This window comes from Janthinobacterium violaceinigrum (assembly GCF_009208555.1).
GTDB lineage: Bacteria > Pseudomonadota > Gammaproteobacteria > Burkholderiales > Burkholderiaceae_D > Janthinobacterium > Janthinobacterium violaceinigrum.
The window spans coordinates 57,672-114,426 of sequence record NZ_WFLI01000012.1; the positions used below are offsets into that span (position 1 = coordinate 57,672).

A 56,755-nucleotide genomic window follows, 5' to 3' on the forward strand; every position below is an offset into this window, starting at 1 on the left:
CGAGCAGGCCGCCCCGCGCAGCGGCTCGCCCATGACGGGCGGCGACGAAGCGCCCGCCGCCGGCGACAAGGCCGGCGCCACGCCATCGGCCACGGTCAAGGGCGGCCAGTGAGGTGGGCCATGAAACAGCAGGGCTTTACCTTCATCGAACTGATGATCACCCTGGCGATCATGGCCACCCTGGCCACGGTCGCCGTGCCGATGGCGCAGGTGGCGCAGCAAAGGGCGAAGGAACATGAATTGCGCAGCGCCCTGATCGAGATGCGCGAAGCCATCGATGCCTACAAGCGCGCCTCGGACAATGGCCGCATCAAGCTGTCGCTGGGCGCTTCCGGCTATCCGAAAAAACTCGAGGAACTGGTCGAGGGCGTGCCCGACCAGCGCAGCCCGTCGAAACAGAACATCTATTTCCTGCGCCGCCTGCCGCGCGACCCGTTCCAGCCCAGGGAGACTGGCAGCGCGGCCGACAGCTGGAGCAAGCGCGCCTATGCCTCGCCGCCCGACAATCCCAACGAAGGCGAGGACGTGTTCGACGTCGCCTCGCGCTCGACCAAGGTGGGCCTGAACGGCGTGCCGCTCAATCAATGGTGACCGACATGTCCTACCCGTCCTTGCGGCGTGGCTTTACGCTGGTCGAACTGCTGGTGGTGCTGGCGATCATCTCGCTGCTGCTGACGATCGCCATTCCCCGCTATTTCGGCTCGGTGGAAAAATCCAAGGAAGTGGCGCTGAAGGAAAACCTGCAGGTGCTCAGGAGCGGCCTCGATAAATACTATGCCGACAAGGGCGAGTACCCGGCCGCGCTGGCCGACCTGGTGACCCACCACTACTTCCGCAGCGTGCCCTTGGACCCCGTCACGGAGTCCGCCGCCACCTGGCAATTGATCCCGTCGCCCAATGGCGAGATCGGCGGCGTGGCCGACGTGCGCAGCGGCGCCAAGGGCAAGACGCGCGAGGGCATCCCCTTTGAGCAGCTCTAGCTTTCTGCCCCGCGCACGGGGCTTCGCGTATATCTGGACCCTGATGCTGGTGGCCTTCATGGGCGTGGGCCTGGTGCTGGCCAGCGAGCTGCTTGCCACTGCCGCGCGGCGCGAAAAAGAGCGCGAGCTGCTGTTCATCGGCCATGAATTCCGCAACGCGCTGGGCCGCTATTACGACAGCACGCCGGGCGATGGCCGCCCCCGTTATCCCCTGACCTTGCAGGAGCTGCTGCGCGACCCGCGCTACGCCAACGCCCGGTGGCATCTGCGCCGCCTGTACGCCGACCCCGTCACGGGCAAGGCGGAATGGGGCCTGCTGCGGCAGGAGGGCCGCATCGTCGGCATCCATTCGCTGTCGCCGCAGCTGCCTATCAAGCAGGACAACTTCCTCGACGAAGACGCCAGTCTGCGCCGCAAGCAGCGCTACGCGGACTGGCAATTCACGTATCCGCATGACCTGGTGCTGGCCCAGCCCGATGCCGCCGGCGGCGCGCCCGGACTCAAGCCGAAAGGCGCGAACTGATATCATGCGGCCTTTCGGCATCACGCATCGACATCACGCATCGTACAAAGGAGCAGGCATGAGCATAGGTGGCACTTCCATCGAACAGGCATTGGCATCGCTGTCGGACATGACGTCCGGCATGGTCGCCATCGGCAAGGACGAACATGCGCAGCGCATCGCCAAGGCACAAGCCTTCATGCGCAAACAGGGCATCGCCGCGATCTACCTGAACGCGGGCGCCAACCTCACCTATTTCACGGGCACCAAGTGGTATGCCAGCGAACGCATGGTGGGCGCCATCCTGCCGGCCAGCGGAGAACTCGAATACATCGCCCCCGCCTTCGAAGAAAGCACCCTGACGGGTTTCATGGTCATCGAGGGCAAGGTCAATTGCTGGGAAGAACATGAAAGCCCGTACCAGCTGTTCGTCGACGCGCTGGCGCGCATGGGCATAGCCCAGGATGCGGCCGCACCGCCGCGCGTGGGCATCTGCGAAAGCGCCGCCTTCTTCATCTATGACGGCATCCGGCCGCTGGCTCCCGGCTACGCACTGGAAAATGCGCGCGCCGTCACCGCCTACTGCCGCAGCCGCAAGTCCGCCGCAGAAATCGCCCTGATGCAGCGCGTGATGGACATGACCCTGGCCGTGCACGTGGCCACGGCCAGCATGCTGCATGAAGGCATCACGACCGTGGAAGTGGAAGAATTCATCCAGCGCGCGCATCGCAAGGTGGGAGCGCCCCGCTCGTACTTCTGCATCGTGCTGTTCGGCGAAGCGACGGCCTATCCGCATGGCGTCAACTACGTGCAAACGCTGAAGGCGGGCGACACGGTGCTGATCGACACGGGCTGCCAGGTGATGAACTACATCTCCGACATCACGCGCACCTATGTGTTTGGCGCCATCAGCGCGCGTCAGCGCAGCGTGTGGAACAGCGAAAAGGCGGCGCAGGCCGCGGCGTTTTCCGCCGCACAGCTGGGCGTGCCCTGCGGCGACGTGGACCGCGCGGCGCGCATCTCTTTGGCGTCGGACGGCTTTGGCCCCGGCTACAAGCTGCCCGGCCTGCCGCACCGCACGGGCCACGGCATCGGCCTCGATATCCACGAATGGCCTTACCTGGTGGGTAACGACACGACGCCGCTCGACGTGGGCATGTGCTTCTCGAACGAGCCGATGATCTGCATCCCCGGCGAATTCGGCATCCGCCATGAAGACCATTTCTACATGACGGAAAACGGTCCGCGCTGGTTCACCCAGCCGGCGCACAGCATCGACGATCCGTTCGGGCTGCAGGCGTAGTCCAGGTGCTGGATTACGCTGTGCTAATCCAGCCTACCTCTTCGCCAACGCCAGCAAGGTAGGTCGGATTAGCGGGGCCGAGGCGCCTCGCGCGTAGTCCGGCACGGCGCCGCCCTGCGCCAGCTTGAAGACGGCCAGCGCCGTGCCCAGCTGCACGGCCTGTTCCTGCAGCGATTCTGCCGCTGCCGACGCCTGTTCCACCAGCGCGGAGTTCTGCTGCGTCATCTGGTCCATGCTGCCGATGGCCACGCCGATATCGCCGATGCCGGCGCTTTGCGCCTGGCTCGCTGCGCTGATCTCGGCCATGATGTCGGCCACTTTTTTCACGGAATCGACGATCTGCCCCATGGTCAGCCCCGCCTCGTCGACCAGCTTCGAGCCGACATTCACCTTGGCCACCGAATCGCCGATCAATTGCTTGATCTCGCGCGCCGCCGCCGCGCTGCGCTGCGCCAGGTTGCGCACTTCGGACGCCACCACGGCAAAACCCCGTCCCTGCTCGCCCGCGCGCGCAGCCTCCACGGCCGCATTCAGGGCCAGGATATTCGTCTGGAAGGCGATGCCGTCGATGACGCCAATGATATCGACGATGCGCCTGGATGAATCGTTGATCTCGCCCATGGTGCTCACCACCTGGCTGACCACCTGCCCGCCCTTGACCGCCACCACCGACGCCGACACCACCAGTTCGTGCGCCTGCCCTGCATTGGCGGCGTTGTCGCGCACGGTGCTGGTGAGGCTGTCCATGCTGCGCGCTGTCTGATCCAGGCTGCCCGCCTGCGATTCCGTACGCGCGGCCAGGTCCGCATTGCCCTGGGCGATTTCCGCGCTGGCCACCTGGATGGTCTCGGCCGACGCCTTGATATCGGAGACCATGCCACCGAGCTTGGCGCGCATGTCCTTCAGCGCCGCCAGCAGGCTGTCCTGGTCGCCCGCCTCCGTCACGATATGCATGGACAGGTCGCCGTCGGCCACGGCGCGCGCGATCTGGCGCGCGTATTCGGGTTCGCCGCCCAGCTGCTGCCAGATGGCGCGCACGACGAAGTGCGATACGGCCACCAGGCAGACGATGACGGCCAGCGCCACGGCGATGCTGGTATTGAGCGCATTGCGCACATTGGCCGCGCTGCGTTCTATGCCCTGCTTGAACTGCACTTGCGCCTGTTCGTTGGTCTTCGCCAGGTCGGCGTTGAGCACCGCCAGCGCACCCTGCATGCGCGCCACGGTCGCCTGCGGATCGCCTTCCTCCATTTCCAGCATGATGCGCGCCGCGCTCAGCGCCGGCGCATAGTAGGCATCGAATTCCTTGGCCAGGCGCTGGCCCTGCTCGCGCTGGCCGGGGATCGCCGCAAAATCGCCCAGTTTGGCGCGCAGCTTGACGGCCTGGCCGCCAACTTGGCCGATACGCTCCTTGTCGCCTTCGCTGACGGCATCGCGCAGGGCGTCGCCGACGGCGGCCACGTCCAGGGTCAGCGACTTGGCCATGTCGAGCACGGGATAGTCGGCACTTTCGGTGGCGTGGATGGAATTGAGCGTGGCCGTGGACAGATAGGCGCTGACGGCCAGTCCCAGTCCGAAAATCACGGCCGAGACGACAGGCAGCGCCCATATCTTGCGTTTGATGCTCATTGCTGTCTCCTGATGTTGATCGATTGTCGGGCCGCCGCATGGCGTGCGGCCCGAGCCGGCTTTATGGCGCCGTCAGCACCACTTTGACGGTGCCGTCGACGGCACTCTTTTCGATATAGCCGATGGCTTTCGGATCGGCCGCAACGGCCTTCTTCACGTCCGCGCTATTGGCCACTTCCTTCGGCAAGGTCGCCTTGCCCGTGAAGACCAGCTTGGACCACAGGGCCTTCGCCTGCGACGGCTCCTTGTCTGTCACCTTCTTGTAGAACTCGGCGCGCACGGGGGCACTTTCCGGCTGGTCGATCGGCGTCATGGCCGTCGATTTACCGAGGAAAAACTGCGCCACCTGTTCATTCGTCATGGCGCCGGCGGCGCTCTTCGGATTGACCACCACGACCACTTCGGCCATGGCAGGAACGGCGGTCGACAGTGCCAGCAAGGCAGCCACATTTGCAATAAATGGTTTCATGCGGCGCTCCTCAGAAAACGAAATCGATGGCGGCGGCAGCCACCGTGACGGGACCATGGAAGCCTGGCTTGGCTTGCACGAACAGGCCCGGGCCATTCTTCGGCTTGATACGGTCGATCTGCACCTTCAGGGCGGCCGAACGGTGGAAGTCCCAGCGCACGCCGATGCTGTCCGTCGACTGCTCCAGCTGGTTGCGCATATAGGCCAGGGTATCGACGCCGGCCGACAGGGCGCGCAGGGTCGGCGTGCAGGCGGCCGGATAGCCGGCAGGACAGGCGGCAGGCACGGTGTTGTTCACGCGGCCATCGGCCTTCAGGCTGGCGTGGCTGTAGTACGGCAGAAAAGCGCCCATGCGATAGCCGCCCATAACGTACCACGAGGTGCTGTCGCTGACATAGCTGTCCGTCTTGCGCTTCGCATATTCCGACTGCACCAGCACGTTGTTCCAGTCCAGGCCCAGGCCCACGGACGTGAACGATGCCTTCTTGTCCTTCACTTCCAGCGCATCGGCCAGGGCGCCCAGCTGGGCGATCCTGTAGCCGCTGCCAGCCGCGCGCAGGCTGCCCATCAAGGTATTCAGGCTGGGCGAATCGTTGATCGTCAGCCTGGTCTCGGCCCGGCCGAAGCGCACGGTGACGGGGCCATGCTCGGCCACCACGTTGAGGGCGACGATGGACTTGCCTTCCACCTGCACGGTCGAATCGGGACCCGTGGCCAGGGTGGCCTTGGTGCGGCCCAGCGCCAGCTGCGTGGTGATGCTGGTATCGCCCGCGCTGAACTGGTAGGTGCCGTCGATGCCGTCGATGCTGTTGAGGGGAACCTGCGAATACATTTCGCCGGGCGGGCGCAGCATGGTGTTCGCATAGCCCACGTTGCGGTAATCGGAAATCATGAAGACGGGCAGGCCCATGCGGCCGACGCGCACACTGAAGCTGTCCGACACCTTGGCCTTGGCGAAGGCCCACGCCAGCTCCGCGCCGAAATCATCCTCGCCATCCTTGCGCGCCAGTCCCTGCACGGTGGCCGACAGCCACGGGTTGACGGTGACATTGGCCTGCAAGCCCAGGTTGGAATCGACACCCGTGCGCGCAGTGCGGCCGGCGCCGGCAGCCTGGTTCGGGCGCACAAACTGCGCGTTGTCGGTATCGGCCATGGTCAGGGCGGCACTGCCGTAACCGCTGATCTTGACGGCGGGGCCGATGGCCTCTTCGGCATAGGCATGGCTGATGGCCAGGGGCATGGCCAGCAGGAAAATCAGGACGTGTTTATTCATAGTAATTAAATACCCGTAGCGGTGAACATTAATCGTGGAGTGGACTCGAGGTCGATGGCTCACCGGCCGTGAAAGGCCGGGTCCGTTTTTTCGCGCCGCCATCGCCTTGGGCGTGTATGGCGGCGTGACCAGTGAGTAAAACCATGCTACAGAGAAAAGGTTTTACTTTGGAAAGTTTTCTGGAGGCAATGAGCGAATTCGCCCATTTTCAGGGAAAAAGCACGCGTTCTAGAGGGGTTTATCTAAATAGCACGCCGTGCAAAACCACACTTTCACTATACTTTTCATACACTTATGGATAATTCAAGACGGAAAGGACTCCGTGGAATGGAGCAGTCCTTCACGCATGAAAAAAGCGCCGCCCGCGCGAATATCGCGGGCGGCGCCGTTCCAGCCAGTCCAGCCGGAAACGCTTATTCGCGCTTCGACACCAGGGTCAGGATGTCGTAGCTGGCCACCAGTTCTTCATTCTGGTTGGTCACCTGCACGTCCCACGCCACCACGCCCTGCCCCACGCCAAACACGTCCTTGCGGTTGCGATCGACCTTGCGCTTGCACGTCAGGCGCGCGCGGATGGTGTCGCCGATGGCGACGGGCGCGACGAAGCGCAGGTTGTCCAGGCCGTAGTTGGCCAGCACGGGCCCCACGCCGGGCGAGACGAACAGGCCGGCGGCGGCCGACAGCACGAAGTAGCCGTGGGCGATGCGCTTGCCGAACTGCGATTCCTTGGCCGCGATTTCGTCGAAGTGCATGTAGAAGAAGTCGCCCGAGATGCCGCCGAAGGCGACGATGTCCGCTTCGCTGACGGTGCGGCGGTGCGTGAGCAGCGAGTCGCCCGTCTTCAAGTCCTCGAAGTGCTTGCGGAACGGGTGGATCGGGCTTTCGTTGACGTCCGCGCCGCGCACGTACTCGCCCGTGATGGCCGCCAGCATGGTCGGCGAGCCTTGCACGGCCGCCCGTTGCAGGTAATGGCGCACGGCGCGCACGCCGCCCAGCTCTTCGCCGCCGCCCGCGCGGCCAGGGCCGCCGTGCTTCAGCTGCGGCAAGGGCGAGCCATGGCCCGTCGAATCGACGGACGCCACGCGCTCGAGCACGTGCACGCGGCCATGCGTGGCCGCCACTTGCGGCACCACGCGCGCGGCGATCTTAGGATCGCGCGTCACCAGGGTGCTTACCAGGCTGCCCTTGCCGCGCGCGGCCAGGGCCAGCGCCTCATCGACCTCCTTGTAACCCATCATGGTGCTGACGGGACCGAACGCTTCCACGTCATGCACGGCGTCGTTGCCAAAGGCGTCGCGGCACAGCAGCAGGGTCGGCGAGAAGAAGCTGCCATCTTGAGCGCCATCGCCCAGCGGGTTGAAGCCGTCGGCCGCGCCAAACACCACCTCGTTACCCTGCGACAGGGTGGCGACGCGCTCGGCCACGTCGTTCTGCTGCTCTTTCGAGGCCAGCGCGCCCATGCGCACGCCGTCGATGGACGGGTCGCCCACCACCACCTTGGCCAGGCGTTCGCGCAAGCGCGTGCCGACGGCATCCATCAGGTGCTCGGGCACGATGATACGGCGGATGGCCGTGCACTTCTGGCCCGACTTGCCCGTCATCTCGCGCACGACTTCCTTGACGAACAGGTCGAATTCCACGTCGTCCGGCGTGACGTCCGGCGCCAGGATGGCGCAGTTGAGCGAATCGGCTTCGCCGTTGAACGGCACGGACTGGGCGATCAGGTTCGGATTGGTGCGCAGCTTGGCAGCCGTGGCGGCCGATCCCGTGAAGGTGACGAAATCCTGGCCATTCAAGCGGTCCAGCAAGTCGCCCGTGGAACCGATCACCAGCTGCAAACTGCCGGCCGGCAGCAAACCCGATTCGTGCATCATGCGCACGACGGCTTGCGTCAGGTAGCTCGTCGCCGTGGCCGGCTTGGCGATGCAGGGCATCGCCGCCAGGAAGCTGGGCGCGAATTTTTCCAGCAAACCCCAGATGGGGAAATTGAAGGCGTTGATGTGCACGGCCAGGCCGCCGCGCGGCACCAGGATGTGCGTGCCGGCGAAACCGCCCTTTTTGCCCAGCGCGATGGCCGGGCCTTCATGCAGCACGTTCGACGACGGCAGCTCGTTGCTGCCCATGCTGGCGTAGGCGAACAGGGTGCCCGTGCCGCCCTCGATGTCGACCCAGCTGTCTGCGCGCGTGGCGCCCGACAGGTGCGAGATCGCATACAGCTCTTCCTTGCGCTCGACCAGGTACAGGGCCAGCGCCTTCAGGCGCGCGGCGCGCTGCTGGAAGTCCAGCGCCATCAGGCCCGGTACGCCCGTCTTGCGCGCATACGTGACGGCTTCGTCGAAGTCGATCTTTTCCCCGTGCGTGTGATAGATGACACGGTTGTTCAAGGCGCTGTGCAGGGGCACGGCGGCGCTTTCGCCCAGCCAGCGGCCGGCGATCAGGCTTTGCAGCGTGGATATGTGAGCCATGTGGTTTCTCCGTAAAACAAAGGTGTTGGTGAGGTTGGTGGCGTCGGATTGCGCGGGGCACTGCCCCGCTGATCCGACCTAGGCCCATGCTGGCTTACTGCGCTGCTGCGTTCTTGTGCAGATGCAGCGGCAAGGCCGATTCGAAATTCAGGCGCTGGCGATTTGCCTCGACTTCCGTCAGGGCTTCCACTTCGCGCATCGTGTGCATGGAGCGCACGGCCAGTTCGTGGTACTGGCCCGTGCCCGAGCTTTTCCATTTGATTTCATCATCGGTGAGCATGCGCATCACCTTGGCCGGCGTGCCCACCACCATGCTGCGCGGCGCGACGATCATGCCCGCCTTGACGAAACTCATGGCCGCGACGATGGAATCCTCGCCGATGATGGCGTTGTCCATCACCACCGCATTCATGCCGACGAGCGCATTGCGGCCGATGCGGCAGCCGTGCAGCACAGCACCATGGCCGATATGGCCGTCGACTTCGACCACCGTGTCGCAGCCGGGAAAACCGTGCATGACGCAGGTGTCCTGCAGGTTCGCGCCCTCTTCCAGTATCAGGCGGCCGAAGTCGCCGCGGATCGAGGCCAGCGGGCCGATATAGCAGCGCGGGCCGACGATCACGTCGCCGATCAGCACGGCCGACGGGTGCACGTAGGCGCTGGGGTGGACGACGGGGGTGACGCCGTTGATTTCGTAGACTTTGACCATACTCACTCTCCAATACAAATGCCGCGAAATCTATTTCTAGACGCAGCGTAGAGCTGGGGTCAGACGGGGACGCCGGGTCCCGACGGGTCTGCCCCCAGATTTTCACATGCCGAGATAAGCGCTTTGCACCTGCTCGTTATGCAGCAACTCGGGACCGGGGCCGGACAGCGTGATGGCGCCCGTCTCGATCACATAGCCCACGTCGGCGATCGACAGCGCCGCATGCGCGTTCTGCTCGACGAGGAAGATGGTGATGCCCTGGTCGCGCAACTCGGCCACGATGCGGAAGATTTCCGCGATCAGCAAGGGCGCCAGGCCCATGCTCGGCTCATCGAGCAGCAGCAGTTGCGGGCGGCCCATCAGCGCGCGCGCCATCGCCAGCATCTGCTGCTGCCCGCCGGAGAGCGTCCCGGCCAGCAGCAGGCGCTTTTCCTTCAGGATCGGGAACAGGCCGTACATGCGCTCCATGTCGCCCGCCACGTCCTGCGCAGGACGCGTGAAGGCGCCCAGGAGCAGATTGTCTTCCACCGTCATGGGGCCGAACACTTGCCGCCCTTCCGGCACCTGGCAAATACCGCTGCGCACACGCTTGTCCGCGCTCATGCGGCTCACGTCCTGGCCCGCGAAGGCAATGCTGCCGGCGCTGATCGGCTGCACGCCCGAGATGGCACGCAGCAGGGTGGTCTTGCCGGCGCCATTGGCGCCCACCAGCGCCACCAATTGGCCCTGGCGCACCTGCAGGTCGATGCCGTGCAGGGCCTGGATGCGGCCGTAATGGCTGGTCAGTCCCTGGATGTCGAGCACCAGCGGCGATTGAGGTTTTTCCATCATCATGCAGCCACTCCCAGATACGCTGCCACCACGTCGGGGTTGGCGCGCACTTCGGCGGCAGTCCCTTCGGCCAGCTTCTTGCCATAGTCGAGCACCAGGATATGGTCCGACAGATTCATCACCAGTTTCATGTCATGCTCGACCAGCACCACCGTCACGCCCGACTGCGCCACCTTGCGGATCAAGGCTTCGATTTCGCCCGTTTCCGTGTGGTTCAGGCCTGCGGCCGGTTCATCGAGCAGCAGCACCTTCGGCTTGGCCGCCAGCGCGCGGGCGATTTCCAGGCGTTTCAAGGCGCCGTACGACATCTGCCCCGCTTCGTCATCGATATGCCGGCCCACGCCGACGAATTCCATCAGGCCCGCCGCCTCGTCGCGGCAAGCCGCATCGGCGCGGCGCACGGACGGCAAGCGCAGCATGGAAGCGAACAGGTTCTGGTTCAGGCGCAGGTGCGCGCCCACCATCACGTTGTCGATGGCCGTCATGTTCATGCACACCTGCAGGTTCTGGAAGGTGCGGCTCATGCCGCGCCGCGCCAGCGCATCGGGCGACATGGCGGCCACGTTTTCGCCATTGAGCAGGATCTCGCCTTTGGTGGGCATGTACACGCCCGTGATCAGGTTGAACAGGGTCGTCTTGCCGGCGCCGTTCGGGCCGATCACGGAATGGATATTACCTTCCTTGACGGTAAAGCTCACGTCCTGCACCGCGTGCACACCGCCAAAGCTCTTGCTCAGATTGTTAATCGTCAGCATGTCACACCTCCTGCGCGGATTTGACGGGCGCCTTGGGCGTGGCAGCCCGCTTGCGCGAACGGCTGGCCAGGCTGGGCACCAGGCCCTTGGGCATGAAGATCATGGTCGCCATGAGGATCACGCCAAACACCACCGTTTCCCAGCCTTCGAAACTGGACAGCAGTTGCGGCAGGATCGTCAGCAGGGCCGCACCGATGATGGAGCCGAAGATCGACGCCATGCCGCCCACCACCACCATCGTCACAAGTTCGATCGAGTGGAAGAAGCCGGCCAGGTTGGGCGTGATGAAGCCGATATAGTGGGCGCTGATGCTGCCCGCGATGCTGGCGATGACGGCCGACAGCACGAACACGCGCACCTTGAAGCGGGTCGTGTCGACGCCCACCACGCGGGCCGCCACTTCCGAGCCGTGGATGGCCTGCAGCGCGCGGCCGACGGGCGAATCGATCAGGTTCAGGGCCAGCCAGGTAACCAGCAACAACAGCACGGCACACACCAGGTACCACGATTTCTCGCCGGCGATTTCCAGGCCGGCCACCGTGAAGGCAGACACGCCGATGCCGTCCGGCCCGCCCGTCCATTGCGTCTCGTTGTTGATGACGATGGAAATGATGATGCCCAGGCCCAGGGTCGCCATGGCCAGGGTATGGCCCTTGAGTTTCAGCACGGGGCGCGCCAGCAGCAGCGCCAGCAGGCCGGTGGCGACGGCGCCCGCCGCCAGCGCGGCCAGCGGCGGCCAGCCGTAGTGGGTGGTCAGCACGGCCGACGCATACGCGCCCAGGCCATAGAAACCGGCATGACCGAGGCTGATCTGCCCCGTGTAGCCCATCAACAGGTTCAGGCCGATGACGACGATGGCGTTCAGGGCGATGCGGATCGCCACGTCATAGTAGAACGCGTTGCTGAGGAACAGGGGCAGGATGGCCAGCACCAGGGCCAGCACCAGCAAGCCGCCGTGGCGCGAGCGTGTGAAAAAGTTGGTCATACTCGCTCCGAATTTTTAGCGCCAAACAAGCCTTGCGGCAGGAAGAACAGGATCAGCAGGATCAGCACGAAAGGCACGGCGTCCTTGTAGGCCGACGAAATGTAACCGGCCGTCATGGCTTCGGCGATGCCCAGGATCAGGCCACCGGCAATGGCGCCCGCGCCGCCGCCCAGGCCACCGAGGACGGCGGCAACGAAGCCTTTCAGGCCCAGCATGATGCCCGCGTCATACGAGGTATACGTGATTGGCGCGACGAGGATGCCGCCCGCCGCACCCAAGAGCGCCGACAGGCCGAACGAGAACAGCAGCACCTTGCGCGTATTGATGCCCACCAGTTGCGCGGCCAGCTTGTTGTGCGAGGTGGCCAGCATGGCCTTGCCCATCAGAGTGCGGCCAAAGAACCATCCCAGCACCAGCACGATGACAACCGTCACGCCCAGCACCCACAGGCTTTGCGGCAGCAGGCTGGCGCCCAGGAATTCGATCGGCGCGTCGCCGGAAAAGGCCGGCAGCGCATGCGTATCCTTGCCCAGCCAGATTTGCACCAGGCCGCGCAGCACCAGCGAAGCGCCGATGGTGATGATCAAGAGGGTGATGACCTGCGCGTTTTGCGCCGGTTCGATCACGGTTTTTTCCATCAGTAGGCCAACGATACCCGTGGCGACGACGGCCAGGATGATGGCCAGCGGCAGCGGCACGCCGGCGGCCGACATCACGGCAGCCAGCATCCCGCCCAGCATGATGAACTCGCCCTGGGCGAAGTTGATCACGCCGCTGGTGTTGTAGATGATGGTAAAGCCCAGCGCCGCCAGCGCATAGGCGGAACCGACCGTCATCCCGGAATACAGAAATTGTAGAAATTGAGCGACTTCCATGGTGTCTCCATTATGTTCGGCTGCGCGCGGGCCGCCGTCGAGGGCAGCCCGCGCGGGTACTTCCGACTTACCTTCTCGAACTTATTTAGACAATTGCCATTCGCCGTTCTTCACTTCGACCATGCGGAAAGCCGACAGGTCCAGGCCCATGTGGTCCTTGGCCGACATGTTGAAGACACCGGTGGTGCCCACGAAACCCTTGGTCTGTTCCAGCGCCGTGCGCACTTTTTCGCGGTCCGTGCCGCCGGCGCGCTTGATGGCGTCGACCGACAGGTTCAGGGCGTCGAGCGCATAGCCGCCAAAGGTCGACGGGTCGATCTTGTAGCGCTCCTTGTACGTCTTGTCGTAGCCGACGACGACGGCTTTTTGCGCGTCGCTGTCGGGCAGCATGGCGCCGATCAGCAGGGCTGGCGTCGGCAGGCGCACGCCTTCAGCAGCCTTGCCCGACAGCTTCAGGTATTCGTCCGACGCCACGCCATGCGACTGGTACAGCGGCAGCGCGGACATGGCCAGCTGGCCGTAGTTCTTTGTCACCACGGCCGGGCCCTGGCCCAGGCCAAAGACAAAGACGGCTTGCACGCCGCTTGTATTCTTGATGCGGGTCAGCTGCGCCGTGATGTCCGTGTCTTTCGGGCCGTAGGTTTCATCGGCCACCAGGGTGATGCCGTATTTCGAGGCGACGATCTGCGATTCCTTGCGGCCCGAGGCGCCGAAACCGCTCGTTTCCGACAGCAGGCCCACCTTGCTGATGCCGCGCTTCTTCATGTCCTCGAACACCTTCTCGGCCGCCATGCGGTCCGTGTGCGGCGTCTTGAACACCCACTTCTTCACGGGATCGATGATGACCACGGCGCCGGCCAGCGAAATGAAGGGCATGCTGGCGCGGTCGACCAATGGCGCCATCGCCATCGTCGCGCCGGTGGTGGTGCCGCCGATCAGCACGTCGACCTTGTCCGACTCGATCAGGCGCTTGGTAAAACCGTTGGCCTTGGCGGCATCGCTGCCGTCATCGTAGTGCACCAGTTCCAGCTTGCGTCCCAGGACGCCGCCGGCCGCGTTGATCTTCTCGATATACAGCTGCAGGGTTTTCAGCTCCGGGTCGCCCAGGAAGGCGGCAGGACCCGTGACGGACAGCACGGAGCCGATCTTGATGTTATCGGCCGCATACGCGCCCGCAGCGGACATGGCCAGCACGCCGGCGATCAGGGTTTTCTTGAAGATATTGGCAATCATTGTGGTCTCCACCAGGTTGGCACTACGGTCTATGTATGGTTGGCGCTTTTTTACCAGCCTGCGCCTTTTTTACTTTTTTATACGCGTTCAATCACTACAGCAATACCCTGCCCCACGCCGATACACATGGTGCACAAAGCATAGCGCCCGCCCGTACGTTCGAGCTGGTTCAGGGCGGCCATCACCAGGCGCGCACCCGATGCGCCCAGCGGATGGCCGATGGCGATGGCGCCGCCATTCGGGTTCACGTGCGCGGCATCGTCCGCCAGGCCCAGGTCGCGCGTGACGGCCAGCGCCTGCGCGGCAAACGCCTCATTGAGTTCGATGACGTCCATCTGTTCGATGGTCAGACCCGTCTGCGCCAGCACCTTGCGCGAAGCGGGCGAAGGACCGAAACCCATGATGCGCGGCGCCAGGCCGGCCGTGGCCATGCCCAGCACTTTTGCGCGGGCCGTCAATTTGTACTTGTCGACGGCGGCGGCGGACGCCAGCAGAATGGCGCAGGCGCCGTCGTTCAGGCCCGAGGCATTGCCGGCCGTGACGGTGCCGTCCGCCTTGACCACGCCCTTGAGCTTTGCCAGCATTTCCAGCGAGGTGTCGGGACGCGGATGTTCGTCGGCGGTGACCATCTTCGGATCGCCCTTTTTTTGCGGCACGGCGACGGGCACGATTTCGCGCTCGAACACGCCGGCCGCGTGGGCGGCGGCCCAGCGCTGCTGGCTGCGCAGGGCGAGCGCATCCTGGTCGGCGCGGCTGATGCCAAATTCCACGGCCACGTTTTCCGCCGTTTCCGGCATGGTGTCGATGCCGTACTGCGCCTTCATCTTACCGTTCACGAAGCGCCAGCCCAGGGTCGTGTCCTCGATCTTTGCCGCGCGCGAGAACGCGCTGTCGGCCTTGCCCATCACGAAAGGCGCGCGCGTCATGCTTTCCACGCCGCCGGCGATGATCAGTTCCGCCTCGCCCGCCTTGATGGAACGGGCCGCCATGCCGACGGCATCGAGGCTGGAGCCGCACAGGCGGTTGATGGTATTGGCGGGCACGGCGGCCGGCAAGCCGGCCAGCAGCGCTGCCATGCGGCCCACGTTGCGGTTGTCTTCGCCCGCCTGGTTGGCGCAGCCGTAAAACACGTCGTCGATGGCGGACCAGTCGACGGACGGGTTGCGGGCGATCAGCGCGGCAATCGGCAGCGCACCCAGGTCGTCGGCGCGCACGCTCGACAGCGCGCCGCCATAGCGGCCAAAGGGAGTGCGCACGGCGTCACAAATAAAGGCTTCGTTCATGGTCTATCCTGCTTGATCGATGTAGGGAAAATTAGGAGAAAATCTTCGGGCGCTGGTCGACCACGCGGCGGGCCTTGCCCGTCAGCGTGCGTTCGATGCCGGCGGCGGCCACCAGGCGCACGCGCGTGCTCACGCCCACGTGCGTCTTGATGCGGTGTTCCAGCTCGCGCGCCAGGGCATCCGTTTCGCTGGCCGAGATGGAGGCAGTGAGCTCGACGCGCAGCTCGGCGATCACTTCCAGCTTGTCGAGGTGGCCGTCGCGCGTGACCACCAGCTGGTATTGCGGCGCCAGCTTCGGCATTTTCAGGATCAGCTCTTCGATCTGCGTGGGGAAGACGTTCACGCCGCGGATGATCAGCATGTCGTCCGAGCGGCCCGTGATCTTGCCGATGCGGCGCATCGAGCGCGATGTCGGCGGCAGCAGGCGGGTCAGGTCGCGCGTGCGGTAGCGGATGATGGGCAGCGCCTCTTTCGACAGCGAGGTAAATACCAGCTCGCCCTCTGCGCCGTCCGGCAGCACTTCGCCCGTTTCCGGATCGATGATCTCGGGGTAAAAATGGTCTTCCCAGATGACGGGACCGTCCTTGCTCTCGATGCATTCGGACGCCACGCCCGGGCCCATCACTTCGGACAGGCCGTAGATGTCGACGGCGTCGATGCCGGCGCGCGCTTCGATTTCCGAGCGCATGGCGTCCGTCCACGGCTCGGCGCCGAAGATGCCCACCTTCAGCGACGATTCAGCAGGATCGAGACCCTGGCGCGTGAATTCCTCGATGATGTTGAGCATGTACGACGGCGTAACCATGATGATCGATGGCTTGAAATCCTGGATCAGCTGCACCTGCTTTTCCGTCTGCCCGCCGGACATGGGGATGACCGTGCAACCGAGGCGCTCGGCGCCATAGTGCGCGCCCAGGCCGCCCGTGAACAGGCCGTAGCCGTAGGAGATATGCACCATGTCGCCCGCGCGGCCGCCGCCGGCGCGGATCGAGCGCGCCACCACGTTGGCCCAGGTATCGATGTCGTTCTGCGTATAGCCGACCACCGTGGCCTTGCCCGTCGTGCCGCTGGACGCGTGGATGCGCACCACCTGCTCGCGTGGCACGGCAAACAGGCCGAACGGGTAATTGTCGCGCAGGACTTTTTTATCGGTGAACGGGAATTTCGACAGGTCGGCCAGCGACTTCAGGTCGTCCGGATGCACGCCCGCCGCATCAAAGGCGGCGCGGTAATGGGGCACGTTGTCATAGGCGTGCTTGAGCGTCCATTTCATGCGTTCGAGCTGCAGCGCCTGCAGTTCATCCTTGCTGGCGCGTTCGATCGGCTCCAGGTCATTCGGGGAAGGCGTACGTTGGACCATTTCTGTCTCCTTTAGTAACGCCTGACCAAACCTGCTGCGCGTCGTGATTGGCGGCCTGCGATGCTCACTGTGCGACAGCACAGTTCTACTTCCCGGCCACAACTCACTTCCGCTCGCGACGGTTTTGTCGAGGCGTTTTTAATCTTAAAAAAATCTACAACCATTCCGGCAGTTCAAGCCTGCTCTTGTACCTTCAACCGCCAATGACTTCACCCGACACGCGGATCGACTTGCCGCGGAAGAGCGCGATGGCGCGTCCTTCCTGGTTGCTGACCTTGACGTCGTAGACGCCGCTCTTGCCCGCCAGCGCCTGTTCGACGGCGTGCGCCGTCAGCACGTCGCCTTCGCGGCCCGGCGCCAGGTAATCGATGGTGCAGCCAGCGCCCACGGTGTTCAGGTTGTAGCTGTTGCAGGCAAACGCGAAGGCGCTGTCGGCCAGGGCAAAGATAAAACCGCCATGGCAGGTCTGGTGGCCATTGAGCATGTCGGCGCGCACCGTCATGGTCATGCGCGCATGACCCGGTCCCACTTCGGCCAGGGCGATGCCCATGGCGGCGGTGGCGTTATCGCGCGACAGCATGGAGGCGGCGGCCGCTTCGGCCAGGGCTTGTGCAGTCATGTTGTGATCTTCATTCGGCATGAAACGAGGCTCCAGTAGCAAGTTTGCGGCGCAGCAGCGGCGAGACGCGGTAACGGTCCTCGCCATAGCCCTGCGCCAGGTGGTGCAGCACGGTCACGATGTGCTGGACGCCAACCGCATCGGCCCAGGCCAGCGGTCCGCGCGGATAGTTGACGCCCTTCTGCATGGCGATATCGGCGGCGGCCGCCGTGCATACGCCCTGGTTGACGGCGTCGGCCGCCTCGTTGGCCAGCATGGCCACCGTGCGCATGACGGCCAGGCCAGGCACGTCGTCCAGGCGCGTGACGATGAAACCGGCCGCCTGGAACAGGCCGACGACGGCCGCGTAGGCGGCGTCGCTGCACTGGTCGGCACGGGCCACGGCGATGCGCTGGGCATTGGCGTAATCGAGCGCCAGGTCGAACAGCACCGTATCCGGATGCTGGTTGTCGTGCGCGCGCTGGGTGGCGCTGCGCCCGTCGGTCAGGTAGATCGCGGCGCCGTTGCAATGCAGGGCCGGCGCCTCGTCATGCGCCTGGCCTTCCTGCGTCACGCGGCGGCTGACCGTGATGCCCGCTTGCTCCAGGCGCTGCACCAGGCTGCGGATGATGCCGCTGTGGCCACGGCCATCGCCGCCGATGGCCGCCGACAGGGCGACGAATTCCGGCTTGGGCTGCGCGCCTTCCGCCTGCGCCACGGGAGCGGGCGCGCCTTCGCCGTACTGGTAAAAGCCGCGGCCCGATTTGCGGCCCAGGAAACCGGCGTTGACCATTTCCTGCTGCAGCACGGACGGCGTGAAGCGCGGGTCGTTGAAATAGGCGCCGAACACGGATTGCGTGACGGAGAAATTGACGTCGTGGCCGATCAGGTCCATCAATTCGAATGGGCCCATGCGGAAACCGCCCGCTTCGCGCAGCACGGCATCGATGGTGGCGGGGTCGCCCGCCTGCTCGCTCAACAAACGCCAGCCTTCCGCGTAGAACGGACGGGCGACCCGGTTGACGATAAAGCCCGGCGTCGATTTCGCGTGCACGGGATTCTTGCCCCAGGCGACAGACGTGTCGTACACGGTGGCGGCGACTTGCTCGCTGGTGGCCAGGCCGCTGATCACTTCCACCAGCGCCATCAGGGGCACGGGATTAAAGAAGTGCATGCCGACCAGGCGTTCAGGGCGGCGCAGCTTGGCGGCGATGGCCGTGACGGAAATCGACGAGGTGTTCGTCGCCAGGATGCAGTCGTCACCGACCAGGGCTTCGAGTTCGGCGAACAGGCCGCGCTTGACGTCGAGGTTTTCCACGATGGCTTCCACCACCAGGGCAGCGTTGCTCACATCGGCCAGGCTGCCGGCCGCCTGCAGGCGCGCCGTGGCGGCCGCCGCTTCATCGGGCGTCATGCGGCCCTTTTCGGCCAGCTTCGAATACATTTTCGCGATGTCGGCCAGCGCCTTGCTGACGGCTTCCGCCCGCGTGTCGTACAGTTTCACGCGATAGCCGGCGGCTGCAGCCACCTGCGCGATGCCGGCGCCCATGGCGCCGCTGCCGATGACGGCGACGATACTGTTGTTGTCCAGAGCTGCCATATCAATGTCCCTTGAATTGCGGTGCGCGCTTTTCCATGAAGGCGGCCACGCCTTCGCGGTAATCGTCGCTGTTACCGAGATCGCTCATCATGCGCGCTTCCAGCGCCAGCTGCTGCGGCAGGGTATTGGCGCCGCTGGCGGCCAGCGCCTGCTTGGTGTAGGCCAGGCCCTTGGTCGGCGCGGTAGAAAAATGCACGGCCAGCTTGCGCGTTTCCTCGGCCAACTGGGCATCCTCGACGCATTTCCAGATCAGGCCCCAGTCTTCCGCTTTTTCGGCCGTCAGTTTTTCGCCCAGCATGGCCAGGCCCATGGCGCGCGCGGAACCGATCAGGCGCGGCAGGAAGAAGGTACCGCCCGTGTCCGGAATCAGGCCCAGCTTGCAGAACACTTCGACAAAGCTGGCCGACTTGCCCGCGATGACGATGTCGCACGCCAGCGCCAGGTTGGCGCCCGCGCCGGCAGCCACGCCGTTGACGGCGCAGATCACGGGCATCGGCAAGGCCTTCAAGGCCAGCACCAGCGGCGCATAGTTCTTTTCCACGGACTCGCCCAGGTCCACACCCTTCGAACCCGGTTCCACGGCGCGGTCGGACAGGTCCTGGCCCGCGCAAAAGCCGCGACCCGCACCCGTCAGCACGAACACGCGCACGCAGCTGTCGGCATTGACTTTCGCAATCGCGTCGCGCACTTCCTCGTGCATGGCTTGCGTGAAGCTATTGAGCTTGTCGGGACGGTTCAGGGTCAGCGTGGCGATGCCCTGCTCGATGGTGAAGAGGATGTTTTGGTAGGTCATGGCGTCTCGCTATTTTTATTTATTGGCCCGCAACGGAAATCTGGGGTCAGACCCGGCGGGTCTGACCTCGGCTTTTATTCTGCCTGATCGAAATCGACCACGACCTTGTCGGTCAATGGAAAACTCTGGCAGCTGAGGACGAAGCCGCGCGCCACTTCGTAATCTTCCAGCGCGTAGTTGACGTCCATTTCAACCTTGCCGTCGAGGATCTTGCAGCGGCAAGTCGAGCATACGCCGCCCTTGCACGAATAGCGCATGTCGATGCCCTGCCGCAGGCCCGCGTCGAGGATGGATTCCTTGTCCTTGTCCATCGTGAAGGTGGTGTGGTTACCGTCCAGGATGACGGTCACTTCCGTTTCCTGCACGGCATCGGCGGCCAGCTGGGCGCGCGGCTTGTGGGCGTTTTTCGGGATGCTGGCGGCGAACAGTTCGATCTTGATATTCTGCTTGGGCATGCCGGCTGCCTGCAGGGCAGCGGAGACGCCCAGCATCATGTCTTCCGGACCGCAGATGAAGGCATTGTCGTAGTCTTCGATCCTGATCCAGTGCTGCAGGAACTGCTCGCATTTTTCCTGCGTGATGCGGCCGTTGAACAGTTCGATGTCCTGCTGCTCGCGGCTCATCACGTAGACCAGGTTCAAACGCTCCAGATACACGTCCTTCAAGTCCGTCAATTCTTCCTTGAAGATGACGGACGACGAGGCGCGGTTGCCGTAGAACAGGGTGAAGCGGCTCAGGGGTTCCGTCAGCAGGGTCGTCTTGATGATGGAGAGGATGGGCGTGATGCCGCTGCCGGCTGCAAACGCCAGATAGTGCTTGCGGTTGACGCAGTCGAGCGGCACATTGAAGTGGCCCATGGGCGGCATCACCTCGATGGTGGCGCCGGCTTTCAGGGTGTCGTTCGCCCAGGTGGAAAAGGCGCCGCCCGGCGTGCGCTTGATGGCCACGCGCAGGGTGCCGTCCTGCACCGCCGAACAGATGGAATACGAGCGGCGCACGTCTTCCGCATTGATATGGGCACGCAGGGTCAGGTGCTGGCCCTGCTGGAAGCGGAACTGCTGCTGCAGTTCGGCTGGCACGTCGAACGTGACGGCGATGGTGTCGCGCGTTTCATTGCGCACGTTCGCCACGCTCAGCGGATAAAATTTACTCATGCTTCATCTCCAGTTTCTTCGGAACGTGTGCCTGATTTTTTTAGTGGCACTTGAAGTAGTCAAACGGTTCGCGGCAAGCCAGGCATTTGTACAGGGCCTTGCACGGCGTGGAGCCGAACTGGCTGGTCAGCTGCGTATGCGTGGAACCGCAGTTCGGGCAGATCACGTCCAGTTTCGGCATGGCCTGGCGCTTGACGCCGCCGCGCAAACCGCTGATGTCGATCACCTGCTGCTGCGGCGGGGCGATGCCATAGCCTTTCAGCTTGGCCTTGCCCGTCTCGCTCATCCAGTCCGTGGTCCACGCGGGCGCCAGCTGGCTTACCAGCGTCACCTTCGCTACGCCATGGCTGCGCAAGGCATCCGTGACGGCGTCGGCGATCACCTGCATGGCCGGACAGCCCGAATACGTGGGCGTGATCGTCACGGTGCAGGCGTCGCCGCCGGTGACTTCGACGGCGCGCACGATGCCCAGGTCCACCACCGAAATGACGGGGATTTCCGGGTCCGGCACGTCGCCCAGCCAGGCCCAGACCTGGGCGGCGTCCAGCGCTGCCGCGGCCGTGTTCATTACCACTCCGCCCCGGGATAGGCGCGCTGCAGGAACTGCATCTCGGCCAGGATAAAACCCAGGTGTTCCGTGTGCGTGCCCTGCTTGCCGCCCTTTTGCATCCAGGCGTCGGGCGCCGGCATGACCAGCGTCGCTTCGGCGAAGATCTCGGCCACGTGTTCGAGGAAAGCCTGGCGCAGGATGTCCGATGGGGGCGCGATGCCGGCGGCGACCATGGCCTGGTCGACGGCGTCGTACCGGAACATCTCGCCCGTGTACATCCACAGCTTGTCGGCGGCAGCCTGCGTTTTCGCATGGCTTTCCGCCGTGCCGTCGCCGAGGCGCACGATCAGGTCACCGCTGCGGCGCAAGTGGTACGTCACTTCCTTGATCGATTTTTGCGCCACCTCGACGATGCGCGCATCCGCCGATTTCGCCAGTTCCAGCAGCTGGAAGTAGTGCCAGCTGTCGAAGAAGAACTGGCGCATCATGGTGTCGGCGTAATTGCCGTTCGGCTGTTCGACCAGCAGGCAATTCTTGAAATCGTGGGCATCGCGCAAAAAGGCGATGTCGTCTTCGTCGCGGCCCGCATTTTCCAGTTCGGCCGCATAGCTGAACCACAAACGCGTCTGGCCCAGCAGGTCCAGCGCCACGTTGGTCAGCGCCATGTCCTCTTCCAGCGCGGGCCCCTTGCCGCACAGCTGCGACAGCTGCTGGCTGAGGATCAGGGCGTTGTCGCCCAGGCGCAGCAAGTAGTTAACCTTGTCATCCATTGCCGGCGCTCCCATCACAGGTTCTTGACTTCTTCCGGCATCGGGAAGAAGGTGGGATGGCGGTACACCTTGCTGTTCGACGGTTCGAACAGGGCGCCCTTGTCGCCGGGGCTGCTGGCGACGATATCGGCTGCGCGCACCACCCAGATGCTCACGCCTTCATTGCGGCGCGTATAGACGTCGCGCGCATGGTTGACCGCCATGGTGGCGTCGGAAGCGTGCAGGCTGCCCACATGCTTGTGCGCCAGGCCATGCTGGCTGCGGATGAAAACTTCCCACAAAGGCCATTCTTTGCTCATGTTGCTATCCCCTTTTATAGATGTTTTCAGGCTGCCGCTTTTTCGTTCGCGGCTTGCTTGTCTGCGTAGGCGACCAGGGCATCGCGGAACCACTCGCCGTCCTCATACGCTTTCACGCGCGTTTGCAGGCGTTCGCGGTTGCACGGGCCATTGCCCTTCAGGACATTGTTGAACTCGGACCAGTCGATCTCGCCGAATTCATAGTGGCCCGTTTCCGCGTTGAACTTCAGGTCGGGATCGGGCACGGTCAGGCCCAGGTATTCGATTTGCGGCACGGTCTGGTCGACCATGCGCTGGCGCAGCTCATCGTTCGAGAACAGCTTGATGCGCCATTGCGCCGACTGGGCGCTGTTGACGGAAGCGGCATCCGATGGGCCGAACATCATCAGCGACGGCCACCACCAGCGGTTCAAGGCATCCTGCGCCATGGCTTTCTGTGCCGGGGTACCCTTGCACAGCGACATCATGATGTCGTAACCCTGGCGCGCATGGAACGATTCTTCCTTGCAGACGCGGATCATGGCGCGCGCATACGGACCGTACGAGCAGCGGCACAGGGGAATCTGGTTGATGATGGCGGAACCGTCGACCAGCCAGCCGATGGCACCCATGTCGGCCCACGACAGCGTGGGATAGTTGAAGATGCTGGAATATTTGGCTTTGCCCGAGTGCAAGGCGGCCAGCAAGTCGTCGCGCGACACGCCCAGCGTTTCCGCGGCGCTGTACAGGTACAAGCCGTGACCGGCTTCGTCCTGGATCTTGGCCAGCAGGATCGACTTGCGTTTCAAAGTGGGGGCGCGCGTGACCCAGTTACCTTCGGGCAATTGGCCGACGATTTCCGAGTGCGCATGCTGCGAAATCTGGCGGATCAGGGTCTTGCGGTAAGCGTCCGGCATCCAGTCCTTGGCCTCGATCTTGATGCCTTCGTCGATGCGGGCCTGGAAAGCGCGCTCTTCTTGACCCATGTCATCGATGGAACGGACGTTTTTGAGGCCGGTTTCAACCATTTGTGCGTACATGATCTGTCTCCCATGTCTTTGATTTTGCGCAGCAACGCGGTGCGATGAACAGATAATACGATACAAAAATCGATTTGCATACACTTGATTTGAGTCATTTTAAAAAATCGTATCTTGTGCAGCTTTTTTGTGCGTATGATATTGCTTATGAGAAAACACGACGGCAGCGCTACCCGCGCCTCCGGCAAATTATTGACGCGCTACCCGCGCAGCCAAGTAAACTGCTGCTTTTATTGAATCGACCGCAACACGGCCAGACCGGAACCACATGAAGAACACCCGCTGCACGGCATGGATAGCCGATTTCCTGGAACGCGACCCGCCGCGCTCGAAGTCCCTGGTAATGACCATCTTTGGCGATGCCATCGTGCCGCGCGGGGGCGCCATCTGGCTGGGCAGCCTGATCGAACTGCTGGCGCCTTTCGGCGTCAATGACCGTTTGTTGCGCACCAGCGTGTTCCGCCTGGCGCAGGAAGGCTGGCTCAGCTCGCAGCGCGACGGCCGCCGCAGCGCCTATACGATACGCCCGGAAGCGCTGGCCCGCTTCGAGCGCGCCTACCGCCGCATCTATGCGCCACTGGTCGTGCACTGGGATGGCAGCTGGACCCTGGTGATCGGGCCGGCCGGCAGCATCGGCGCCGCCGAGCGGGGGGCGCTGCGCAAGGAATTATTGTGGGCCGGCTATGGCTTGATCTCGCCGGGCATCTTTGGCCATCCGGCCAGCAATACGGAAGCGCTGGAGGATATCCTGGTGCGCAATGAGGTGCAGGGCAAGCTGTATGTCTGCCACACCACGGAATTGCCAAGTGTCAGCACGCGCCCCCTGCGCGACATGGTGGGCGAATGCTGGGATCTGTCGGAAGTGATGGCCGGCTACCAGAAATTCATCGCCAGCTTCCAGCCACTGCTGACCCTGCTGCAAGAAGAGCCCGTGTTCGATGCGGAACAGGCATTCGTCATCCGCTCGCTGCTGACGCACGCTTACCGCCGCGTGCAGTTGCACGATCCGCAATTGCCCGTCGAACTGCTGCCCGAACCATGGCCCGGCACGCAAGCGTATGCGCTGGCGCGCGACCTGTACCGCATCACGTATGCGCCTGCCGAGCAACATATCCTGGCCACCTTGCGGCGCGAAGATGAACAGGCGCCCGATGTGGAGCCGTGGTTTTTTGAACGTTTCGGTGGACTTGATACCTGAACCCAACGGCCCGGCAGCGGGGGCGCTTCCTTCGGAATCGGAATACGCTCCATTGGCCCCTGTTCCCCTGAGGGGCCGCCCCCGGCCCTGGCGTTTGCGGTGACGATATCAAACCCGCCTCAAGCTACTGCTTCGCCACCTGCTTGGCGCCAGCCAATAAATCCTGCCCCAGCTTTTCCAGCGCATTGGCCTGCACCAGCATGGTATCGAGGATGGCGATATTGAAGCTGAATTCGGCCGGCGTCGTATAGCCGGGGAAACGTATGATGCGCAGCAATTCCTGCAAGGTCGTACCCTTGCCCAGGTGCGCCAGGGCATCGCTGAGGGCGCTGATTTTCTTTTCCAGATCGCGTATATGGTTGCCGTTGTCGTCCATGATGATCTCCCCGTGTTGGAGCTATCACGTTAGCAAAGCATGTCCGCCATCGTTTGCGCCAGCACAAAGGCTGCCGCAAAACAGGTATCATCGCGCCATTGCACACGATGCAAAACCCATACGTTTTTATCAGGAACACTCATGACCATTAAAATCAGCCAGCAATTCGACGCCGGCGCGATCGAGGTGCTGCGCGCCGACGATGCCCAATCCATCGAGCTGAACATCCGCAAGGATTCCCACGCCGACATCACGCAGTGGTTTTACTTCCGCCTGCAAGGCGCCCAAGGCGAGGCGTGCAAGATCCGCTTCCTGAACGCAGGCAAGTCGGCCTACCCGGACGGCTGGAAAGACTACCAGGCCGTGGCCAGCTACGACCGCGAAACGTGGTTCCGCGTGCCCACCAGCTTTGACGGCACGGTGATGACCATTGAACATACGCCGGAAGAAGAAAGCGTGTACTACGCGTATTTCGAACCGTACCCATGGGACCGCCACCTGGCCCTGATCGACAGCGCGCAAGCGTCGCCGCTGGTGCGCTTGATCGACCTGGGCAGCACCGTGGAAGGCCGCGACATGAATCTGCTGGTGGTCGGCGACGCCGATGCCGAGAAGAAAGTCTGGGTCATCGCGCGCCAGCATCCCGGTGAAACGATGGCGGAATGGTTTGTCGAAGGCATGCTGGAAGCCTTGCTGGACCAGGCCAACCCATTTGCCCGCCAGTGCCTGCAAGACGCCGTTTTCTACGTGGTGCCGAACATGAACCCGGACGGTTCCGTACATGGCAACCTGCGCACCAACGCGGCTGGCGCCAACCTGAACCGCGAATGGATGACGCCGACGATGGAACGCAGCCCGGAAGTATTCCTGGTGAAACAGAAAATGCATGAAATCGGCTGCGACCTGTTCCTCGACGTGCATGGCGACGAAGGCTTGCCGTACGTGTTCGTGGCCGGCAGCGATGCGCTGGAAAATTTCACGCCAGCACAAAAGGCCCAGCAAGACCGCTTCATCGCCGACTTCAAGGTGGCCAGCCCCGACTTCCAGGATGAGCATGGCTATGAAGATGGCCCGTTCACGCCGGAAGTGCTGACCATGGGCTCGCCGCACATCACCCACGCTTTCGGCTGCCTGTCGCTGACCCTGGAACTGCCGTTCAAGGACAACGCCAACGATCCCGACCCGCAAACGGGCTGGAGCGGCGCCCGCAGCGCCGCCCTGGGCGCGGCAGTACTGCAGCCTATCCTGGCGACCCTGCGCGCCTAAGCGATAACCCGGCAGCATCCGCAGTCACGCGGCCCGCCCCTTGCAGGCGGGCCGCGCTTGTCTCTCAGCCCTTCGCTACCTTGCGCAAGGCTTCCACCAGCCGGTCCAGATGCGACTCGGGCGTAAAGATACCCGGTGTCACGCGTACGCACGCGCCACTGGCAAGGCCGTCGCGCGGCACGGCAAAGATGCCGTGTTCCTGCACCAGTTTTTTCGACAGCGCATAGCTGTCGGCCACGCTCGTCCTGCCCTTCAGACGGAACGAGGCGATGGCGCTCGTCAGGCGCGGGTCCGCTGACGCCAGCACCTCGATGCCCTCGATGGCGCGTGCCGCTTCCACCCAGCGGTTGCGCAGCAGCCGCAGCCGCGCCTGCTTGTTGGCCACGCCGATCTGCGCGTGCAAGTCCAGCGCCGCCGGCAAACTCAGGTAGGCGGCAAAATTGACCGTGCCCGTATGCACGCGCGTACGGATATCGTCGCCCGCCTTTTCGCCAAGATAGGGCTCGATATCGGCCACCCTGCCCCGCTTGATGTAGGCAGCGCCCACGCCGACGGGCGCGCCTATCCATTTATGCAGGTTGATGCCGGCAAAATCCGCCTGCAGGTCAGGAATCGTCATGTCCAGCTGGCCAAAGCCATGCGCCGTATCGACGATCACGTCGATGCCCCGCGCGCGTGCCAGGCGGCTGATCTCGGCCACGGGCAAGACCATGCCGTTGCGGTGATTGACGTGCGTGAGCAGCATCAGTTTCAGGGTCGGATGGCGTTCCATGGCAGCAACATAGGCGGCAACGACGTTGTCATGCGTAAACGGTTCCGGCATGGCAATCGACACGACCTGGGCGCCGCGCCGCTGCTGCAGCCAGCGTGTGACGGTGATCATATTGTCGTAATCGATATCCGCGTACAGCACCGCATTGCCCGGCTGCAGGCGGTTGTAGCCGGCGATCAGGACTTGCAGCGCTTCCGTGGCGCCGCGCGTGAGCACGATTTCATCGACACCCACGCCCAGCGCCCTGGCCGCCGCCACGCGGGCCGCTTCGAAGTCGGCGGGAAAGCGCATGCGCGCATACCAGGCATTGTCGCGGTTGACCATGGCCAGCTGCTGCTCGTAATGGCGCAGCACGGGCCTGGCCATCGAACCCCAGAAGGCGTTGTCGAGCTGCACGATGGCATCGGTCGTGTCGTACTGCGCGGCCACGGCTTGCCAGTACGCCTGATTGCCGGCCAGGGCATCCGGCGTGGTGCCGGCCGGCACCGGCGGCAAGGGCGGAGGCAGGGCGGCAGACGCAGCCATGGGCAGCGCTGCCGCCAGCGAACCCGCGCGCAACAGGGCGCGGCGTTGTGGATTCATCGTCATCTCCCTTAAAATTTCACTTTGTACTCGACGTACAGGTTACGCCCGTCCGTGTCGTACGGCGCATTGCGCGAATAGATCAGACCGCGGCTGGCCTGGAAGGTTGCCTCGTCAGGATACTTGTCGAGCACGTTGTCGATCCCCACGCGCACGGACTGCTTGTCGCTGATCTTGTAGCTGGCCGCCAGGTCCAGGAATTGCATGGCGCCAAAACGCTGGAAGATGTCGCCCGTGGCGTTGCCCGAATTGTCCGTCCACGCGCCGTAATAGCGCACGCGGGCCAGGGCGTTCCAGTTGCCCAGGTCATAGTTGCCGCTGATGGTGGCTTTCTGGCGCGGCAGGCGCTCCTCGAACACCTGGCGCTGGGCCGGATTGGTCACCAGGCTGGACTTGCCGCCATCGACCTTGGTGGTGTTGTAGTTGTAGGCCAGGGTCAGGTTCAGCTTGCCGTCGCCGACGCGGCTCAGGTGGCTGCCCACGATATCGATGCCGCGCGTGGTGGTGTCGAAGTCGTTGGTGAAATAGCTGACAGAGGTGTAGCGCAGCGGATTGGCCACGCCGGCCGGCACGGCAAACGCGGCGGACGTGCTGAAGCGGTCGCTGACCTTGATGTCATACACATCGACGGAACCGGAGAACCCGGCCGGCGTCTTCCACGTAAAGCCCAGGGACAGGTTTTTCGATTTTTCCGGCTTCAACGCCTGCGCGCCGAGCAGGATGGCCAGCGGATCGTTGTTGGCCAGGCGGCCGCTGGTAAACAACAGCAGGGTCTTGGTGTCGAGTCCCTGGTTCGTGCTGTTGGTATTCGACTGGCCCGGCGTTGGCGCACGGAAACCCGTCGAGTAGGAGCCGCGCAGGGCCAGGTCGTCACTGAGCGCATAGCGGGCCGACAACTTGCCGTTGACGGTGCTGCCAAATTCCGAGAAATGCTCGTAGCGGGCCGCGCCGCCCAGGCTCAGCGCCTTGCTGACGGGCACTTCCACGTCCAGGTAGGCCGCATAGCTGTCCTGCCCCCAGCTGCCCTCCTGGCGGTCGCTGAAGCCTGGCGCGCCGTTCGCGTTCGCATCGAGGCCGATGGCTGCGCCCGGCCCCACCGTCCAGGACGCCACATCGCCCGCCTTCACGCCATAGGTTTCGTTGCGCGCTTCCGCGCCAAACGCGATGTTCACCGGTTGCGGCAGCGATGCCACGGGCAATTCATAGTTGAAGTTGGCGTTGAGGATTTTTTCCACCTGCGACAACTGCCCCAGGTAGAACGACGTCGGGCTGGTCGGCCCCATCGACGCATTGATGGAATTGGCCAGGTGATAGTCGATGCGGTTGCGGCCATAGGAAGCGCTCACATCCCAGCCGAAGCGGTCGTTGAAATGACCGCGCACGCCCGCCACCAGCTGCAAATCGTCCTGGTCGTTCGAATAGCTGGGGCTGAAACCGAGCGGGTACAGGCTGCGCAAGTCCCAGCCGGGGAACAGACTGCTGGTCTTGTACGCACCCGTGCTGGTGTCGGGATTGCGCCAGTTGAAGTCCGAGGTGCCGTCGCTGCGGCTGAACAGGCCGAAACCGTACAGTTCCGTCGTCTCGGACAAAGCCATGCTGGCATTGAAGCCGATGCGCTTGCTGTCGAGTTCAGGCTGGCCCCAGCGCTGCACGGGATTCGGTACCTTCAGTTCCGGGTGCGCATTCTGGAAAGCAATGGCGTCCGCCCGCTGGCGCGTGCGCGACGTGGGATCGGACTTGGCCAGCGCGCCGAAAATCGTCGCCTTGCCCGTCTCGCCAAAGGCAAAACCCGTCTTCAGATTGACTTCATTGCCCTTGCCGTCGCCTTCCGAATATTGCGAATGGTGCACGGAAACCTCCGTACCGGGCGTGTCGTCGAGAATGATGTTGATCACGCCAGCAATCGCATCGGAACCGTACTGGGCGGAAGCGCCGTCGCGCAGCACTTCGATGCGCTTGATGGCGGACACGGGAATCTGCGCCAGGTCCGGCGCCTGCGCGCCGCGCGCGCCAAGCAAGGCGCTGCGGTGGAAACGCTTGCCATTGACCAGCACCAGGGTCTGGTCCGGCGACAGGCCGCGCAGGGTGGCGGGACGCACGAACACCTGTCCGTCAGCCATCGGCAGACGCTGCACCACATATGAGGGCACGAGTTGCGCCAGCACATCGTTCAAGTCCGACGATTCGACGGCGCCGATATCTTCGCGGTTGAACACATCGACGGGTGCCATGGTGTCGAACTGCGTGCGGTTGCTGCCGCGCGTGCCCGTGACGATCACGGCTTGCGGGGCTTCAATGGCGTCGCTGGCGGAAGCTGGGGCAGCGGGCGCATCGCCACTGGCTTGGGCCTGATTGGCAAACAGGGCGTTCATGGCACACAACAGGGCCACCGCGCGGGCGATGCGGGTACGGGAGTAGGTCATGGAGAGAGTCACTATGCAGGTTGGATCAACAACAACGCGTCACGGCAAGACTCGCATCTTGCATGAAATATCACGAAGTTCGGCTTACTTACATTAAAAGCATCTAATTTGCGCAGATAACGTCAGATGGCGACATCATACGAAGGCAATATTTCACCCGTATGACGCGCCGAGCACTGCTGGCAAAACGCCGCATGCACGGTGCAGCGGCAGCAGCCAGACAGCCTTGGCTTGCGTCGAACGCAAGGAGGCGCATGGCACCGGTATTCGGAGGAGAAATGGAGGGGGCGATGAGACAATTCGATAGATTTCCTACAATCAACACTCCCTATAATGCCGCGGCGCAACGACACGCATTCTTGTCGCTATATTAGGTTGTAAAGATGAAGAAACAGACCATATTGTGTGCCCTCGTCAGCTTGCTCGCCGCTTGCGGCGGTGGTGGCGGCGGTGACGGTGGTAGTGGGAATGGCAGCAGCCCGGATCTCAAACCGGTGGTTCCACCGGCACCAGTACTGGCATCCATCAATGCCGCTGATGCATTAAAGAAATTCCTGGGCAGCGACCTGACCATCTCGAACCTGGCATCCAATGATGGCAGTCTTGGGACGGCGACATTGGTCGTCAGCCAGGAATTCGGACAGCCAGCCCCCTTCGTTACCAATGGTGTGTCGCAACAAGCGGCATCCGTCAAAGTCATTTCACTGCTGCGTAGCAATGCCAGTGGCAAACTGCAATACCGCAATACCTGGAAACTGCATCTGGATGCGAACATGCAGCCCATCGGCATGGCGATCGGCTATGCCGATGCCGGCTACAAGGCATGTATGTCCGTCACGGGCCGCAACGAGTTGCCCACCCTCAGCAATGCATCCGGGACGTATTTTTCAGGCGTGCAAACGCTGACTTATACGGAAGGTTTCAAAGCGGGGAAATACGCGAATTACTGCGACCCAAGCGGCACGGCAAGCGCCAACGTGGAATGGTCGGTTGCGGCAGGTTCGCCGCATCCCTATTTCTGCCTGAGCATGCCTGGCAGCATGTCCAAGACCAAGACGCGCATGTGCATTCCAGTCGATGCGGCCGGCACGCAGAACAATTCCGCATGGGTTCGACTCTACAACGAGGACGGCAGCGTCGCGATCGACTACAAGAACACGGCCCAGAATAAACCGCTTGAACAGCTGGGTACCACCGTCGATGCCAACAATTATTGGTATGGCGCCGTGTGGCGTCCTCAGGACGGCTATATCTACCAGCGCTACCAGGATACCAAGTTTGCGTCCGAGCAGGCATGCCGGGACCAGACGACGATTAACTGGAAAGCGACATGGGACGCCACGAATATTTCGTGGACGTGCGTCAACGTCCAGTCGAAGTAAGCGAGCAAGCTGATAGCGCCCCAGCCTGCCGGCAGCGATGCCGCTGGCTGGGGCGTATCCGGGCAGTGTTCAACCGCCGGCCACCACCATGCTCTCGATGAGGATGGAGCCCGTCTGCTTGGTGCCGCGGCGCAAGACGTCGGCGCCCACGGCAACGATGTTGCGCAGCATGTCCTTCATGTTGCCCGCGATGGTGATTTCTTCCACCGGATATTGAATCACGCCATTTTCCACCCAGAAACCGGACGCGCCGCGCGAATAGTCGCCCGTCACGTAGTTGGTTCCCTGTCCCATCAGTTCCGTGACCAGCAAACCCGTGCCCAGCTTTTTCAGCATGGCAAGGAAATCGTCGGTGGCGGCCGTCTGCGTCGAGGTCAGGTACAGATTGTGCGAGCCGCCCGCGTTGCCCGTCGTCTGCATGCCCAGCTTGCGGGCCGTGTAGGTCGACAGGAAATAACCTTGCACCACGCCATCCTTGACGACGTCGCGGCTGACGGTTTTTACGCCCTCTTCATCGAACGGCGCGGAACCGACGCCGCCGATCACATGCGGGTCTTCGAAGATCTGCACGTGCGACGGCAGCACCTGCGTGCCCAGGGAATCGACCAGAAAAGTGGACTTGCGGTACAGGGCGCCGCCCGAGGTCGCTTGCACATAGGTACCCAGCAAACCGGCCGCCAGCGGCGCTTCGAACAGCACGGGACAGGTACGCGTGCCCAGCTTGCGCGCGTTCAGGCGCGACAGGGCGCGCTCGGCGGCGTAGCGGCCGATGGCTTCCGGACTCGACATCTTGGCCGCGTCGCGCACGGACGAATACCAGTCGTCGCGCTGCATCTTCGCGCCCTTGCCCGCAATGGGCGCCACGGACAGCGTGTGGCGCGAAAACGGGTAGCCGCCGATGAAGCCGCGCGAATTGGCAGAAACAAAATGCGATTGCTGCACGTGCACGCTGGCGCCCTCGCTGTTCGTGATGCGCGGGTCGACGGCAAACGCGGCCGCTTCGGCCCGCTGGGCCAGCACGACGGCTTCCTCGGCGGAAATGCGCCACGGATAAAACAATTGCAGGTCGCGGGGGGACATTTCCAGCATGTCCGCGTCGGCAAGGCCCGCACAATCGTCCTCGGCCGTGAAGCGGGCGATGTTATAGGCGGCGTCCACCGTGGCGCGCAAGGCGGACGGCGAAAAGTCGGAAGTGCTGGCATTGCCGCGCTTCTTGCCGACAAACACGGTCACGCCCATGCCCTTGTCCTTGTTTTGCTCGATCGTCTCGATCTTGCCTTTTCGTACAGAAACGGACAGGCCACCGCCTTCGCTGACTTCGACGGCAGCGTCGGTACCGCCCGCTTCCCGCGCAAAAGACAACACATCACGGGCCAGTTGCTGCAATTGCTCTTGACTATGGGTAAATACGGAGTCGTTCATGCGCTGTTTTCTTCGGAAAGCCGCTAAAAAGGTTATCATAGCAGTCGTTTACAGTTTACAGGAGCGGTCCACAAGTCCTCTCCCGCCTTATATATCATGCCAAATCCAAACCGGGGAGCTTGCGGCTTCCAATCGTCCGAATTCGAACAGGAATATGAACGTCCGTCGAAATCGGAACTCAAGCGCCAGATGACCGTCCTGCAAAAGCTGGGCGAAGAACTCGTCAATGAAGCACGCGACCGCGTCAAGCGCGTTCCCATGCCGGAAGACGTGCGCGACGCCATCCTCGAATGCCAGCTGATCAAGGATCACGAAGGCCGCCGCCGCCAGCTGCAATACGTGGGCAAGAAAATGCGCACCCTGGATGAAGAAGAAGTTGCCGCCATCCAACGCACCATCGATAGCTGGAAAGGCTTGTCGAAAGCCGACACGGCCGCCATGCACGCGATGGAACGCCGCCGCGACAAACTCTTGACGGACGACAAGGCCCTGACCGTCTTGCTGTCGGAAAACCCGGAACTGGACGTGCAGCACCTGCGCACCCTGATCCGCAATGCCCGCAAGGAGCAAGCCGAGAACAAGCCGCCGAAGGCCTACCGCGAAATCTTCCAGATCCTGAAACAGATCGCCAAGAAGCAAAACGGCGGCAAGGATGAGGCAGATGAAGACGGCGTCGAGCCGGAAGACGACGAATAATCCGCCGTCCACAACCAAGGATGGACAAAAAACCGGGATAATCCCGGTTTTATTGTTTTTACGCCACTCCAGACTTTTTATAGGTGACCGATGTCCACCACACTCGAAGACGAATTGATTATCGGCCTCGTGTCGATCTCGGACCGCGCCAGCGGCGGCGTGTATGAAGACCAGGGCATTCCCGCCCTGGAAAGCTGGCTGGCCGCCGCCATCCGCACGCCGTTTCGCCTGGAAAAGCGGCTGATCCCGGACGAGCGTTCGCAGATTGAAAACACCCTGATCGACATGGTTGACCTCAGCCATTGCCATCTGATCCTGACGACGGGCGGCACGGGCCCGGCACGGCGCGATGTGACGCCGGATGCCACGCTCAGCGTCGGAACCAAGGAAATGCCCGGTTTCGGCGAACAGATGCGCCAGATCAGCCTGCAATTCGTGCCGACGGCCATTTTGTCGCGCCAGGTGGCCGTGATCCGCGAAACGCCCGAGCGCGCCGCCCTGATCATGAATTTGCCGGGCCAGCCCAAAGCCATCAAGGAAACCCTGGAAGGATTGAAGGATGGCGACGGCCATCAGCTGGTAAACGGCATCTTTGCCGCCGTGCCCTATTGCATCGACCTCATCGGCGGCCCCTACATGGAAACCGATCCGGCCATCTGCAAGGCCTTCCGTCCCAAATCGGCGCTGCGTCCGGCGCAACCTTTACCTGAGGAAAATACATGAGCACCTTGCTGGAAACCATAGAACTCGACAGCGCACCGAACCCCACCGTCTCCATCATCTGGATGCATGGCCTGGGCGCCGACGGCAACGACTTCGTGCCCCTGGTGAAGGAACTCGATTTGCGCGGCTGCCCCGCCATCCGCTTCATCTTCCCCAGCGCCGGCACCATGCCCGTCACCATCAACAACGGCTATGTGATGCGCGCCTGGTACGACATCCTCGTGAGCGACCTCGTGCGCCGCGAAGATGAGAACGGCCTGCGCGCCTCGCAGCGGCAGATCGAAGCGCTGATCGCGCGCGAAAAGGCACGCGGCATTCCTGCCAGCCGCATCATCCTGGCCGGCTTCTCGCAAGGCTGCGCCATGACCCTGCAAACGGGCTTGCGCCATGCGGAACCGCTGGCTGGCCTGATGTGCCTGTCCGGCTATCTGCCGCTGGCCGACAAGACGGCTGCCGAGCGTACGCCAGCGAGCCTGCAGACGCCCATCTTCATGGCGCACGGCACGGCCGACCCCGTGGTGCAGATCGCCCGTGCACAGCAATCGCGCGACTTGCTCACCGGCATGGGTTACAAGGTGGAATGGCACGAATACATGATGCAGCATTCGCTGTGCCAGGAAGAGATCGACGCCATCGGCGCGTGGCTGAAAAAAGTCCTCGCCTGACATCCAACAGGCGCGGTCTGCGCCGCGCCTGTTGTCATACGGAACGCCGGGAACGCTCAGTTCGCCGGCGTTTTTTCATTCCAGATCTTCAGCATGTCGGGCGACGCTTCCGAGCGGATGCCGTTGTCCGTCAGCACCGATTCCGTCGCGGCCAGCATCTCCTTGCGGGGCACGACCACCATTTCCGCGTCGCGCTGCTGGAAGCGGAACGTCAGCAGCTCATCCTTCTGGTCGCGCAGCAAGGCCACCAGGTGCCCCAGGCTGCGCACGCGCACGCCATTGACGGAATCGACGACGGAAAAGAAACGGGTACTGTAGCCATTCATCAGCTTGTGCGGGAAGAACGGCGCGGCGATCACCACCAGTTCTTCGCGCTCGCTGTCGGGCGCATCGCCGCGCCGCGTGGCCAGCGGATTGCCGGCAAACGCCATGCCGCCCAACATCGCTGGATTGCCATTCGGCGCCGCCATGAATTCCGTGCTGGCGCGCGAAAACACCATGGGACCGAAGATGAAATACGATGGGTAATTGCCCTGCAAGCCGGAAATGAGCATCGGGTGCGCCGCCGAGACGGGCACCTTGATTTTCAGGGGCGCGCCCTGGCGCACCACCGTCAACGGCAACAGGCCGTCTTTCGCCAGCTGCTGCACCCGGTACTGGAAGCGCACGCGGCTGTTGGTATTCAGCTTGACCATACCCTGGTTGTCGATGGGAAAATCGCCGATATGCGTGATGACGTCCCATTCCTTGAGCGGATAGGCGGCATCGTTGCTGGCCGGCGTCATCACGACAGCGCCCTCGACACCCTTGGCCAGCTTCAGATACGTGCGCAGCGCAGGATTTTCCAGCGTCTGCGTCATGTCGCGCATGGCCGGCTTGCCCTTGGGCGCGCCACTTTCCTGGTCGCGCAGGAACAGTTCGATTTCCTCGTTGGGAATGATGTAGCCGATGTTTTGCGCATTGGCCATGCCGGCAAAGGCCAGGCCGATCATCTTGTCGCCCGCAATCACGGGGCCGCCGCTATTGCCCGGGTTGATGGCTGCATCGATCTGGATGCGCAAGCCGGACACGGGGAAGTTGTAGCGCACGAATTCGATGCGCGACACGATGCCCTTGGTAATCGACAGCGAAGTGCCGCCCGTCGGATAGCCATACGCCAGCACGGCATCGCGCACGTCCGGCAAGACATTGGCGCGCGGCACCGCTTTGTGGCTGGCGAAAAAACTGTCGTCGTCGATCTTCAGCAAGGCCAGGTCCATGCCGCGCGAGATGGCCAGCACGGTTGCCGGTATCTTGTCGCCCGCCCCATTGGCCTGGATCTGCACCTGGCTGGCATAGCCGACCACGTGCGCATTGGTGAGGATGCGGCGCCCTTCGATGACGACGCCGGAACCCGTCACCTCTTGCGGCGCAGCCTTGCTCCAGGGTTTGTAGGGGTCCGGTCCCCGCAAGGTGGAAAACACCTTGACAACGGAGTTTTCCAGCGCGGAAGCGCTGGCGGTGGCGGCGGTTTCCGCGGCAAGCGCACGCACCGTCATCAAGGGGCAAAAAGAAAGGGCCAACGCCAGGAAGGCGCGGCCCATCAGGGTACAGCACGGACGAGTTTTCATTGAGCTTTTTGGCAATGGAAGGGAAGCAAAATTATATATTGAATAATTTCAACTTCATTACACTTTGTCCATCTTTGCCCGAAGAACTCCTCTAATCAGGCGGGCATGGGCGGCACGCCCAAGGCTGGCACCGCCGTCTGCGCGCCATTCATGACCATGGCCAGGAAGGTGTAATAGCCATTGATGCCCATCAAGTCGACCACGCCATGTTCGCCGAACAGGGCCAGTGCGCGCGCGTACGTGGCATCGCTGACGCGCTTGTGCTGCTGCAGTTCGATGCAGAAATCATGCACGGCTTGCTCGTCGTCTTTCAGGGCCAGCGGTGCGCGCCGCGCGGCAATGGCGTCCACGGCTGCTTGCGCGATGCCGTTCTGCACGGCCAGCGGCGCGTGGATGGCCCACTCGACCTGCTGGTCCCACTGGCGTGCCGTCACCAGGATCGCCAGCTCCGACAGCCGCGTGCCGATGGCGCTGCGGTAGCGCAGGTACTCGCCCATGCGCTGCGCCGTTTCCATCAGCTCGGGGCTGCGGATCAGCGGCACGAAGGGGCCGTACAGGGCGCCGCGCGGCCCATCGATGATGGCTTGCGCGGCGGCCCGCTGCTGGGCGTCGAGCTGGTCCAGCGGCAGCGGCGGCAAGCGGTCGATATCGCTACCGGCCATCAGGCTGTCCAGGCGACCACGTCCTGCTGCTGTTCGCCCAGGCCGGCGATACCCAGGCGCAGGCTGTCGCCCTTCTTCAGGAAACGCTGCGGCTTGCGGCCCTGGCCCACGCCCGGCGGCGTGCCCGTGGCGATGATGTCGCCCGGTTCCAGGGTCATGAATTGCGACAGGTAGCTGACGATCTGCGCCACCGTGAAAATCATGGTTTGCGTATTGCCGGTCTGCATGCGCTTGCCATTGACTTCCAGGTACAGGTCCAGGTCCTGCTCGTCGATGACTTCATCGCGCGTCACCAGCCATGGGCCGACGGGGCCGAAGGTGTCGCAGCCCTTGCCCTTGTCCCATTGGCCGCCCCGCTCCAGCTGGAACGAGCGCTCGGAAATATCGTTGACGACGCAGTAGCCGGCCACGTATTTCAGGGCGTCCTCTTCGCTCACGTACTGGGCACGCGTGCCGATGACGACGCCCAGCTCCACTTCCCAGTCCGTCTTTTTCGAGCCTTTCGGCAGCACGACATTGTCATCCGGACCATTCAGGCAAGTAATGGCCTTCATGAAGACGATGGGTTCGGCCGGGATAGCCATGCCGGCCTCGGCCGCATGATCCGCGTAATTGAGGCCGATGCCGATGAACTTGCCGACTTTCGCCAGCGGCACGCCGAAGCGCGGGTTGCCGCGCACCAGGGGCAGCGTCTTTTCATCGAGCTTGGCCAGCTTGCGCAAGGCCTTGTCGGACAGTTGCGCACCGTCAATATCGGCGATCACGCCGGACAGGTCGCGCAGTTTGCCTTCTTCATCGATCAGGCCCGGTTTTTCCTTGCCTGGACGTCCATAACGAACGAGTTTCATAGTCTTCCTTGGAGTTGATCATTGCCGCTGTGCAGGCTGCCATTTTACCGGATGGTCCGGCACGCCTGTAGCGGTGAATGAAAAACATCGCAAGTCCCGGCAATTGCAAGGCCGCCAGCACGCCAAATGCCACCTGGTAAGCCTGGGGCGGGTACTGCTGCAGGCTGTTCAGGGGCCAGCATCCAAGGATCAGGCCAAAGCCCGCCTGCACCAGGAAGGCGCCCGTGAAAATGAGCAAGTTGAGGCAGGTGGCCGCCCTGCCCGTCAGGCTGGCCGGCATGCTTTGCGCGACGATCGCATACTCGAGGCCCGTCACCGTGCCCAGCAGGGTGAACAGCACGGACAGCAAGGGCAGGCTCGGCAGCACATTGCATGCCATTGCCACTTGCACGGCGACAAACAGGGCGATGCCGGCGCCCGCCACTTGCATGGGTGCAATACTGCGCCGCGCCGCCCACTCCGTCAGCATGCCCATGCCGATGGCGCCGAAGATGACGGCCGCCATCCCCAGATACAGCAAGTACGCGACGCTGTCGTCGGACAAGCCCCCCACGTCGGCCAGCCAGCGTCCCACCCACAAGCCCTGCACGCCAAAGAACACCGTGTGCGGCAGCAGGATCAGCGCGATGGTGCGGCGAAAACCGGGGTCCCGGTACACGCTCCAGACACTGACCTTGTTCCCCGCAGCGGCGGGCGCGGGCATGGCCGGCGACAGCAGGCGGATCAGCAAGCCGATGGCCAGCGCCGCCAGCGCCAGGCCCAGGAACACGCCGCGCCAGTCCGTGTAATGCAGGGCCAGCTTGACGGGCATGGTGGCCGTGGCCGCGCCCAGGCCGCCCACGGCGATCAGGTAGCCGTGCACGGAAGGCAGGCGCGACGGCGCGATAGCGCACGAGATCGCTTTCACGGCCGCCATGAAACAGCCGCCCAGGCCCGCCCCCATCAGGGCGCGCGCCCACATCAACCCGGCAAAGCTGTGGCCCCGGCTGAACAGCCACACGCCCAGGGCCGCCAGCGCCAGCAGCCACAGTTGCACCGTGCGGGGGCCGTAACGGTCCAGCGCCATGCCAACCGGCAATTGCACCAATGCAAAGGCGAGAAAAAAGGCGCTGGTCAGCAAGCCCAGCTGCGCTGGCGTCAGGGCGATGGCGCCCAGCAGCTCGGCCGTCAGCACGGCATTCACGCCCCGCAACAGGCACGACAGGTAATGCCCCAGCGCAAACGGCAGGAACACCAGGCAAAACACGGCCGCGCCGGAACGGGAAGAGCCGCCGGCGCCGTGCATGCTCAGGCAGCCTGCGCCAGGCGGATGATTTTATGCGGCACCTGCGGCACTGGCTCATCCGTTTCAAAGAAAAACTTGTCGTGGCCAAAGGCCGGCTTCAAATCGTCGATCCACGTGGCGTCCGCATCGAACTTGGCATAAAACGGCCGGCGCACCCAGTCTGGGTTGCGCGCCTGTAAAAATTGCAGGGCAAACAGTTTCTCGCCATTCACGGTGACGATGCCATCGATGACGATCTTGCCGGGAAATGCGCTCATGGACGGTCCCCGCACCGTGCGCGACAGGCCGGACACCATCTGGTAAGCGGCCTGGAAGATTTCGTGCGCCTTCGCCAGGGGCAATTCGAAATAGCTGCGCGGACCCGTGTCCCGTTCGACAAACATGTAATACGGAATCGCCCCCAGGCGCGTGCCCGTCTGCCACAGCTCGGCCCAGCTTGCCGGGTCTTCATTGATATGGCGGATCAGCGGCCCCTGCATGCGCAAGGTGGCGCCCGTGGACACGATGCGCTTGACGGCTTGCTGCGCGATGTCCTGGCGCAACTCGACGGCATGACTGTAATGGCCCATCACGGCCAGGTTCTTGCCCGCCTTGACGATGCGCTCGAACAGGCGCAGCAAATCATCCGCGTCGCGGTCCGACACAAAGCGCTGCGGCCAATACGCCACGGCCTTGGTGCCGATGCGGATGTTCTGGATGTGTTCCAAACCCGGCGCCAGCAGCGGCTCCAGGTAGGCGGCCAGTTGCCGCGTGTTCATGATCATCGGGTCGCCGCCCGTGATCAGCACATCCGTCACTTCCCGATGTAATTTCAGGTAGGCAACCAGCTCATGCGACTCGCGCGCATCGAACTTCATGTCGTCCATGCCCACGAACTGGGGCCAGCGGAAACAGAAAGTGCAATACGCGTGGCAGGTCTGCCCTGCGCTGGGGAAAAACAGCACCGTTTGCGCATATTTGTGCTGCACGCCGCGCACGAACGTATCGTTGACTCTGGGCACGTTATGCGTCATCTGGCCGGCCGGATGGGGATTCATGCCCAGGCGGATACCATGCACATAGGCATCGATGGCGGCCTTGTCGCGCTGCACCAGCACCAGCTCGCGCAAGTGCGCGTACTGCTCGGGCGGCAGCATGTCGCGGTGGGGAAAGACGAGGCGGTAGATGGGATCGTCAGGGATATTGTTCCAGTCGATCAACTGGTCGAGCACATATTCATTGGTGCGGAATGGCAAGACGTGCGAGACCACTTGCACGGCTTCGCGCTGTTCTTCCGGCAGCCATTCCCACTGCCGTGCCTGTTGAATGGTGTGCCGCGTGTACGGCTTGAACTTCGGTGAAAACGGCTCGGGAATGCGTGCGGCCACGGTCGGCTCCTTGCCAATAAATAGCGGTAATTTCCATGAAATCAGCCCTATATCGGCCAATTCAGCCTGTTTATACCACTGCCATGCCAACCCGGCATGCTGTGAAAGTCATCATAGTTCTTGCTGCGCGGAACCAAATTGCTACACATCAACAAGCGGTCGATACGTTGCAAGCTACCGACAAGCAACACCTTAGTTTGTGCCATCGCAATTTGAGGGGGACCTCGGCGACGTAAATTACGGCTTGGCAACACATCCCTCGATATCACAAGGAGCTTTCATGAAACGCTTATTCACGGGTAGCCTGCTGTGCCTGGCATTTGTGGGCGGCAGCGTCCATGCCGCCGTCGAACCAACGGAAAAAGACGCCATCGCCATGGCGGAACGGGGCGCCGCCTTCATGAAGGCGCATGGCAAGGAAGAAATGATGAAAAAAATCACGGCGAAAGACCCGGATTTCGTGCAGGGCTCGCTATACGTGGACATGCGCGACATCAAGACGGGCATCGTGCTGGCCCACCCCATCAACCCTTCCATCGTGGGCAAGGATTTGACGGATGTGCCCGACGCCAATGGCAAGAAATATCGCCGTGAAATCATTGAGCTGGCGCAAAAGCAGGGCAAGGGCTGGGTCGATTACCAGTACAAGAATCCCACCACCGGCAAGATCGAGCCGAAGACCACCTACATCCTGCGCGTCAACGATGTAGTGCTGGAAGCGGGGATCTACAAGAAATAGTCAGGGGCGGCGCATGCGACTGCAGTGCGCGGCGCCCCCTCGCCTGCCCCTGTGCCGCCTGCCGTTTGAACAGCCATAGCCGGGAGTCAAGCATGCTCAATCGATTACGCATAGGACCGAAATTATTGCTGGCGCCCGCCCTGGTCTTGCTGCTGCTGATACTCAGCTCGACCGGTGCCTGGTATGGCATGGTGCGGCAAAATACCTCGCTGGAAAACATGGTGCAGGTACGCATCGCGCATCTGAAGGCGGCATCCGACGTGGCCGGCGACGCCAAGCATGTGCACGGCAATATGTACCAGTTGCTGTCGTGGACGAATGGCAGCTTCGCCAAGGCCCGCATCGACACATTGGAGCAACAAATCAAGGCGCGCCATGCGGCCATCGGCACCCAGCTGGCCACCTTGCGCGCCACGGCCACGGGCGCCGAACGCACCCTGGTCGATGCGGCCATCGCGGCCCTGGCCGGCTATCGCAAGGCCGTGCTGGAAACCATGGAAATGGCGCAGATGGACCAGTCGATCGCCACCAATTCCATGCTCAAGGCGGAAACGCAATTCGGCCAGTTCAATACGCAGCTGGCGCAACTGTCGGCGCTGGAAACGACTCTCGGCAGCGAGGCCCATGCGACGGCCAGCGCCGAGTTCCGCAGCCTGTGCTGGAGCCTGCTGCTGACGGTCCTGCTCTCGATCCTCGTCTCCATCGTGGTGACCATGCTGGTGCGGCGCGCCATGCTGGTGGAAATCCGCGGCATCGCCGACGCCGTGCAAGACCTGGCGGCGGGCAAGCTGATGGCGGGCGCACCCAAGCAGGGCAATGACGAGATCGCGGACGCGTCGCGCGTGCTGGACCAGACCATCGCCAACCTGAACCAGACCTTGCGCACCATCATGGGCGCCGTGCAATCGATCGACACGGCCTCCCGTGAAATTGCCACCGGCAACCTCGATTTATCGGCGCGCACGGAAATGCAAGCCAGTTCGCTGGAAGAAACGTCGAGCGCCATGGAAGCGCTGACGCAAGCCGTCAATGACAATGCCGACAACGCCCAGCTGGCCTGCGAGCTGGCGGGGCAAGCATCCACCCTGGCCGTGCAAGGGGGCGCGTCGATGCAGCAGGCCGTGACGACGATGGCGACGATACGGGCCAATTCGCGCCAGATCGTGGACATTATCGGCGTGATCGACGGCATTTCCTTCCAGACCAATATCCTCGCGCTGAATGCGGCGGTGGAGGCGGCACGCGCAGGCGAGCAAGGCCGCGGCTTTGCCGTGGTCGCTTCCGAAGTGCGCACCCTGGCACAGCGCTCGGCGCAGGCGGCCAAGGAAATCAAGACCCTGATCGCCACCTCGGTCACCACCATCGACGGGGGCAGCGTGGCCGTGCAGCAAGCGGGCGACAGCATGGGCGCCATCGTGGCCTCGGTACAGCAAGTCAATGAAATCATCCAGCGCGTGAAAGAGGCCAGCGCGGAGCAAGCCTCGGGCATCACGGAAGTGAATCAGGCCGTCACGCAAATGGATGACGTCACCCAGCAAAATGCAGCCCTGGTGGAACAGGCGGCCGCGGCAGCGGCCAGTTTGCAGGACCAGGCCGTCAAATTGTCGGCGGCCGTGGCCGTGTTCACCCTGGACGAGCTGCCCGCCGTGCCGGCCGGCCATGCCGAAGACGAGGCATTCCAGCATCCGGCCAGCCCCGCCAGGGGAGAAGGCAGCGACCGGCGGGCGCTGCACAGCCCGCTGCGCGGCATGCCCGGCCGGCCTGGCGCCAACGATGCATCGCGGCGCCGGCGCAGCTAGACGACGGGTGCCCGCAACGGTTTACTCAGATAGGGCGAGCCGGCCAGCACGAAGCGCCACGGCGTGTCCATCGCCTTGGAAATGCCGATGCGCGGTCCCGCGTGCACCGTGACCTCTTCCTCGCGGGCCAGCAACTGGAATGGCGGCGCATCCAGTGCCAGCCGGTTGTGCAGATGGCTGACACCCAGCGCCTGGCACAGCTTGCCTGGCCCCGAGCACAGCAGCCGCTCCCCCTCGACGCCGCGCCGTTCCCGCATGGCATCGAGTCCCTCCACGGGTTCGATCGCGCGGATCAGCACGCCTGCGCCATGCCCCGCTTCGCGGCACACAAAGTTCAGGCACCAGTGCATGCCGTACGAGCGGTAGACATAGGCGTGCGCGGGCGGGCCGAACATGACGGCGTTGCGCGGCGTCACGCCCCCATACGTGTGCGAAGCGGGGTCCAGCCGGTCATACGCTTCCGTTTCCACGATACGTCCGCCCACGCCGTCGACCAGCACGGTCACGCCGATCAGCTGGCGCGCCACGCTGCTGGAATCGTCCGCAAAATCGATGCCTGCCAGGATTTTTTTCATCCGGCAATTGTACTGCCGCGCTTCGCGCCGCACGCCTTGCCCTGCCTTGAAAACAAATAAAACTTGATCTTTTCATCACAGAAACCTTGATGAATAGCGTCGTAAAATGACGAAAATCGGGGCTGGACCAGGCGAAAACAGGGATTTTTTCCAGAATATATTGCAGAGATGAACTATTGCCATGCATAAACAGCGATAATCGTCGGGCACTGCGCCAGACGCTCATGAAGCGGGCAGCGGCAGCGCGCAACAGAATAACCACCGGGCACAAAAATGATGATGAAAGCGTGATGATGAGAGCGGCAGCGCAAAAGCAGCTAGTGCAGGAAGATCCGGTTGACGCCTTGATGCGTTCCATCCGCATCCCGCCGCGTCCCAGCCTGCTGGTCGACCTGCAGCGCGAACTGGCCGAAGACGACCCGTCGCCGCGCCGCATCGCGCGCATCATCGCCGACGATGTGGGCATGTCCGGCGCCCTGCTGAAATTGGCCAACTCGCCGTTCTATGGCGCCGCGCGCAAGGCCAAGTCCGTCGAGCAAGGCATCAATTTTCTCGGCATCAACCAATGCAGCGCCATGATGACGGGCTTGCTGGCACGCCAGGCGCTGGAAGCGGAAGGCGTGGAACTGACCAACTTCTGGGATGTGTCGGCCAAGCGCGCGCGCGCGCTGGTATTTACCTCGCGCAAGCTGCGCATCGCCCCGCCCGACATCGCCCACACCTTCGGCCTGTTCTGCGATATCGGCGTGCCCCTGCTGATGAACCGCTTCCCCGACTACGTCAACACGTACGCGGCGGCAGCCAACGATGCGCACAATTGCTTCACCAGCCTGGAAGACGCGCGCCACCAGACCAACCACGCGGCCATCGGCTGCTTGCTGGCGCGCAACTGGGGCCTGTCCTCCGATGTCTCCTGGGCGATCTTGCACCACCACGACTACTCGGTGCTGGCGGACCCGTCCACGGACGACGCCATCCGCTCGCTCGTCGCCCTGTCGCTGCTGGCCGAAAAAGGCATTCAGCGCTACCATGGCAACAGTACCTCGCTGGAGTGGGATAAAGGCGGCGAACTTGCCTGCCAGCATCTCGGCCTGTCGCAGGAAGAAGCGGCCGACCTGCTCGACGAATTGCACGAGATGTTCGATACCGACCATTGATGTATCGGGCGGCCGCGTCCGCCTGTATGATCTGTCCCGGCGCCTGGCATGAGCCCTGGCGCCCGTTTCCGTTTGCCTGCCCCGTATTTCTTAACCTGTTGATCGCCATGCCCAAAAATAAGCGCCCTGTCCCCCGTAAATCCGCCAACACGCCTGAAGACAAGGATGAATCCGTCACGCGCATGCTGTGCACGATGGCCCTGAACCTGGCGGAGCAGGAAGACAGCGAATCGCAGGGCACGGTGCTGGCCGAGCAAGCCGTCGAGTTCGGCCGCCTGATCCGCAAGGCCTTGAATCAAAAGAAAGATGAAATCCTGTACGACGCCATCGAGCGCGCCAAATACGAGGACGTGGGCGCCTACCAATATTTGCGCAGCCATATCGAGGAAGCCGCGTCCATTTCCGTGATCCGCCGCGACAATGCGCCGTCCATGGAAATCAACGCCTTTGTCGTGCCCCTGCTGGTGCAAAGCACGGGCGGCCTCAAGCAAGCGGACAGCTTCCAGGACCAGGACGCGTTCGAAGCGCTGGTGAAGAGTTTTCAACAATCCCAGCTGGAAAGCGCCAAGGCCAAGGTGGTCCTGATGAGCCATGCCTACGACCTCGATGAAATCGACCGCATCACCTACAGCCATCTGCACGAGATGGTGCGCGATGCCTATTCTTCGATGACGGACAAGAAAATCGTCGCCACGCCGGGCCTGGAAAGCAGCATCGTGGGCTGGAGCGAAACGGCCTTCGGCCCGCAGGACACGGCCGTCGAACTGCGCTTCCTGCTGGGCTTTGCCCTCAAGCGCGTGGACGATCCGTTTTATGCGGAACCAAAGGACGAAGCGGCGCTCGACGCGTGGTTCGACGCGCGCATGGCCCGCTACCAGCAGTGGACGACGGAAGTGGGCGAGCTCGTCAAGCGCTGCCTGGCGCCGGCCGGCAACGCCCTGGAAGTGAGCTTCCTGTACCAGGACCTGTTCCACGGTGGCAAGGAGCAAGGCTTGAACGAGTATGCGATGCTGCAGATGATGTCGGGCATCAACCATGCGCTGGCAGAAAACAATGTGGCGGCAGCGGATGTCTCGGTGGTCGTCGGTCCTGCCGACGAGCACGGCGAAATGCTGTTGCGCGTCAACGTCACGGCGGCAGGCGGCCAACTGCTGCACAGCGCCGACAAGCCGCTGGACCTGGCGGCCGACCTGCAGGACGAAGTCGACGACATCTGCGACGCGCTGGCCACCATCGGCGTGACGCAACTGTCCGTGGCGCTGCGCTTCGACGCCCAGGGCCAGCCCGTGGAAGCGCAGGCGTACCGGGCAGCCTGATTCACCGTTCCAGCTTGAACAGGCTGACCAGTTCCGACAGCTGATGCGCCTGTTCCTGCATGGCCTGGGCCGCGGCGGCAGCCTGCTCCACCAGGGCCGCATTTTGCTGGGTCACGTCATCCATGCTGATGATGGCCTGGTTGACCTGCGCGATGCCTTCGCTTTGCTCGTGCGTGGCCGTGCTGATGTCCCGCATGAAGGCCGTCACCTTGGCGATACTCTCGACCACGTGCCGCATCGCGTCGCCCGCCTGCCCGGCCAGTTCGCCGCCCGCCTCCACCTGCGTCACCGAGACGCCGATCAACGCCTTGATTTCCTTCGCCGCGCCGGCCGCGCGCTGCGCCAGGCTGCGTACCTCGCCCGCCACCACGGCAAAGCCGCGCCCCTGCTCGCCCGCGCGCGCCGCTTCCACGGCCGCATTCAGGGCCAGGATATTCGTCTGGAAGGCGATGCCGTCAATGACGCCCGTGATGTCGGCGATCTGGTTTGACGACTGGCGGATGGCGCCCATGGTGTCGACCATGCGCGCCACCACGGCGCCGCCCTGGCGCGCCAGATGCGCGGCATCGCCCGCCAGCACGCTGGCTTGCTGCGCATTGCCCGCATTCTGGCTGACGGTGCCCGTCAGTTCCTCCATCGAGGCCGCCGTCTGCTCGAGCGAGCTGGCTTGCGCCTCCGTACGCGCCGACAGGTCCAGGTTGCCGTTGGCGATTTCCTGCGACGCCGTGGCGATGGCCGAGGCGTTGCCGCGGATCTGGCGTACGGTGCCGGCCAGGTCCTGCTGCATGCGCGCGATGCTGTGCAGCAGGCTGGCCTTGTCGCCCGCCCGCAGCGCCACGGGGGCGGACAGGTCGCGCCCGGCGATGCGCCGCGTGACGTCGCCCGCGTAGGCCGGCTCGCCGCCCAGGGCGCCGAGCACGCTGCGGATCACTTGCCAGCCCAGCGCCGACATCACGGCCAGGGCGGCCAGGAAAAACCACAGGAACTGCATGGCCGCTTGCCAGAAGGCGTTCTCGATATCGTCATTGAAAAAACCCGTGCCTATCCACCAGCCCCAGGGCTTGAAGGCGATGATGCCATTGAGCTTGGCCGCCAGCTGCCCGTCGCGCTTGCTCTTGACGGAGACGAGGCCGACTTCGCTGCTGGCCAGCGCCTCGACATACGCCTGCGAATCGGGCCGGCCATCCATGGTTTCGCCTTCGGCGACCACGCCGATATTCTTCGGATTCGGGTGTACCAGGTTCAAGCCGTTCGGCAGGCGCGCCCAGTAATAGCTTTTGCCGTCATTATTAAGCTGGGTCAATGCCTGCCTGGCGGCCGTCTGCGCCTGTTCGCGCGTCAGGCGGCCAGCCAGTTCTTCCGCGTGGTAGTGGGCGGCCAGGTGTTCGCCCATCTTGAGCATGTTGACGATCTGCGCCTCGCGGTCATGCCGCATGGCCTGGTACAGATTGCGCAGGCTGTAGGCGCCCAGCAGGGCCATGCCGAGCAGGGCGGCGCCAACCAGCAGAATCAGGCGGTGAGAGACTTTCATGGGTATCCTTTGGAGCATTCGCTGTGCATGGCTGCGCGCCATCGGCCACGACAGGCGTGGCTAGCCCTGCCGGCCCGCTGGCAGCGGCCGGTGGACAGGCGATGGAGCGCGCAGGGACGCTAGCGTTTGGGTTTGACGGCGAGATGCGGCATGAAATATTCAGGCCGCAGTTTGCGGGTGATTTCCAGCACCGGCAGCACGTGATCGAGATGGCTGCGCATGGCGGCGACGGCATGCTGCGGATCGCCCGAGGCGACCGCTTCCACCACGTCACTGTGCTCGGCCATCACATCGCTCATGCGTCCTGCCAGGGGCAAGGTCAGCTGGCGATAGCGGTCCATCTGCGTCTTTGCCTGCAGGATCATGGGCCACACGCCCGGATAGCCGGACAGCTCGGCCAGGGCCGCGTGGAAGTTCTCGTCGGTGCGGTGAAACCCGCGGATATCGTTGCGTTCGATGCACTCGGCCTGGGCCGCCAGGATGGCGCGCAGGCTGGCGATGCCTTCCGGCGTCGCCCTTTCCGTGGCCTTTTCGATGATGGCCGTCTCCAGGGCGCAGCGCACCAGCATGGCTTCTTCCAGCGAATCGAGCGGGATGCGCGCGACAAAAGTGCCCACGCGCGGCAGCACTTCGATCAAGCCTTCCTCCGCCAGGCGCTGCACGGCTTCATGCACGGGCGTGCGGCTGGTGCCCAGTTCATCGGCCAGTTCCTTTTCCACGATGCGCGTTCCCGGCAGCATGCTCATGTCAACGATACGCTGGCGCAGCAATCCATACACGCGACGCGCGGCGCTGACACCGGTTTCGCCATCGGCAGGAGGAAGAGAAGACGTCAGATTCATAGACTTATTGTAGCGAAACGGCAAGGTTAAACAGGAAAAAACAGTGTAATCGATGATACAGGGTCTGCGCTCATCCGGCAGGCATTTCCGTGCGCGCGATGATGGCGCCGCGCCGGCCGATCACGCAGGCGGCGAGACGGTGTCCCGACGCCGCCGCCATGGCTGGCGCTTGCCCTGCCAGCCGCGCCGCCACATAGGCTGCGCCGAACGAGTCGCCGGCCGCCGTGGTGTCCACCACGTTCGCCACCGGCCGGGTCGCCACCTCTTCCACGACGCCGTGGAAACTGACGATGCAGGGCTGCGCGCCCCGCTTGAGCACGATCTCGGGCACGCCCAGCGCGCCGGTGCGCGCCAGCACCTGCGCCACGTCGGCCGGACCATACAAGGCATCTTCGTCATCGAGCGTCAGCAGGGCCAGCGAAGACAGGCTCAATACGCGATGGTAGGCCGAGGCAGCCGCATCGGCGCTTTCCCACAGGCGCGGACGGTAGTTATTGTCGAAGATGATCTGTCCGCCCTGCGCCTGGCACTGCGCCAGGGTCGCCAGCAGCAGTTCCCGGTCGGCCGGCGGCAGGATGGCCAGGCTGATGCCGGACAAGTACACGTGGCGCGCGCCGGCCAGCTGCTGCAGGATGGCCGGCGCCTGCGGCCCGCGCAGCCAGTGGCGCGCGGCCGAATCGCTGCGCCAGTAGTGAAAGCGGCGCTCGCCCTGCGCATCGTTCTCGATCAGGTACATGCCTGGCAGCTTGTCGGCCAGGCGCTGCACGCAGCGCGTATCGATGCCCTCGTCCTGCCAGCTGGCGCACATGTCGTCGGACAGGCTGTCGCTGCCCAGCGCCGTCACGTACGCCACCGCGTGCCGGCCCGCGTCAAGCTGGCGCGCCATGTACACGGCCGCGTTCAGGGTATCGCCGCCAAAGCGGTAGGCCATGGCCGGCTTTTGCTCCTGCTGCTGCTCCGCGCGCTGCAATTCGATCATGCATTCGCCGATGACGAAAACGGTTTGTGGTGCTTGCATTGCGGTTTCCTCCCGATTTTCCATCGATTCAGAGCGGCGCCGCGCCGGCATCCCGAAAGATGGCCGGCGCGGCGCGCGCTATTTCCGTGCTACCCAGGCCTGCGTCGCAGGCTTACTTCTTGTCCCAGGTCGAACCGAACAGGTTCGACTGGCCGATGGCCGGGAAGTCGACAAAGGCCTTGCTGCAATCGACCACTTTTTCCACGTCGACCGCCTGCGTCGCCGTGCCGTTGACCGTCACGCGCTCGGCCGCATTGGCGAAGATCGGCAGGTTGGTGCCCTTGATCGTCAGGTTGGCATCCGACGAAGTCATCGTCGTGGCGTTCGGCGTATCCGTCACCACATTATTCAGGGTCATGACCAGAGGATACTGCGGATTGTCGAAACCTCCCGTATTGGCCTTGAAGCCCTGCAGCTTGATGGCCGTATTGCCCAGGATACGCACGTTATCGAGGGTGATGTCGTGGAAGTTCGGGTACAGGGGACCTGCCGTCGGCAATGCCTTGGTGCTGTAATAGGTGGTAAACAACAGCGCATTCTGCGCATCGCGGATGCAGATATTGCGGTAGTGGACGTTGCTCACTTCGCCGCCGCGCGCATAGTCGGACTTGATGCGCAAGCCTTCCTCGGAATGCGTGAACGAGTTGTCATACACCTCGACGTTGGTCACGCCCGCATTCGTTTCGCTGCCGACGGAAATGCCATGGCCCCAGTAGATGTGGTTATGCGCGATGACGATGCCGTGCTTGCGGTCCGAGCGCACGTCGCGCTTGCCGTCGATGGCGAACAGGCCCGAACCGGCCGGCGACGGGTTGGCGCTGCCCTTCAGGGCCACGTCATCGTCGCCCGTGCTGACGAAGTTATACGCGAAGACAAAGTTCTTCAGGTAGCCGTCGAACGACATGGCGCCCGTCGAGGTGGTCTTGCTGCCCGTGGCCAGCTTGCCGGAAATGGCCTTGCCGGCTGCGCCCGGATCAAACGCGTCCGTGTTCTTGACGTTGTCCGCATTGTAGGTCTCGCCGTTGTACAGCGGGTTGCCGTTGCCGGCCGGGTTGGCGAAAGCCGCCAGGGTCGGCGTCTGCACCTTCACGCCCCACACCGTCAAGCCATCGACGCCGCTGGGCACGACGTGGAAGTTGGCGCTGTTATTGAGCGAGATGCGGTACAAGGTCAGGTTTTTCGCATAGTTGAACACCATCATGCGGAAGTTCGACTGCGAGCCCGTGCCGGTCACGCCGTTCTGCACCATGTTGCCCAGGAAGGCCAGGTCCCACCAGCTCATGTTGCGCGCCGACGATTTCGAGTCGACGACGGTGCCGCCGTTATCGCACGACACGCCGTCGGCGGCCTGCTTGCCCGTGGCATACATGGCGTAGGTGTTCGAGCAGGTCATGTCGACCTTCATCAGCGGATACAGCTTGTTGGTGGTGACGATTTCCGCGTAGGCGCGGCTGTCGATGGAGCCGTCGCCCATGACGGCCGAGTTGACCAGGTTGGAGCCGTTGATCAGCGCCGAGCAGTTGCCCGAGCTGCCAGCCTTGCTGGAGCTGACGGCCGTGTTGCCGCAGTACGGGCCGGCCGGATTCGGCGAATAGGTGGTCACGTCGCGCGACGCGTACAGGGTCACGCCCTTGTCGATCCACAGGGTGACGCCCGATGGCAGGGTCAATGGACCGCTGATGAAGCCATCGCCCACGCCGGAGCTGTTGACCACCAGGCGCACGGCGAACTTGCTGCCGCGGTATTCGGGCTTGGCCAGTTCTTCGCCCGACACGCCGGCGATATTCACGTTCTTGACGTTGGCCGTCTTTTGCGCGGCCGTGGAGGCGGCATCGGCGGCGGCGATCTTCGCGCCCACTTCCGCATCGACGGCGGCGCCGCAGGCGTCCAGCGCGGCCTGGATGCGGGCCTGGTCCGGATTGGCGGTGGCGGTGGTAACCGCCACGCCCACGCCCGGCTTCGACGGATCGGCTTCCGGCGGCAGCGAGCCGTCCGGGCGGCGCACCAGGTTGCTCGACGCTTCCAGGGTGGCGCACACCTGCGTGTCCTTCGGCAGGGTTGGCTCTGCCGGCAGGTCCGGGTCGAACGAGGTCGTGCCTACCTGGTAGACGCTGCCCGGGTTATACGTGGTGGACGTGGCGCCGTCGGTGCTGCCACCGCCGCCGCAAGCGGCCAGCATGGCGGCCAAGGGCAATGCGACGCATGCCTGCGTCCAGCCTGAGTTGAGTTTTTTGCTGCCTGCCTTCATGAATGCATCTCCTGATATAAGCGCCGCTCTGAGGTGGCAACGCTGTATAAATGAGCCGTCCACGCGGTTCCGCTGGAACCGCTGGCCGGCGCTGTCCCGGCTTGCGCCGGACTACTTCAGAAACGGGCGATGAAGCCGAAACCGAACGCGCGCGGCGAATTGCCTGGCGCGAGGAAGGCATCATCCTGGCCCGAGTTATTGCTGTGCAGCGGCGACTGGCCCAGGTTGACGTTTTGCTGCGCCTTGTTGTTGATGCGCGTGAAGTACACGTAAGGCATGAACTGCTCGTCGATCTTGTAGGTCGCGCCCAGGGAAATCTGCGTCGCACCGAAGTCGTCCGGCTTGGCGAAGGTGGTGTTGTCCAGCTTGCCCAGCTTGCCGGCGGCCAGCATCACGGTGACGTCGTAGCCCACTTCCTGGCTCAAGGACGCCATCACGGAGCGCTGCTTCATGCTGCCCGTCTGCAGCGAGGTATAGATGTTGCCCGGCGTGGGCAGCGACTGCACCGCATAGCCATAGCTGCCCGACTCGAAGCCGAGGCCGACCGACGTCTTGGTGGGAAACTTGTAGGTCGCCAGCAGCTTGTAGAACGAGGTGTTCACGCCGCTGACGGAGGCATTGCGCATGCCGAAGCCCTTCGACAGGTTTTCCACGTCCACGCCCGTGTTCTGCTGGCGGTCGTAGCCGGCGCCGATGGAAAACGCGCCGATGCTGTACCTGGCCGCCAGCGAGTAGCGCGCGCGGTCGTCGCCCGTCGTGCGCTGCTCGTCGAAGCCGTAGGAAGCGCCGGCCTGGAAGCCGCGCCATTCCGGCGACAGGTAGTGTGCCGAGTTCTTGTAGCGCGCTTCGCCGCGGCCGAACAGGCTGTCGGCATTGCCGCTCAACTGGGCCGAAGTATTGTTCCACACGTCGACGCCCTGCACCGTCAGGCCCAGGTTGCCGCCCAGCGCGCCGCCCGAACCCACCAGGCTGCGGTAGACGGAGTCGTTATTGCCGACGATGAAGCGGCCGAAGCGCTTGCTCTCGATACCGACAAAGGTATTGCGCGACTCGATGGTGGCCGACTTGCCCTGGCCATTCACGCCGCCTTCGTCGAAGTTGTTCAGGCTGCCCTCGATCTGCCAGATGCCGCGGATATCGTCGCGCAGGCCGATCGAACCGGCAAAGCCGATGCGCGAATTGCCGTCCGAAATGCGGCCACGGCTGGCGTACGGCGTGGCGCCGCCGACGGCTTTCACCGATTCGATCTCGCCGTTCAGGAAACCGTAGATGCGGGTTTCGACGTGGCGGTTTTCCAGGATGCCTTCGGCCAGCGCGCCGCCCGACAGGGCGGCGAGGATCGCCACCGCCAGGACACGGCGGGTGCAACGGTTGTTCTGTGGTGTCATGTGCTTCTCCTCTTCTCGCGCCTTCATTGGCGCATATGTATAAACATCAAAAAAACAGCTCCCCGCCGCACCGCGCGGTGCAGGAAAACAGCGGGGGAAATTCAGGGATAGTCGTCAGGTACTGAAGGCAGGCTTGGCCAGCGGCACGCCCGGCGCCATCTTTTCGCGTATCAGCAGGCAGACGACGGCGGCGGCCACCAGGTCGAACACGGCCAGCAGCATGAACAGGGGGCTGTAGCCGACCAGAGTCACCAGCACGCCGAACACCAGGGTGAAGATCGTCGCGCCCAGGTAGCCGGACATGCCGGCCAGGCCCGTGGCCGTGGCCACTTCGTTCTTGCCGAAGACATCGGAGGTGATCGAATACAGCGCGCCGGACAGCGTCTGGTGGGCAAAGCCGCCCACGCACAGCAGGGCGATGGCCGCGTACGGGCTGGCCACCAGGCCGATACAGGCCGGGCCGATCATGCACACGGCGCCCACGACGACGACCAGCTTGCGCGAAGTAAACAGCGACACCTTCCAGTACTTGTGGAACCACGGGCTCAGGTAGCCGCCCAGCACGCAGCCGATGTCGGCGGCCAGGAATGGCAGCCAGGCGAACATGGCGATTTCCTTGATGTTCATGTGGCGCTCGGTGGCCATGTACAGGGGAATCCAGGCATTGAAGGTTTGCCAGGCCGGTTCGGACAGGAAGCGCGGGATGGCGATGGCCCAGAAATTGCGGCTGCGGACGATCTGGTGCCAGCGCGCCTTGGGCGCCTTGTCGCTGTGGTGGGTCGCTTCCTGGCCTTCCAGGATGAAGTCGCGCTCCTTGTCCGACAGCAGTTTCTGGTCGCGCGGATGCTTGTAGAAAGCCAGCCACAGTCCCGTCCAGACGATGCCGATGGCGCCGACGATGACGAAGGACATCTGCCAGCTGCCGTGCAGGATGGTCCATACCACCAGCGGCGGCGCGCACAGGGCGCCGATCGAGGAACCGATGTTGAACCAGCCGATGGCGATCGAACGCTCCTTGGCGGGAAACCACTCGGTCGTCGCTTTCACGCCGGCGGGAATGCCGGCCGCCTCGGTCAGGCCCAGCATGCCGCGGAACAGCGCCATGCTTTGCCAGCCCGTCGCCATGGCCGCGCAGGCGCACGCCACGGACCAGGCCAGGGCAAAGACGGCAAAGCCGATCTTGGTGCCGATGGCGTCGATGACATAGCCGGCGATGGGCTGCATCAGCGCGTAGCACACCTGCCACGCCACCACGATGTACGAATATTCCTGCGTGGTGATATTGAGCTCGCTCATCATCGTGGGCGCCGCCACCGACAAGGTATTGCGCGCCAGGTAATTGACGATCAGTCCAGCCGTGACCAGGCCGACCATCCACCAGCGCATGCCGCGTATTTTAGTCATGTTGTCTCCCTCTATCCATCCAAGGCGGCGCAGCTGCGCCGCCACTTTTTGGGCCGGTCAGCCTTCCTGGGGAAGTGCCTCCGGCCTCGGTTTTTATGGGTGCTGCGGTGTTGCGGTACTGCTGTCTGTTTCTGTCGCGGTGCTGCTTTTCTTTCCTACACGGCCTGCAAGGCGCCGCGCATGCCCTGCGATGCGATGTCCTGCAAGGCCGTGGCCACGGCGTGCGCCAGGCCTGGCACCGCGTTCATGTCGCGGCCCCACACGGCTTCCTGCGCCAGCCAGCCCTGCGCCAGCTGTTCCAACGTCAGGCTGCCCGCATCGGCATCGGCCCAGGCCCGGCTGAACCACGCCAGGGTGGCCGCATCGTCGGACAGGGCGATGACGTCGCCGCGGTACAGGCGCATGGTGGCGGCCAGCGCCAGCACCAAGCGTTGCGGCAGGCGGCCGTGCAATTCCACGTAGCGCAGCAGCTGCGGCGCGATGCGCGCGGCGAACTTGCTCCAGCTGTTCAGGGCGATGGACGCCAGGCGGTGCTGGATGTAAGGATTGCGGAAGCGCAGCAGCACGTCGCGCGCGAACTGCTGCAGTTCGTCCTGCGGCAGGGGCAGCGCAGGGATAATTTCCTGCGCCAGGGTGTCGGCCAGGTAGCCGCCCACCTGCGCGTCGTTGACGGCATCGCCCACCGTCTCGAGTCCGGCCAGCAAGGCGACCGGCACCAGCGCCGTATGGCCGCCGTTGAGGATGCCCACCTTGCGTTTCTTGTAGGGGGTGATGTCATCGACCAGCACGATATTCAGGTCCGCGCCCGCCAGCTTCAATTCATCGGCCAGCGCTGCCGGGCCTTCGATGACGAACAGGTAGTAGTATTCGGCGGCCACCATGAACTGGTCGCGATAACCGCGTTCCGCCTCGATGGCGGCGGCGTCTTGCGGGTAGCCGGTGACGATGCGGTCGACCAGGGTCGAGCAGAACACGCAGGCCGATTCGATCCAGGCGGCAAAGCCCGCATCGAGCTGCCACAGGCGGGCGAAGTGCAGCACGGCCGCCTTCAGGGCCGGGCCATTCCGTTCGATCAGTTCGCACGGCAGCAGTATCACGCCTTTCGTGCGGTCGCCGTCGAAATACGCGTAGCGGTCGAACAGCAGGCGTGCCAGCTTGGCGGGAAAGCTCGACGGCGGCGCGTCGTCGAAGGCGTCGCTGTCGTTGGTGGCGATGCCCGCTTCCGTGGTGTTCGAGACGATGAAGCGCAGCTCGGGCAGGCTGGCCAGCGCCAGGTAGTCGCCATACATGGTGGCCGGATCGATTTCGCGCTGCACGCAGGAGATGGTGCGGCAGGTGCTGACGGCCTGGCCGTCTTCGTCGAGGCCGCGCACGACGGTGGTAAACAGGCCGTCCTGCACATCGAGCAGGGGCGACGCGCTGCCGCCGCGCGGGCGCACCACCACCACGCCCGCATTCAGGTCCGTGCGTTCGTTGAGCAGGTCGACCTGCCAGTCAAAAAAGCCGCGCATGAAATTGCCCTGGCCGAATTGCAGGATCTTGATCGGCAGGTCGAACGGCGCGGCGCGGCGCAATGCTTGCATGGGAATGTCGTTCACAGTGAAATGTCGCGTTTCCAGAAGATGAAGTCGTATTGCTGCAGGCGGTCCGCCTTGGCCTGGTACTGGCCGCCGGCGGTGGCCACCACCATGTCGAACAGGCCGTTGGCCACGTCCGGCAGAGGCGTGCCGTCGATCACGGGGCCGCAGTCGTAGTCGATCAGGTCCGACAGCTTTTTCGCCACCCGCGTGTTGCTGGCAATTTTCAGCACCGGCACGATGGGGTTGCCCGTCGGCGTGCCCAGGCCCGTGGAAAACAGCACCACGTTGGCGCCCGAGGCCACGATGCCCGTCACCGATTCGACGTCGCCGCCCGGCGTGCACAGCAGCGACAAGCCCGGTTTCGGACTCTGCTCGCCGTAATCGAGCACGGAAACGATGGGCGAGGTGCCGCCCTTCTTCGCTGCGCCGGCCGATTTCATGGCGTC

53 protein-coding genes (2 of these 53 only partly in view) are annotated in these 56,755 nt (G+C 63.5%); 15 read left to right on the forward strand and 38 right to left on the reverse strand.

The window, feature by feature from the left end:
- The 5 genes in view from GCN75_RS12605 to GCN75_RS12625 are tightly spaced (at most 58 nt apart) and all read left to right on the forward strand, a layout consistent with a single transcriptional unit that may run on beyond the window.
- A protein-coding gene (locus GCN75_RS12605; RefSeq protein ID WP_226941344.1) for a secretin and TonB N-terminal domain-containing protein crosses the window boundary here: on the forward strand, positions 1–112 show its end. It extends 1,793 nt beyond the left edge of the window; the window shows 112 of its 1,905 coding nt (coding positions 1,794–1,905); the start codon falls outside the window, past its left edge; the stop codon is at positions 110–112.
- An 8-nt stretch (positions 113–120) separates the two neighbouring features.
- Complete coding sequence (locus GCN75_RS12610) at positions 121–591, forward strand: type II secretion system protein (protein ID WP_152282831.1); 471 nt, start codon at positions 121–123, stop codon at positions 589–591.
- Positions 592–596: 5 nt separating this feature from the next.
- Positions 597–980 (forward strand): type IV pilin protein, encoded by a 384-nt coding sequence (locus GCN75_RS12615; protein WP_152255061.1) that lies wholly within the window; start codon positions 597–599, stop codon positions 978–980.
- A complete protein-coding gene (locus GCN75_RS12620; RefSeq protein WP_226941345.1) occupies positions 967–1,503 on the forward strand; it encodes a type II secretion system protein in 537 nt (178 codons plus the stop codon). Before GCN75_RS12615 ends, GCN75_RS12620 begins: the two co-directional genes overlap by 14 nt.
- A 58-nt stretch (positions 1,504–1,561) precedes the next feature.
- Positions 1,562–2,785 (forward strand): M24 family metallopeptidase, encoded by a 1,224-nt coding sequence (locus GCN75_RS12625; RefSeq protein WP_152282832.1) that lies wholly within the window; start codon positions 1,562–1,564, stop codon positions 2,783–2,785.
- Positions 2,786–2,818: 33 nt separating this feature from the next.
- On the opposite strand, the gene GCN75_RS12630 is transcribed toward GCN75_RS12625, so the two are convergent.
- From GCN75_RS12630 to paaA, 20 genes are all read right to left on the reverse strand, one after another.
- Positions 2,819–4,414, reverse strand: a complete 1,596-nt coding sequence (locus GCN75_RS12630; protein WP_226941348.1) for a methyl-accepting chemotaxis protein — start codon at positions 4,412–4,414, stop codon at positions 2,819–2,821.
- 61 nt (positions 4,415–4,475) lie between these two features.
- Positions 4,476–4,883: a type 2 periplasmic-binding domain-containing protein gene (locus tag GCN75_RS12635; RefSeq protein WP_152282833.1), complete on the reverse strand. Its 408-nt coding sequence runs from the start codon at positions 4,881–4,883 to the stop codon at positions 4,476–4,478.
- A 10-nt stretch (positions 4,884–4,893) separates the two neighbouring features.
- Positions 4,894–6,156, reverse strand: a complete 1,263-nt coding sequence (locus GCN75_RS12640) for a hypothetical protein (RefSeq protein WP_152282834.1) — start codon at positions 6,154–6,156, stop codon at positions 4,894–4,896.
- Positions 6,157–6,569: 413 nt separating this feature from the next.
- Entirely contained in the window at positions 6,570–8,621 is a 2,052-nt protein-coding gene (paaZ, locus tag GCN75_RS12645) for a phenylacetic acid degradation bifunctional protein PaaZ (RefSeq protein WP_152282835.1), read from the reverse strand.
- Between the two features lie 94 nt (positions 8,622–8,715).
- Positions 8,716–9,330 carry a phenylacetic acid degradation protein PaaY gene (paaY, locus tag GCN75_RS12650; protein WP_152282836.1) on the reverse strand — a complete coding sequence of 205 codons (615 nt, stop codon included), beginning with the start codon at positions 9,328–9,330 and terminating at the stop codon, positions 8,716–8,718.
- Positions 9,331–9,432: 102 nt separating this feature from the next.
- Positions 9,433–10,164 carry an ABC transporter ATP-binding protein gene (locus GCN75_RS12655; RefSeq protein ID WP_152282837.1) on the reverse strand — a complete coding sequence of 244 codons (732 nt, stop codon included), beginning with the start codon at positions 10,162–10,164 and terminating at the stop codon, positions 9,433–9,435.
- Positions 10,161–10,916 carry an ABC transporter ATP-binding protein gene (locus tag GCN75_RS12660; protein ID WP_152282838.1) on the reverse strand — a complete coding sequence of 252 codons (756 nt, stop codon included), beginning with the start codon at positions 10,914–10,916 and terminating at the stop codon, positions 10,161–10,163. The genes GCN75_RS12655 and GCN75_RS12660 overlap by 4 nt, the downstream gene beginning before the upstream one ends.
- A 1-nt stretch (position 10,917) precedes the next feature.
- Positions 10,918–11,901 (reverse strand): branched-chain amino acid ABC transporter permease, encoded by a 984-nt coding sequence (locus tag GCN75_RS12665; protein WP_152282839.1) that lies wholly within the window; start codon positions 11,899–11,901, stop codon positions 10,918–10,920.
- The gene (locus GCN75_RS12670) at positions 11,898–12,776 is read right to left on the reverse strand and encodes a branched-chain amino acid ABC transporter permease (RefSeq protein ID WP_152282840.1); all 879 of its coding nucleotides are present in this window, start codon (positions 12,774–12,776) and stop codon (positions 11,898–11,900) included. The genes GCN75_RS12665 and GCN75_RS12670 overlap by 4 nt, the downstream gene beginning before the upstream one ends.
- 81 nt (positions 12,777–12,857) lie before the next feature.
- Entirely contained in the window at positions 12,858–14,009 is a 1,152-nt protein-coding gene (locus tag GCN75_RS12675) for an ABC transporter substrate-binding protein (RefSeq protein ID WP_152282841.1), read from the reverse strand.
- 77 nt (positions 14,010–14,086) lie between these two features.
- Complete coding sequence (gene pcaF, locus GCN75_RS12680; RefSeq protein ID WP_152282842.1) at positions 14,087–15,292, reverse strand: 3-oxoadipyl-CoA thiolase; 1,206 nt, start codon at positions 15,290–15,292, stop codon at positions 14,087–14,089.
- Positions 15,293–15,323: 31 nt separating this feature from the next.
- Positions 15,324–16,652 (reverse strand): phenylacetate--CoA ligase PaaK, encoded by a 1,329-nt coding sequence (gene paaK, locus GCN75_RS12685; protein WP_152282843.1) that lies wholly within the window; start codon positions 16,650–16,652, stop codon positions 15,324–15,326.
- Between the two features lie 193 nt (positions 16,653–16,845).
- Positions 16,846–17,271: a hydroxyphenylacetyl-CoA thioesterase PaaI gene (gene paaI, locus GCN75_RS12690; RefSeq protein ID WP_405002807.1), complete on the reverse strand. Its 426-nt coding sequence runs from the start codon at positions 17,269–17,271 to the stop codon at positions 16,846–16,848.
- Between the two features lie 10 nt (positions 17,272–17,281).
- Positions 17,282–18,850: a 3-hydroxyacyl-CoA dehydrogenase PaaH gene (gene paaH / locus GCN75_RS12695; RefSeq protein WP_152282845.1), complete on the reverse strand. Its 1,569-nt coding sequence runs from the start codon at positions 18,848–18,850 to the stop codon at positions 17,282–17,284.
- A 1-nt stretch (position 18,851) separates the two neighbouring features.
- Positions 18,852–19,643 (reverse strand): 2-(1,2-epoxy-1,2-dihydrophenyl)acetyl-CoA isomerase PaaG, encoded by a 792-nt coding sequence (gene paaG, locus GCN75_RS12700; RefSeq protein WP_152282846.1) that lies wholly within the window; start codon positions 19,641–19,643, stop codon positions 18,852–18,854.
- 74 nt (positions 19,644–19,717) lie between these two features.
- Entirely contained in the window at positions 19,718–20,797 is a 1,080-nt protein-coding gene (gene paaE / locus GCN75_RS12705; protein WP_152282847.1) for a 1,2-phenylacetyl-CoA epoxidase subunit PaaE, read from the reverse strand.
- Between the two features lie 40 nt (positions 20,798–20,837).
- Positions 20,838–21,365, reverse strand: a complete 528-nt coding sequence (paaD, locus tag GCN75_RS12710; protein ID WP_152282848.1) for a 1,2-phenylacetyl-CoA epoxidase subunit PaaD — start codon at positions 21,363–21,365, stop codon at positions 20,838–20,840.
- Positions 21,365–22,117: a 1,2-phenylacetyl-CoA epoxidase subunit PaaC gene (paaC, locus tag GCN75_RS12715; protein ID WP_152255044.1), complete on the reverse strand. Its 753-nt coding sequence runs from the start codon at positions 22,115–22,117 to the stop codon at positions 21,365–21,367. The genes paaD and paaC overlap by 1 nt, the downstream gene beginning before the upstream one ends.
- A gap of 14 nt (positions 22,118–22,131) precedes the next feature.
- Positions 22,132–22,416, reverse strand: coding sequence for a 1,2-phenylacetyl-CoA epoxidase subunit PaaB (gene paaB / locus GCN75_RS12720; protein WP_034746356.1), 285 nt, complete (start codon positions 22,414–22,416; stop codon positions 22,132–22,134).
- 26 nt (positions 22,417–22,442) lie between these two features.
- Positions 22,443–23,435, reverse strand: a complete 993-nt coding sequence (gene paaA, locus GCN75_RS12725) for a 1,2-phenylacetyl-CoA epoxidase subunit PaaA (protein WP_152282849.1) — start codon at positions 23,433–23,435, stop codon at positions 22,443–22,445.
- A 268-nt stretch (positions 23,436–23,703) separates the two neighbouring features.
- On the opposite strand from paaA, the gene paaX reads away from it, so the two are divergent.
- Positions 23,704–24,633 (forward strand): phenylacetic acid degradation operon negative regulatory protein PaaX, encoded by a 930-nt coding sequence (gene paaX / locus GCN75_RS12730; protein WP_152282850.1) that lies wholly within the window; start codon positions 23,704–23,706, stop codon positions 24,631–24,633.
- Positions 24,634–24,757: 124 nt separating this feature from the next.
- Here the strand turns inward: paaX and GCN75_RS12735 are convergent, their stop codons facing one another.
- Positions 24,758–25,009, reverse strand: a complete 252-nt coding sequence (locus tag GCN75_RS12735; protein WP_152282851.1) for a hypothetical protein — start codon at positions 25,007–25,009, stop codon at positions 24,758–24,760.
- 141 nt (positions 25,010–25,150) lie between these two features.
- Between GCN75_RS12735 and GCN75_RS12740 the strand changes: the two genes are divergently transcribed.
- Positions 25,151–26,275, forward strand: a complete 1,125-nt coding sequence (locus GCN75_RS12740; protein WP_152282852.1) for a M14 family metallopeptidase — start codon at positions 25,151–25,153, stop codon at positions 26,273–26,275.
- 64 nt (positions 26,276–26,339) lie between these two features.
- Here the strand turns inward: GCN75_RS12740 and GCN75_RS12745 are convergent, their stop codons facing one another.
- A complete protein-coding gene (locus GCN75_RS12745; RefSeq protein WP_152282853.1) occupies positions 26,340–27,629 on the reverse strand; it encodes an aminotransferase class V-fold PLP-dependent enzyme in 1,290 nt (429 codons plus the stop codon).
- An 11-nt stretch (positions 27,630–27,640) separates the two neighbouring features.
- A complete protein-coding gene (locus tag GCN75_RS12750) occupies positions 27,641–30,052 on the reverse strand; it encodes a TonB-dependent receptor plug domain-containing protein (RefSeq protein WP_193317484.1) in 2,412 nt (803 codons plus the stop codon).
- A gap of 383 nt (positions 30,053–30,435) precedes the next feature.
- Here GCN75_RS12750 and GCN75_RS12755 point away from each other — a divergent pair, with 383 nt between their 5' ends.
- Complete coding sequence (locus GCN75_RS12755) at positions 30,436–31,434, forward strand: hypothetical protein (protein WP_152282854.1); 999 nt, start codon at positions 30,436–30,438, stop codon at positions 31,432–31,434.
- Between the two features lie 69 nt (positions 31,435–31,503).
- On the opposite strand, the gene pmbA is transcribed toward GCN75_RS12755, so the two are convergent.
- Positions 31,504–32,856: a metalloprotease PmbA gene (gene pmbA, locus GCN75_RS12760; protein WP_152282855.1), complete on the reverse strand. Its 1,353-nt coding sequence runs from the start codon at positions 32,854–32,856 to the stop codon at positions 31,504–31,506.
- Between the two features lie 96 nt (positions 32,857–32,952).
- On the opposite strand from pmbA, the gene yjgA reads away from it, so the two are divergent.
- From yjgA to GCN75_RS12775, 3 genes are all read left to right on the forward strand, one after another.
- Positions 32,953–33,552: a ribosome biogenesis factor YjgA gene (gene yjgA, locus GCN75_RS12765; RefSeq protein ID WP_152255036.1), complete on the forward strand. Its 600-nt coding sequence runs from the start codon at positions 32,953–32,955 to the stop codon at positions 33,550–33,552.
- A 90-nt stretch (positions 33,553–33,642) separates the two neighbouring features.
- Entirely contained in the window at positions 33,643–34,275 is a 633-nt protein-coding gene (gene mog, locus GCN75_RS12770) for a molybdopterin adenylyltransferase (protein WP_152282856.1), read from the forward strand.
- The gene (locus tag GCN75_RS12775; RefSeq protein ID WP_152282857.1) at positions 34,272–34,940 is read left to right on the forward strand and encodes an alpha/beta hydrolase; all 669 of its coding nucleotides are present in this window, start codon (positions 34,272–34,274) and stop codon (positions 34,938–34,940) included. The genes mog and GCN75_RS12775 overlap by 4 nt, the downstream gene beginning before the upstream one ends.
- 56 nt (positions 34,941–34,996) lie before the next feature.
- Here GCN75_RS12775 and GCN75_RS12780 read toward each other — a convergent pair whose 3' ends face one another.
- The 5 genes from GCN75_RS12780 to GCN75_RS12800 all read right to left on the reverse strand — a co-directional run bounded on the left by GCN75_RS12780 (position 34,997) and on the right by GCN75_RS12800 (position 40,712).
- Complete coding sequence (locus GCN75_RS12780) at positions 34,997–36,550, reverse strand: S1C family serine protease (RefSeq protein ID WP_226941349.1); 1,554 nt, start codon at positions 36,548–36,550, stop codon at positions 34,997–34,999.
- A gap of 95 nt (positions 36,551–36,645) precedes the next feature.
- Complete coding sequence (locus tag GCN75_RS12785; protein WP_152282858.1) at positions 36,646–37,212, reverse strand: carboxymuconolactone decarboxylase family protein; 567 nt, start codon at positions 37,210–37,212, stop codon at positions 36,646–36,648.
- Entirely contained in the window at positions 37,212–38,060 is an 849-nt protein-coding gene (locus GCN75_RS12790; protein ID WP_152282859.1) for a fumarylacetoacetate hydrolase family protein, read from the reverse strand. The genes GCN75_RS12785 and GCN75_RS12790 overlap by 1 nt, the downstream gene beginning before the upstream one ends.
- Complete coding sequence (locus GCN75_RS12795) at positions 38,005–39,345, reverse strand: MFS transporter (protein WP_226941350.1); 1,341 nt, start codon at positions 39,343–39,345, stop codon at positions 38,005–38,007. The genes GCN75_RS12790 and GCN75_RS12795 overlap by 56 nt, the downstream gene beginning before the upstream one ends.
- 2 nt (positions 39,346–39,347) lie before the next feature.
- On the reverse strand, positions 39,348–40,712 hold the full coding sequence (locus GCN75_RS12800; protein ID WP_226941352.1) for a KamA family radical SAM protein: 1,365 nt from the start codon (positions 40,710–40,712) through the stop codon (positions 39,348–39,350).
- 280 nt (positions 40,713–40,992) lie between these two features.
- On the opposite strand from GCN75_RS12800, the gene GCN75_RS12805 reads away from it, so the two are divergent.
- Both GCN75_RS12805 and GCN75_RS12810 read left to right on the forward strand, forming a co-directional pair.
- Positions 40,993–41,451 (forward strand): cache domain-containing protein, encoded by a 459-nt coding sequence (locus tag GCN75_RS12805; protein WP_152282861.1) that lies wholly within the window; start codon positions 40,993–40,995, stop codon positions 41,449–41,451.
- Between the two features lie 92 nt (positions 41,452–41,543).
- Positions 41,544–43,250: a methyl-accepting chemotaxis protein gene (locus GCN75_RS12810; protein ID WP_152282862.1), complete on the forward strand. Its 1,707-nt coding sequence runs from the start codon at positions 41,544–41,546 to the stop codon at positions 43,248–43,250.
- Here the strand turns inward: GCN75_RS12810 and GCN75_RS12815 are convergent.
- Entirely contained in the window at positions 43,247–43,825 is a 579-nt protein-coding gene (locus GCN75_RS12815) for a DNA-3-methyladenine glycosylase (protein WP_152282863.1), read from the reverse strand. The genes GCN75_RS12810 and GCN75_RS12815 overlap by 4 nt on opposite strands.
- Positions 43,826–44,115: 290 nt before the next feature.
- Between GCN75_RS12815 and GCN75_RS12820 the strand changes: the two genes are divergently transcribed.
- Both GCN75_RS12820 and GCN75_RS12825 read left to right on the forward strand, forming a co-directional pair.
- Positions 44,116–44,982, forward strand: a complete 867-nt coding sequence (locus GCN75_RS12820) for an HDOD domain-containing protein (protein WP_152282864.1) — start codon at positions 44,116–44,118, stop codon at positions 44,980–44,982.
- A 107-nt stretch (positions 44,983–45,089) separates the two neighbouring features.
- The gene (locus GCN75_RS12825; protein WP_152282865.1) at positions 45,090–46,298 is read left to right on the forward strand and encodes a DUF2863 family protein; all 1,209 of its coding nucleotides are present in this window, start codon (positions 45,090–45,092) and stop codon (positions 46,296–46,298) included.
- Between the two features lies 1 nt (position 46,299).
- On the opposite strand, the gene GCN75_RS12830 is transcribed toward GCN75_RS12825, so the two are convergent.
- The 8 genes from GCN75_RS12830 to GCN75_RS12865 all read right to left on the reverse strand — a co-directional run.
- Entirely contained in the window at positions 46,300–47,829 is a 1,530-nt protein-coding gene (locus tag GCN75_RS12830) for a methyl-accepting chemotaxis protein (RefSeq protein WP_152282866.1), read from the reverse strand.
- A 119-nt stretch (positions 47,830–47,948) separates the two neighbouring features.
- Positions 47,949–48,671 carry a GntR family transcriptional regulator gene (locus tag GCN75_RS12835; RefSeq protein WP_152282867.1) on the reverse strand — a complete coding sequence of 241 codons (723 nt, stop codon included), beginning with the start codon at positions 48,669–48,671 and terminating at the stop codon, positions 47,949–47,951.
- 70 nt (positions 48,672–48,741) lie between these two features.
- Positions 48,742–49,689, reverse strand: coding sequence for a 2-dehydro-3-deoxygluconokinase (locus GCN75_RS12840; protein WP_152282868.1), 948 nt, complete (start codon positions 49,687–49,689; stop codon positions 48,742–48,744).
- 112 nt (positions 49,690–49,801) lie between these two features.
- Positions 49,802–51,937 (reverse strand): glycoside hydrolase family 28 protein, encoded by a 2,136-nt coding sequence (locus tag GCN75_RS12845; protein ID WP_152282869.1) that lies wholly within the window; start codon positions 51,935–51,937, stop codon positions 49,802–49,804.
- Positions 51,938–52,053: 116 nt separating this feature from the next.
- Positions 52,054–53,325 (reverse strand): porin, encoded by a 1,272-nt coding sequence (locus GCN75_RS12850; protein WP_193317485.1) that lies wholly within the window; start codon positions 53,323–53,325, stop codon positions 52,054–52,056.
- Positions 53,326–53,439: 114 nt separating this feature from the next.
- Complete coding sequence (locus tag GCN75_RS12855) at positions 53,440–54,729, reverse strand: MFS transporter (RefSeq protein ID WP_131373512.1); 1,290 nt, start codon at positions 54,727–54,729, stop codon at positions 53,440–53,442.
- A gap of 155 nt (positions 54,730–54,884) precedes the next feature.
- Complete coding sequence (locus GCN75_RS12860; RefSeq protein WP_152282871.1) at positions 54,885–56,312, reverse strand: tagaturonate reductase; 1,428 nt, start codon at positions 56,310–56,312, stop codon at positions 54,885–54,887.
- 11 nt (positions 56,313–56,323) lie between these two features.
- Positions 56,324–56,755: the final stretch of a UxaA family hydrolase gene (locus GCN75_RS12865; protein WP_152282872.1), read on the reverse strand. It continues 1,167 nt past the right edge of the window; only the last 432 of its 1,599 coding nucleotides appear in the window; the start codon falls outside the window, past its right edge — the gene reads right to left on this strand; the stop codon is at positions 56,324–56,326.

Bases quoted from the DNA above. Each gene is read 5' to 3' on its own strand.
- mog (WP_152282856.1), top strand. From the start codon at position 33,643: ATGTCCACCACACTCGAAGACGAATTGATTATCGGCCTCGTGTCGATC.
- GCN75_RS12775 (WP_152282857.1), top strand. From the start codon at position 34,272: ATGAGCACCTTGCTGGAAACCATAGAACTCGACAGCGCACCGAACCCC.
- pmbA (WP_152282855.1), bottom strand. From the start codon at position 32,856: ATGAACGACTCCGTATTTACCCATAGTCAAGAGCAATTGCAGCAACTG.
- GCN75_RS12675 (WP_152282841.1), bottom strand. From the start codon at position 14,009: ATGATTGCCAATATCTTCAAGAAAACCCTGATCGCCGGCGTGCTGGCC.
- paaC (WP_152255044.1), bottom strand. From the start codon at position 22,117: ATGGATGACAAGGTTAACTACTTGCTGCGCCTGGGCGACAACGCCCTG.
- GCN75_RS12840 (WP_152282868.1), bottom strand. From the start codon at position 49,689: ATGCAAGCACCACAAACCGTTTTCGTCATCGGCGAATGCATGATCGAA.
- GCN75_RS12670 (WP_152282840.1), bottom strand. From the start codon at position 12,776: ATGGAAGTCGCTCAATTTCTACAATTTCTGTATTCCGGGATGACGGTC.
- GCN75_RS12850 (WP_193317485.1), bottom strand. From the start codon at position 53,325: ATGACACCACAGAACAACCGTTGCACCCGCCGTGTCCTGGCGGTGGCG.
- GCN75_RS12815 (WP_152282863.1), bottom strand. From the start codon at position 43,825: ATGAAAAAAATCCTGGCAGGCATCGATTTTGCGGACGATTCCAGCAGC.
- GCN75_RS12745 (WP_152282853.1), bottom strand. From the start codon at position 27,629: ATGAATCCACAACGCCGCGCCCTGTTGCGCGCGGGTTCGCTGGCGGCA.
- pcaF (WP_152282842.1), bottom strand. From the start codon at position 15,292: ATGAACGAAGCCTTTATTTGTGACGCCGTGCGCACTCCCTTTGGCCGC.
- GCN75_RS12790 (WP_152282859.1), bottom strand. From the start codon at position 38,060: ATGAAACTCGTTCGTTATGGACGTCCAGGCAAGGAAAAACCGGGCCTG.
- GCN75_RS12860 (WP_152282871.1), bottom strand. From the start codon at position 56,312: ATGCAAGCATTGCGCCGCGCCGCGCCGTTCGACCTGCCGATCAAGATC.
- paaH (WP_152282845.1), bottom strand. From the start codon at position 18,850: ATGGCAGCTCTGGACAACAACAGTATCGTCGCCGTCATCGGCAGCGGC.
- GCN75_RS12610 (WP_152282831.1), top strand. From the start codon at position 121: ATGAAACAGCAGGGCTTTACCTTCATCGAACTGATGATCACCCTGGCG.
- paaK (WP_152282843.1), bottom strand. From the start codon at position 16,652: ATGGTCCAACGTACGCCTTCCCCGAATGACCTGGAGCCGATCGAACGC.
- GCN75_RS12755 (WP_152282854.1), top strand. From the start codon at position 30,436: ATGAAGAAACAGACCATATTGTGTGCCCTCGTCAGCTTGCTCGCCGCT.
- paaG (WP_152282846.1), bottom strand. From the start codon at position 19,643: ATGACCTACCAAAACATCCTCTTCACCATCGAGCAGGGCATCGCCACG.
- GCN75_RS12635 (WP_152282833.1), bottom strand. From the start codon at position 4,883: ATGAAACCATTTATTGCAAATGTGGCTGCCTTGCTGGCACTGTCGACC.
- GCN75_RS12750 (WP_193317484.1), bottom strand. From the start codon at position 30,052: ATGACCTACTCCCGTACCCGCATCGCCCGCGCGGTGGCCCTGTTGTGT.
- GCN75_RS12830 (WP_152282866.1), bottom strand. From the start codon at position 47,829: ATGAAAGTCTCTCACCGCCTGATTCTGCTGGTTGGCGCCGCCCTGCTC.
- GCN75_RS12625 (WP_152282832.1), top strand. From the start codon at position 1,562: ATGAGCATAGGTGGCACTTCCATCGAACAGGCATTGGCATCGCTGTCG.
- GCN75_RS12780 (WP_226941349.1), bottom strand. From the start codon at position 36,550: ATGAAAACTCGTCCGTGCTGTACCCTGATGGGCCGCGCCTTCCTGGCG.
- GCN75_RS12665 (WP_152282839.1), bottom strand. From the start codon at position 11,901: ATGACCAACTTTTTCACACGCTCGCGCCACGGCGGCTTGCTGGTGCTG.
- GCN75_RS12655 (WP_152282837.1), bottom strand. From the start codon at position 10,164: ATGATGATGGAAAAACCTCAATCGCCGCTGGTGCTCGACATCCAGGGA.
- GCN75_RS12785 (WP_152282858.1), bottom strand. From the start codon at position 37,212: ATGGCCGGTAGCGATATCGACCGCTTGCCGCCGCTGCCGCTGGACCAG.
- GCN75_RS12835 (WP_152282867.1), bottom strand. From the start codon at position 48,671: ATGAATCTGACGTCTTCTCTTCCTCCTGCCGATGGCGAAACCGGTGTC.
- paaZ (WP_152282835.1), bottom strand. From the start codon at position 8,621: ATGGCTCACATATCCACGCTGCAAAGCCTGATCGCCGGCCGCTGGCTG.
- GCN75_RS12640 (WP_152282834.1), bottom strand. From the start codon at position 6,156: ATGAATAAACACGTCCTGATTTTCCTGCTGGCCATGCCCCTGGCCATC.
- GCN75_RS12820 (WP_152282864.1), top strand. From the start codon at position 44,116: ATGATGAGAGCGGCAGCGCAAAAGCAGCTAGTGCAGGAAGATCCGGTT.
- GCN75_RS12855 (WP_131373512.1), bottom strand. From the start codon at position 54,729: ATGACTAAAATACGCGGCATGCGCTGGTGGATGGTCGGCCTGGTCACG.
- GCN75_RS12740 (WP_152282852.1), top strand. From the start codon at position 25,151: ATGACCATTAAAATCAGCCAGCAATTCGACGCCGGCGCGATCGAGGTG.
- paaA (WP_152282849.1), bottom strand. From the start codon at position 23,435: ATGTACGCACAAATGGTTGAAACCGGCCTCAAAAACGTCCGTTCCATC.
- GCN75_RS12845 (WP_152282869.1), bottom strand. From the start codon at position 51,937: ATGAAGGCAGGCAGCAAAAAACTCAACTCAGGCTGGACGCAGGCATGC.
- paaI (WP_405002807.1), bottom strand. From the start codon at position 17,271: ATGACTGCACAAGCCCTGGCCGAAGCGGCCGCCGCCTCCATGCTGTCG.
- paaX (WP_152282850.1), top strand. From the start codon at position 23,704: ATGAAGAACACCCGCTGCACGGCATGGATAGCCGATTTCCTGGAACGC.
- GCN75_RS12630 (WP_226941348.1), bottom strand. From the start codon at position 4,414: ATGAGCATCAAACGCAAGATATGGGCGCTGCCTGTCGTCTCGGCCGTG.
- yjgA (WP_152255036.1), top strand. From the start codon at position 32,953: ATGCCAAATCCAAACCGGGGAGCTTGCGGCTTCCAATCGTCCGAATTC.
- paaY (WP_152282836.1), bottom strand. From the start codon at position 9,330: ATGGTCAAAGTCTACGAAATCAACGGCGTCACCCCCGTCGTCCACCCC.
- GCN75_RS12615 (WP_152255061.1), top strand. From the start codon at position 597: ATGTCCTACCCGTCCTTGCGGCGTGGCTTTACGCTGGTCGAACTGCTG.
- paaB (WP_034746356.1), bottom strand. From the start codon at position 22,416: ATGAGCAAAGAATGGCCTTTGTGGGAAGTTTTCATCCGCAGCCAGCAT.
- paaD (WP_152282848.1), bottom strand. From the start codon at position 21,365: ATGAACACGGCCGCGGCAGCGCTGGACGCCGCCCAGGTCTGGGCCTGG.
- GCN75_RS12660 (WP_152282838.1), bottom strand. From the start codon at position 10,916: ATGCTGACGATTAACAATCTGAGCAAGAGCTTTGGCGGTGTGCACGCG.
- GCN75_RS12825 (WP_152282865.1), top strand. From the start codon at position 45,090: ATGCCCAAAAATAAGCGCCCTGTCCCCCGTAAATCCGCCAACACGCCT.
- GCN75_RS12735 (WP_152282851.1), bottom strand. From the start codon at position 25,009: ATGGACGACAACGGCAACCATATACGCGATCTGGAAAAGAAAATCAGC.
- paaE (WP_152282847.1), bottom strand. From the start codon at position 20,797: ATGAGTAAATTTTATCCGCTGAGCGTGGCGAACGTGCGCAATGAAACG.
- GCN75_RS12810 (WP_152282862.1), top strand. From the start codon at position 41,544: ATGCTCAATCGATTACGCATAGGACCGAAATTATTGCTGGCGCCCGCC.
- GCN75_RS12795 (WP_226941350.1), bottom strand. From the start codon at position 39,345: ATGCACGGCGCCGGCGGCTCTTCCCGTTCCGGCGCGGCCGTGTTTTGC.
- GCN75_RS12805 (WP_152282861.1), top strand. From the start codon at position 40,993: ATGAAACGCTTATTCACGGGTAGCCTGCTGTGCCTGGCATTTGTGGGC.